Genomic DNA, 51,477 nt, shown 5'->3' with positions numbered 1-51,477 from the left:
CACCACGAAACTAAGCTAAACCATCATAGACCACTATTTTTAAAGATTTTTTTGCACTAATGATTCTTGTGATGTATTATTAGTACCAGGTAATAATAATTAGATTAACTAGGGGGATTTTTTCATGTCTTTGTCATTACAAGGAAAAACGTACGTCATTATGGGTGTAGCAAACAAACGTAGTATTGCTTGGGGGATTGCTCAGTCTTTAGATAAAGCTGGTGCAAGTATTATTTTCACGTATGCTGGGGAACGCTTTGAAAAATCAGTTCGCGATTTAGTGGCAACATTAGAAGGAAAACATGAATTAGTTCTTCCTTGTGACGTTACAAATGATGAAGACGTTGAGAAATGTTTTTCAACAATTGGGCAAGAAGTAGGAAAAATCGATGGCTTAGCTCATTGTATCGCATTTGCGAAAACAGAAGAGTTGGCGGGGAATTTCTCTGATACGTCTCGTGAAGGATTTTTACTTGCGCATAATATTAGTGCTTTCTCATTAACTGTCGTTGCTAAAGCAGCGAAACCACTAATGACTGAAGGTGGAAGTATTGTTACTTTAACTTACTTAGGTGGAGAAAAAGTCGTGCCTAACTATAATATTATGGGTGTAGCAAAAGCTTCTTTAGAAATGTCAGTTCGTTACTTAGCTGCAGATTTAGGAAAACACAACATTCGAGTGAATGCGATTTCAGCAGGTCCGATTCGTACGTTGTCTTCTAAAGGTGTAAGTGACTTTAATAGTGTATTGAAAGAAATTGAAGAGCGTGCTCCACTTCGTCGAAATACAACACCAGAAGAGGTTGGCGATACGGCTTTATTCTTATTTAGTCAATTGTCTCGTGGAATTACTGGCGAAACAATACACTGCGATAGTGGTTTTCACATTTTGTAAACCAGCAGCATAAACTATCTCAAAAAGGGTGTGTATGTTTCAGTGGAAAATGATCCGCTCCTTTTTGTCCAAGGACCTCCGGTATATCGGCATATACCACAGGTTTCGTATTGGCAAGAAGAAAGTACTTCGATCTTCCCCGAGCCCGCTATAAAAGCAGTCGAAAAAGTAGTAGAAAAAGATCCTATTATGTGGAACCGATTGCGTTTTTTGAAGTCAGATTTTGCTAAACATGTTTACAAGCCATTATGTTTTTATCTACAAGATGGAGAAAAAGTATATGGTGTCGTAGAGGATTTACATCCAGACAGTGTGCAAATTAAATTAACAAATGGTGAAATTACTGCATTTGAAATTCAAGAGATTCAAGAAATTTGGTGGCGAGGAAAAATTCTTCCTACTAGAATGTAAATGAATGAAGAGACATCCATTAGTTCCAATGGATGTCTTTTTGTATGAAAAAAATTCTTCGATTTCATTAAAGAGGACACATACTTTCAGTGATCTAACAAAAACTATGAGTATTCAAAAAATCAAGCCCGACCTCCTATTTAAAGGAAGTCGGACTTATTAGACACTGCACGCTTGACGTGTTTATTTTTTATTCACAAACATCTAGAAATACGTCTGCTACACATTCAATGCCACAGAAGCAATTCAAGTCAACAGTAATACAGCTGCTAGAAAGTCGGAAATCGCGTACTTTACAAATTTTTCTTAAATCCAATTTAGTACCACAATCACTTAAAAGGTCAACTTCTTTGTGATGGTGATCCAATGGTTCTAATACACGAAGAGTTGCACAGCAACCATCGAATACGTCTTCTACACGGAAGAATACAGAGAAGCAGTCACAGTCACGACGGTCATTGTCGCGGAAAAAAGCTTTGAACGGTGTTCCATCTTTTGTCAATAACATGAATACACGAGTATCAGCTTGATGACGTGAAGGACTTACTAATCCACCTAGTGGTTCTAAGAAGCAATTCGTTGGACACACCGGACAGTCGTTGTCGACTACTGCATCTTGAATGTCTTTGATTGCACGGACTACGTCACAGATACAATGATCTTTCTTATCATTCCTAGTACCTAGAACAGATGAAGTTGATGATTCCAAGTTACGTCCACATCCCATTTTGTTTTCACCTCGCTATCTTTCAAAGTCTTTATACTGTATGTCGAATGTGTTCGAACAACAGGGCGCGTCAACCAATTCATACATAAACTTTTGCAAAAACACCATACTAGGATAAAAGGTGAGAAAATGATGAAAAAATTATGGATCATAAGCTTGATTTTATTTGGATTAACAGGTTGTTCAGAAGAATTTAAAGTATCTACTTATCATGTTGATGATGATCAGCAAGAGGTTGAGAAACTGGAAGAAGTCTTTACAGACAACAAAAATTTAAGTGAAGCAGCTGCAGTGTTTTTTGATCATCAACTAGTCGTGTCATTGCAAGTAGAACAAATGTCTAAATTTAAAAAGGAAAAAATAAAAAAATCAATTGAAAAAGAAGTGAAATCTTCGTTTCCTGATCATGATGTTTTTGTATCCAGTGATTTAAAAATTACGTGGGAATTAAAGAAAATTATTGAGGAACAACCAACGATGGATGAATTGAAAAAAGATTTAGATAAACTGCAGGCATTAGCAAAGGAGCAAACGTAATGGACGCTGAATCCTATCAACAAACCGTAGATCAATTAGCACCAAAACGTCCAGTCCTGAAAAACTGTTTGAAAGCTTTTCTGACAGGCGGAATTATTTGTGCAATTGGTCAAATCGTTTCATTTGTATACATGTACTTTTTTAATTTCACCGAACGAACTGCGAGTAATCCTTCGGTAGCAACAATGGTCTTTTTTGCGATGCTTCTAACGGGTTTTGGTATTTATAAAAAAATTGGGCAGTTCGGTGGTGCTGGTTCTGCAGTGCCAGTAACGGGTTTTGGTAATGCTGTGATCTCAGCAGCAATCGAGCATAAATCAGAAGGGTTTATTCTTGGTGTTGGTGTTAATATGTTTAAACTTGCTGGCCCAGTAATTGTGTACGGTGTATTTTCTGCATTTGTTGTAGCACTGATTAAAACGATACTAGTGAAAATGGGGGTAATCTCTTGGTGAAAAAATCGGGTACGTACCAATTCGCCTCTAAACCAAGTATTGTATCTACAGCAGTGTCAGTGGGACCTCTTGAAAAAGAAAGTCCATTCCATCCACATTTTGACGTAATTTATGAAGATGAACGAGTTGGACAAGAGACGAATGAAAAAGGTCATTCACAATTAATAGAAGATACGTGTAATATGGCTGTGATGAAAGGCGGATTTAAGCTTTCAGACATCGATTTATTCCTTGCTGGAGATTTGGTCAATGAAATGACACCTACTAATTTTGCTGCTCGTCAATTAGCGACTCCGTTTATGGGAATGTTTTCAGCTTGTGCAACGAGTGTTTCTTCTCTTATAACGGCAAGCTTTATTCTTGAGACAAAACTGATGGACAACATATTATTCGGAGCCGCAAGTCAGCATAACGCTGTTGAACGACAATTCCGCTATCCGATAGAATATGGAGCACAAAAACCTCCTACGGGACAATGGACAGTCACTGGTGGTGGGTACGGTATACTTTCTCATTATCAAAGTGGTAAACCATTTGTTCAGTCTGCCACAATTGGACAGGTTATGGATTGTGAATGTACAGATCCTTTAGATATGGGAAGTGCAATGGCACCAGCAGCGTTTGATACAATTCAAAAACACTTAGCCCAAAATAAAGGAACTTCCTACGATTTTGTCATGACAGGTGATTTAGGTAAGAATGGATTTTCTATCCTGCAGGAATTAATTAAATCAAGCGGAGTTTCTTCGTATTTAGTAGATAATTATCGTGATGCCGGGGCTGAATTTTATGGCAATAATGAGAAGTTCTTATCAGGAGCAAGTGGAGCAGGATGTTCAGCTTCCGTATATTTAGGGCCAATTTATGCCGAATTATTAAGCAAGCAATGGAAAAAAATATTACTCGTAGCTACAGGTGCTTTACTATCCCCATTATCATTTCAACAGGGTGAGACTATTCCGTGTATTGCCCATGCTGTTGAATTGTCGATGGATTGAGGTGACAATATGATCGTATCAGTAATTATTGCATTTGTTGTTGGAGGACTGATTTGTGTTATTGGACAACTTCTTTTTGATGTGGCGAAATTGACGCCGGCGCATACATTAAGTTTATTGGTTGTGAGTGGTTCCGTTCTAGATGGGTTTGGTTTATATGAACCCTTTATTGACTTTGCTGGAGCAGGTGCTACCATTCCCATTACTTCTTTTGGAAACTCTTTGACTCATGGTGCTATGCAAGAGGCTGAGAAGCATGGATTTATAGGCGTTTTAACAGGTATGTTTGAAGTAACTAGTTCAGGAATCAGTGCTGCCATTATTTTTGGAGTCATTGGTGCAATTATTTTTAAATCTAAAGGGAAAGTGTCCTGAGGAAAGTGCCCTTGTCTTTCGAACCTATTTGCATATTCTAGGTCGAATGGGAAGTTAGCAAATAGTATGGGCACTAGTTGTAATTTTTGTGATTATTATCGAACTCGTGAACCCTTTAAAGGGTCAACATTTGTCCTCATTGTCATACTATTTATCCTATTAAGCATTGTAGGTAGTAGGTTAGAGATAGGAGGAAAAACAAATGCACGATTCATTTTTTAAGAAAATCGAGCAAAAAACAGGTGTGTCTATGGATGAGGTTTTCACTTTAGCAAATGCGATACAATACGCTGATTTTTCTGATGAAAAACAAGTAAAAAAAATTGTACGAAAAGTTTCTAAAATCGCTAATAAACCAATTTCAAAAGATTTAGAAGAACAAATCGTTAAGTCAGTTGTTGAAAAAGGAAATAAGCTAAATCTAAACGAGATAGCTAATATGATGAATCAGAAAAACGAATAAAAAAAACACTTGTTCATTTTTGAACAAGTGTTTTTTAAAGATTATAGATTTTTTTGCATTGCGCGATGAGGAATACCAGCATCCATAAATTCAGGGGATGTAATTTGATATTGGAGTTTTTCATAGAATGGAACAGCATAAGATTGAGCGTATAATTTAACAGTAGTAAGTCCAGCTTCTCTTGCGTATGTCTCCATATTCTCCATCATCAAATTTCCTAAATGTTGCCCACGGTATTGTGGTAATATGCAAACGCGTTCCACCTTTGCAATGCCTGGTTCTGGTTCTCGAATGCGTCCAGCGCCGATAGGCATTTCGTCGTCATAAGCGACAAAATGTATTGCGGATTGATCATATTCATCTAATTCCAAATGAACAGGAACGTCTTGTTCCTCTACAAACACTTTTTGTCGAACATAAAAAGCATCTTCGCGTTCTTTTTCAGTTTCCACACGTTTAGCTGAAATCAAATTAGTTTTCAGCTCCATTCAAACGGAATGTTTCATAGACCGTCCATGAGCCATCTTCAAGTTGATATAGCAAGTGCAAACGATCGATTATTTCTTCGTGATCCACACCCGTCATTCTTAATTGTGCATAAATGTCATCATGTTCTCCAGAATCCATTTTTTGTGCAATCGTGATATGTGGGACGAATGCATATTCTGCTTTACTACCTAAACTTTCATGGTGCAAGTCTTGGTGTAATTTTAATAATTCTTCCGACTGAATGACTTTGAAGTATATTGCATTTGTAACAGGAGCGAACGAGCTAATACTTGTTGTTTGCAATTTAAATGGTTTATGTTGATTCGTTACTTTGCTAATGTTTTTTGCTAGCTCTTCAATTTCGCTATCATTTGCTTCAAAAACACCTTTAAGTGTCATGTGAGGAGTAATAAGCGCATAATGTGGGTCATAACGTTTTCGGTATGAGTTTGCCAAATCTTGTAGTTTTTTAGATGGGAATGCAACGACTCCATATTTCATCCTAAAAACCTCCTTCTTAGTTGTGTAAGTACATACTTTTATTATAGCAAATTTTATGGGTTTGGCTTTATTTAAACGATTAGAGACTGAAATTCATTTTAATCGCTCGCTTTAAATCCGGTTGCCAATGCTTCCAAGTATGGTCTCCTTCAAATTCGTCATAGAATAGCGAAAATCCTTTTTCTTGCATCAATGAATTTAATTGACGATTAGGATTTAAGAAATTTTCTATTTTGCCATTTGTCGTTTTAACTTTATCTTCACCCGTTCCGATTACGTGATATACCGAGAAAGAGTGCGGTGTCCGAATGTTCTCTACTTGAGATAATACTTCTTCATTCACCATTGGAGAGTGTAATAGTACTTTCCCAAATATATTTGGATATTTAACAGCAGCTAATAGTGAAACAGTGGCTGCTAGAGAATCACCAATTAATGCTCTACCCATACCAATTTGATATGTAGGGTATGTTTCATCTAAATAGGGAACAAGTTCATGTGCAAGAAAACGCAAATAAGCAGCATGATGTTCACCTGATGGGTGATATTTTTTGTTTCGATCTTCTACGCTCTTATAAGGAATTCCTACAATAATCATATTTTCGATTTCTTTATTTTCAAGTAGTTCATCTGCAACCCGGGAAATCCGACCTAATTGGAAATAATCTTTTCCATCATTTGCAATTAATACTGTATATTTATAAAGTGGTGAATAGTTTGCTGGTATATAAATCAGCAGTTGCATATCTTCTTGTAAGGCGTCACTGAATAGTGTGACGTCTTGAATTGTACCCTTAGACATAGGTCAGGACCTCCTCCAAATCTTGCTACAGAAATTGTACCATAATGCAGGTAGAAGGTATAATTATGAATAACAACATCTTGTATTGAATGAAACGGAGATGACATCATGGATAACAAAGGAATAAGAGTTCACTCGCAACAAGTTTTGGACGCTACCAAATCCGCATTAAAACGACGCGGCGTTTCGATTGAAGAAATAGCGAAAATCGTTTTAGAAATGCAACTAGCATACAATATAGGTCTTACAATAGAACATTGTATCGAGTCAGTGGAAAGTGTTTTAAAAAAGAGAGAAATGCAACATGCCATTTTAGTAGGAATTGAGCTTGATGAATTAGCTGAGAAAAAAATGTTATCTGCACCTTTACAGCAAATCGTTGAAGCTGATGAAGGGTTGTTTGGGGTGGATGAAACAATCGCGTTAGGTTCTGTGTTTACTTACGGTAGTATTGCAGTCACAACGTTCGGACACTTAGATAAAAATAAAATTGGCATTATAAAAAAATTAGATACAAAAATTGGCGATGGAGTTCATACATTTTTAGATGATTTGGTCGCAAGCATCGCTGCATGTGCTTCTTCACGTATTGCACATCGAACACGAGATTTAGAAGAGCATAATGAAACATTTGCGGATATTGACCCAGAAGAGACAGCACCTGAGTCAAAAGTTGAGGGTGCTACGACTTAAATATATGACAAAAAAAGACATCTGACTTTCCAGATATGTTAACAATTGTATGATTATTCATGCTAGAATAATAATTGTACAAACAAACATATATTAGGGGAGGCTATTCTATGAAGAAAAAGAAATTGGGTATATTAGCAGCACTTGGCTTATCTGCGACGTTAATTTTAAGCGCATGTAATGCTGGTGGTGGAGATGAAGAGTACAAATTTTTGAGTATTGTAACAGGTGGTACAACAGGTACTTACTACACACTTGGTGGAACAATTGCTCAAATTATTTCAGATGAAGTTGAAGTAGAAACAACTGCTGAAGTATCTCAAGCATCAGCTGCAAATATGACTGCTCTAAAAGATGGTAAAGCGGAAATTGCTTTTGTGCAAACAGATATCGCTTATTATGCTACAGCTGGAGAGTTTATGTTTGAAGGGGATGCGATTGATTCAATTGCTGCTATTGGAGCTCTTTATCCTGAAACCATTCAATTAGTGACAACTGCTAAAGCAGGAATTGCTTCGTACGAAGATTTAAAAGGGAAAAAAGTATCTGTAGGTGCACCTGGATCAGGAACATTTGCTAATGCTGAACAATTATTAGAAATCCATGGCATGACAATGGATGATATTGAAGCACAAAACTTAGATTTTGCTGAGTCACAAGAAAGTTTACAATCAGGTCAAATCGATGCTGCTTTCATCACATCTGGTACACCAACTGGAGCTGTAGAAGCTTTAAGTGCAACTACTGATGTTGTAATAGTTCCTGTTGAAGATGCAAAAGCAAATGAACTTATCGAGAAGTATCCATATTATGCAAAAGAAACAATACCTGTAGACACTTATAAGTCAACAGTTGAAGTTCCAACTGTGTCCGTTCTTGCTATGTTAGCTGTTAGCAAAGACCTTCCAGAAGATTTAGTATATGATATTACAAAAGCAATTTATGAAAATACAGATAAAATCCAACATCCTAAAGGTGCATTTATTAAAGCTGAAACAGCTTTAGATGGAATCGATATCGATGTTCACCCAGGTGCACAGAAGTATTTTGATGAAGTTAAATAAAAGCATCTAAATAAGAAGCTACACAATGGCGATGGGGCATTCTGCTCCATCGTTGTTCTACTTTGCTCTAAAAGAAGGGTTTGTCAAAAATCAGTAAAAGAAAATACATAGCTACTTAATATTTTGATATATAGCGGTGTTTCGTCTAAAAGTAAGGGGTCAGGTATTTGAAAAAAAGGACAATCATATATTCGCTTTTCCTAGTAATGAGTGTAATTCTCATAATGTCCCTAATCCCATATAGATGGAGTTTTGTATTCTTCGAGCAACGCACCACAAATCCAGTTGCCTATCTTCCTCTTGAAAACGAACAGTTTTTTCAAATCCGCTATACGCATTCCATTCATTTATCGGATGTCATAGAGACCTATAAAGTTACAAAGAAACATGAAATCCAACTTTCTTCCCTAGAATATGAAGATTTTGCAATCGGCATGCCATCTGGAGCAGGAAAAGGTGAGAACTTTGTCGAAAAAGATGGGAAGTATTACATTACAAATATGTCGCAAATTATGCCTTCATTTAATATGCATATTGGTGACGTTGATCGTGAGTTAGTTTTTGGGTATTTAGAACAAGAACATCATTTAAAAAATCATCTAACTAGAGGCGAGACGTATACTTTTCAGGTTGCGCGTTTGTCTCTTGTTGACCAACTGAGAGGAGCTAAGCTTCGTGAGTGATAAACTAACCCCAGAAGAACAACAGGAACACCATGAGAAGTTTGAGCAATTGACAGATGAAGAACAACGACAAATTTTAGAAAAATATGATCCTGAATCTAATACACGAGACCTAAAAGGCTCTATGTTGAAAGTCGTATTCTATGGTTTGTTAGCCTTTTCTTTATTCCAACTGTATACTGCTATTTTTGGACAGTACACAGCTTATTTACAACGTTCCATTCACCTAGGATTTGCATTATCCCTAATTTTTCTGCTTTTCCCTGCGGTTAAAAAAGCAGCGATAAAGAAACGAAATAAAATTCCTTTCTACGATTATATACTCTCTATTCTCTCTATTGGGGTTGGTTTGTATTGGCCAATCATGGCCAAAGAATTATACTTCCGTGTAGGAAACGTAACGACCATGGATTTGATTGTCGGTATTCTAGCTGTGCTATTAACACTTGAAGCGACAAGACGAGCTGTAGGACTACCAATCACTATTATCGCATCGACGTTTTTGGCATATGCATTTTTCGGTCCATATTTCCCAGGTTTTTTGGCACATCGAGGACAAGATTTAGAAAGTGTTATTCAATTAATGTTCTTTACCACAGATGGGATTTTAGGTACTCCTCTTAGTGTATCTGCCACTTTCATTTTCGTCTTCTTGCTCTTTGGAGCATTCTTAGTTAAGACGGGTGTTGGTCAATACTTTAATGACCTAGCCGTATCATTTGCAGGTCATCTTATCGGGGGACCAGCAAAAGTAGCTATTTTCTCTAGTGCACTTCAAGGAACAATTTCAGGGAGTTCTGTAGCAAATGTTGTTACATCAGGTTCATATACAATACCTATGATGAAAAAACTTGGCTATAAAAAGGAATTTGCTGGTGGAGTTGAAGCAGCTGCATCAACTGGTGGACAAATTATGCCACCTATAATGGGTGCCGCAGCATTCTTAATGGTTGAATTCATCGGAGGTATTGAATACTGGGATATTGCAAAAGCTGCAGCTATTCCAGCACTGTTGTATTTCACTGGGATTTGGATAATGACTCATTTCGAAGCAAAACGTGTAGGTTTACGTGGATTGTCTAAAGAAGAAATGCCGAATCGAAAAGAAGTATTGAAGAAAATATATTTATTGCTTCCTATAGTAGGGATCATTGTTTTCTTACTTATCGGTATTCCAACAATGCAAGCTGCACTGTGGGGGATTGTTTTAACGATTCTAGTAAGCTCATTTAATAAAGAAACACGACTAAACTTTAAAGATATGGTTGAGGCACTAGTTGACGGTGCTCGGACAGCACTTGCTGTAGCAGCCGCAACTGCAGCAGCAGGAATTATTGTTGGTGTTGTTGTAAAGACAGGCCTAGGATTAAGTTTAGCGAATGGATTAGTAACTGCTTCTGGTGGGAACGTCTTATTAACATTATTCTTTACAATGTTAGCAGCTATTGTTTTAGGAATGGGGTCTCCAACAACTGCCAATTACGTAATTACTTCTACTATTGCTGCTCCTGCAATTATTACGTTATTAATGCTTGATTTACCAGATGGTGCAGCAGTACCTATGGCTATAGCCTTATCTGCACATTTATTTGTTTTCTATTTTGGAATTATTGCCGATATTACTCCACCAGTAGCATTAGCTGCATTTGCAGCAGCGGGTGTATCAGGTGGTGACCCAATTAAAACAGGATTTGTTTCAGCCAAACTTGCAATAGCGGCTTTTATCATTCCATACATGTTCGTGTTATCACCTGAACTACTTATGATTGATACAACTATTCCACAATTACTTTGGGTATTAGTAACCGCTATTTCCGGTATGATTTCGATTGGTGCAGGTATGATTGGATATTGGTATCGAGATATGAAATGGTATGAACGTATTTTAGCGGTCATCGCTGGTTTACTTCTTATTTATCCAGAAGGCTTGTCAGATACAATTGGCTTGGTTACCTTCGCAGCATTATTCGCTATTCAATATTACACACGCGATAAGAGCCACGATAAGAAAAAATCAATTCCTGCTGTATAAAACTTATGTATAACTACTAGATCGCAATGGAGATAACCTCCATTGCGATTTTTTTATTTAAGGTTTGAAGTAATGGTTATTCCGACATACTTAAGTGAAAAGCTCAATTTATTCATTACATGTCTATGGACAAGCATATGCTGAATAAACTGTAAAAGACACTTTGCGAAAGGGTGATCCATTTGGAAGACCGATTAATAGAAAGTTTAGGGCAGTATTTTGTATATCATAAAATTAGAGAACGTTATGGACTGACGTTTGAACAATTTATTGAGAAGTGGGAGCGGGGCGTATGGAAAGCATAGTGGTTTCCAGTCCACCAACATCATCTTTTAATGGATGATGTTTTTTTGTGATTAAAGTCAAATATATAATTACCCATGCAGGTATAAGTTGAACTGCTAGTCAACTTCGAAATTACCATGTTAAGATAGAACGAACGTAGGCAATAAATGTCTACTTCAGGAACTTCTTCTAAAGTTAAAAACATTCCTAGGAGGTTGAGAACATGTTTGATTATACGGTTGAAACTGATAAGAATATGGATGAAGCAATTAAGGATTTAGAAACAACTTTAAAGGAAGAAAAATTTGGTGTTTTGTGGACGTTTGATATTAAAGAGAAGCTTCAAGAAAAAGGCCTAGAATTTGAAAAAGAATTTAGAGTGCTGGAAGTTTGTAATCCAGGTGAAGCCCAAAAAGTCTTGAATGAAAATGAGATGGCAGGATATTTTTTGCCTTGTAAAATTGTTGTTTACGAAAAAAATGGAAAAACCAAAATTGGAATGCCTAAACCAACATCATTGATTAGTATGTTACATGATGATAAGTTGGAGCAGTTTGCTAAAGATATCGAAGATCGATTAATTGAATGTATCAATAAAAGTGTAGTGTCATAAGAGCTTATTGTTTAATACTTATATAAGTATGTTGGCTTAACTTTTATCAATTAAACGGTTAAGCCAACGTATTTACGAATAATTGGTGTAGACTTGTCATAATGTAAACGGATAAACATGTTAAGGGTTGACTTCTTTTTTTTTATCTAGTAATATACCCATGGGGGTAATAATTATTGTTATCCCGTAATAATTGATTGGAGGAATATAAAATGAATGTAGATAAAATTTTAGATGCAAAAGGGTTAGCTTGTCCAATGCCAATCGTAAAAACTAGAAAAGCGATGAACGAATTAGAGAATGGTCAAATATTAGAAATTCATACAACAGATAAAGGTGCTAAAAATGACTTAACTGCTTGGGCTAAATCTGGTGGTCATGAATTATTGAAATACGACGAAGAAGAAGGCAATGTATTTAAATTCTGGATCCAAAAAGGTTAATTTAAACTTAAGTCAACATTTTCATGCAAGAAAAATATTTTTTATATAGGAGATATTAAATGTCTGAACAAAAAAGAACGACAATTATTTTATTCAGTGGGGATTATGATAAAGTGATGGCCGCTTATATTATTGCAAATGGAGCAGCAGCGTATGATCATGAAGTTACAATCTTCCATACGTTTTGGGGATTAAATGCCTTACGTAAAGACGAAACGATTGAAGTGAAAAAAACGTTTATGGAAAAAATGTTTGGTAAAATGATGCCAAGAGGCGCAGATAAAATGGGTCTTTCAAAAATGAATTTTGCTGGATTTGGTCCAAAAATGATTAAAGAAGTTATGAAAAAGCATAATGCAATGACTGTACCTCAATTAATTGAAATGGCTCAAGAACAAGACATTAAATTAGTAGCTTGTACGATGACAATGGATTTATTGGGACTAAGTCAAGCTGAACTTTTAGATAACATTGAATACGCAGGAGTTGCTGCTTATTTAGCAGATGCTCAAGAAGGTAACGTCAACTTATTTATATAGATTAATGAATTTTTTTAGAAATTAGCAATACCAATATGTAATTACATTTAATTATAGGGGGATTATCAATTGAAAACTATGACTGCAAAAGAAGTAGAATTAGCAATAGCTGAGGGCACACATTTAAATATTCTTGATGTACGTGAAGTGGGAGAAGTGGCAGCTGGGAAAATTCCTGGAGCAATTAATATCCCTTTAGGATTACTTGAATTCCGTATGAACGAATTAGACAAGTCAAAAGAATATATTATGGTTTGTCTTTCTGGTGGTAGAAGTGGAAGTGCTTCTCAATTCCTAGAAAGTCATGGTTATAATGTCATTAACATGGCTGGTGGAATGTATAACTGGGAAGGTAATGTAGAATAATATTTTTTTCATCAATTGAATACCCTGCGAGGTATTAAGGGAGAGATTATTAAATGAATGATATTAAGGTAAATGTAATTTTAGATGCAAAAGGTTTAGCATGTCCGATGCCTATCGTGAAAACAAAAAAGGCAATGAATGGATTAGAAGCTGGTCAGGTTTTAGAAGTCTTAGCTACAGATAAAGGATCAAAAGCTGATCTTAAAGCGTGGGCTGGAAGTACAGGACATCAATATCTTGGTACGCTTGAAAAAGGCGAAGTGCTAAAACATTATTTAAGAAAGTCTTCTGGTGCAGATACAGTTGAAAGAAAGCATCCTAACGTGGTATCGAATGAAGAACTTGATCAGAAGTTAAAAGAAACGAATGACTTAGTTATCTTGGATGTTAGAGAATCTGCAGAATATGCATTTGACCACATTCCGAATGCTATTTCTATTCCTTTAGACGAATTAGAAAGTCGTTTGAATGAATTAAACAAAGAAGATGCACTATTTGTTATCTGCCGTACTGGAAACAGAAGTGATCTCGCTTCTCAAAAATTAGCCGAAAATTGCTTTACGAATGTGATGAACGTCGTACCAGGTATGAGTCAATGGACTGGCGAAACGAAAAGCATTAACAACTAATAATTTATAAAAATTAGGAGGAAAACAAAATGACAAACAAAGTAGCAATTATCGCAAGTAACGGTGGATTATTCGATGCATATAAAGTATTTAATATTGCAACAGCAGCAGCTGCAACTGATAAAGAGGTAGCTATTTTCTTCACATTTGAAGGACTTAACTTAATTCATAATGAAGCATATCAACAACTTCCAATCCCTGCAGGAAAAGAATATTTCGTAGAAGGTTTTGCTAAAGAAAATGTTCCTGCTATTCCTGAATTAGTAGCAATGGCTCAAGACCTTGGTGTTAAATTTATCGGGTGCCAAATGACAATGGATGTTATGGGATTAGATAAAGAAGCTTTTGTTGACGGAATCGATGTAGGTGGAGCAGTTACATTCTTGGAATTCGCTAAAGATGCTGACGTAACACTAACATTTTAATTTTTTGATAAATTAAATACCGTAGGGGGTACAAAGGTAATGACTGTTAATAGTATGAGTGCTAAAGAAGTAACTAAAAAAGTAATCAATAAAGAACCATTTTTTATTTTAGATGTACGTAACGAAAGCGATTTTCAAGATTGGAAAATTGAAGGAAAAAACTTCGACTACTTGAATATCCCATATTTCGATTTGCTTGATGGTGTTGAAGAAATCATGAAAGATTTACCTTCTGATAAAGAAATTCTAGTTGTTTGTGCAAAAGAAGGGTCTTCAATAATGATTGCAGAAATGCTTTCTGATGAGGGACTTTCAGTTTCTTATTTACAAGGTGGTATGAAAGCTTGGAGTGAACATTTAGAACCTATCAAAGTAGGAGACATTGGTAAAGATGGCGCAATCTATCAATTCGTTCGCATTGGTAAAGGATGTCTATCGTACATGGTTATCTCAAATGGTGAAGCTGCAGTTATTGATTCGACTAGGATGTCTGATGTTTACCTTGAGTTTGCAGAAAGCCAAGGCGCAAAAATTACACATGTATTTGATACACATCTACATGCAGATCATATTTCTGGTGGTCGCATAATCGCTCAGCAAACGAACGCGACATATTGGTTGCCTCCAAAAGATGCAACAGAAGTAATTTTTGAATATCAAGCTTTAGAAAATGGCAATGATGTTAAGATTGGTAACACAATGATTAACATTCATGCTTTATACTCTCCAGGACATACAATTGGGTCGACTTCTTTTGTTATCGATGAAAAATTCTTGCTATCAGGTGATATTTTATTTATTGACTCCATCGGACGACCTGACTTAGCTGGTATGGCAGAAGACTGGGTTCTTGACCTTAGAGAAAGTTTGTATACGAAATTCCGTGAATTATCGGATGAGCTTCAAGTCCTTCCAGCTCACTTTATGATTATTGATGAATTAAACGAAGATGGTAGCGTTCATGCAAAACTAGGTACATTGTTCGCGAATAATCACGGATTAAATATTCAAGACGAAGATACATTTAGAAAATTAGTAACAGAAAATTTACCACCACAACCTAATGCTTATCAAGAAATTCGTCAAACAAATATGGGGATCATTACTCCAGATGAAGAGCAACAACGTGAAATGGAAATTGGACCGAATCGCTGTGCGGTGCGTTAAGAAGGTTTTAGTACAAAAATAATATATAAGGAGGGATACAATGGATTTTGGATTTATTATTACCATTTTCTTAATCGGTTTTATTGGATCATATGTTTCAGGAATGCTTGGAATCGGTGGTTCAATTATCAAATATCCAATGCTTTTATATATTCCACCTTTGTTTGGAATTGCCGCATTTAGTGCTCATGAGGTAGCGGGTATTAGTGCAGTTCAAGTTTTCTTTGCAACAATCGGTGGGGTATGGGTATATCGCAAAGGAGGATATCTTAACAAATCCTTAATTATTTATATGGGAACAAGTATTTTAATTGGTAGCTTTATCGGAGGTTTTGGTTCGAAATTAATGAGTGAAAACGGCATTAATTTCACCTATGGTATTTTAGCAGCAACTGCGGCAATTATGATGTTTATTCCTAAAAAAGGAATCGACGATATTCCTCATGATCAAGTGAAATTTAATAAATGGTTAGCGGCAATCCTTTCCCTAATCGTGGGTGTTGGAGCGGGTATTGTTGGAGCCGCGGGTGCATTTTTATTAGTGCCAATCATGCTTGTTGTATTAAAAATACCAACTCGTATGACAATTGCTTCTTCTCTCGCCATTACTTTTATTTCATCAATTGGCGCAACTGTCGGTAAGATTACTACTGGACAAGTCGATTACTACCCAGCGGCTATTATGGTAGTAGCAAGTCTTATTGCTTCGCCACTTGGTGCAATGGCTGGTAAAAAAATGAATACAAAAATATTGCAAATTATTTTAGCTATCTTAATATCTGCAACTGCTATTAAAATCTGGATAGATATTTTATAATACTCGGTCTTTATTTACGCAATTTCAATTTTGAGGATTGAAAGAAGGGTTTGTATGGCGAACAAGAAGTTCATTTATTTTGTGTCGTTAAGTTCAAACGCAGCCTATGTAATTAAGCAGTCGCTTGAAATGGTAAAGCAGCAACACGAAGTGGCAATATTTTTTGATCTTGATGGAGCGAGAGTGTTAGATCAACGTTATTTTAACAATAGGAATAGTGCTCATGACCTTGATTTAGGTAGACTTCTCCAATCGGCATTAGCATCAGGAATTAAATTATATGGTTGCCAAATGAATATTTTAATTGCAGATGGCTTACAGCTCATTGAGGGAGCCGAACTTGCGGGAGTTGTCACCTTTTTAGAATTAGCTTATGCTGCAGATGCCGTAATCAGTTATTAAGGGAGATCGTGAAATCATGAATACAAAAAAAGTGGTTGTACTAGCACTTCATGACGAATTAGAATCAGCCTATCCTCCATTAAATATCGCTGTAGGTGCCGCCTCTTCCGGAGCTGATGTAATCCTAGCGTTTTCACGAAAAGGTGTGAACATCTTAGATAAACTGTACATTCCTATTCCATCAGCTGGAATTGAATATCTTTCATCTGCGATTAGTGATTTTAATGCGCCTAGTATTAATGAATTGCTGGAAATTGCAGTTGAGATGGGTGTGCAATTATATGTTGTTGATTTAGACATTAAAGACAGCACTGATTTGCGTTATCCTGCCGAGCAAGTGCCGATAAAATGGATTTTAAATGAAGCCGTCACTGCAGACCTTTTTGTGCATTTTTGAATGAGTGAATATAAAAACAAAACCAACATAAACTGTTGGTTTTGTTTTTTTTTTGTTTTTCTTGTTGGCTTTTCCATATGTTTTGGATACTATGAGCGGATATGTGTCGCCTATCAGCGGTTTTCGCAATTCTGTGGGCGGATGCGTGTCGACTATCAGCGGTTTTCGCATGTCTATGAGCGGATATGAGTCGACTATCAGCGGTTTTCGTAATTCAATGAGCGAATACGTATCGTCTATCAGATGTTTTCGCAATTCTATGAGCGAATACGTATCGCCTATCCGATGTTTTCGCAATTCTATGAGCAGTTCCTTCCATTTCTAAATTCGATTTCATTTCGTCTATGAAACGGATCTTAGATGTTTTACTGTTGGGAGGGGGGATGAGCGTATCAATGGAGATGTAGGTTCTCGTTACCATTATATGTTATAATACAATTTGTTTTATAACTTAGAAAACGTAATTGAGGAGAAATTAGAGATGCAATATTTCAAAAAAATCGCACTTATAACTTTTAAACAAATAGATTATTTCTTATTAGTCTTATTACTATTATTTAAAGTGTATTACTTTGGGAAGTTGATTGATACGGTATTTATTACATTGCCGCCTTTAGAATATTTAATGGAATTTTTTAAATGGATATTTGGTTCTTCATCGAGTGTTCAACTTACTGAAGGATTAGTAATGATCAGTTTAGGAACCATTTTGCTTGCCACATTTTGGGTTTTGTTTTTGCCAACAAGACAAAGATTACTTGCAATGGTACTACTTAATTTAGTTCTTTCTTTTGTTATATTAGCTGATGCTGTTTATTATCGATATTTTAATGACATAATTTCAGTTACGGTACTAATGCAATTAAAACAGATTGGTGATGTTGGTCAAAGTATTTCTGCCCTCTTTAACTGGACAGATATATTGTTTATATTAGACGTCCTAATAACACTACCAGTCGTAATTTATTATTATATTAAAACTCGCAACAAAAAAAATAAGGTTACATCGAACGTTTATGCGAAAATTGTACTAGGAATTGTAGTATTTGTTATTGGTTTTCAACTTACGTTTATCCCCTTTAATAAATCAATGGAAAATGGTGGGGCATTTCAGTTTAACAAACTTATCTCAAACATGAGGGTTTATAACTTTACAGGGTTGCTTGGTTTCCATGGAGCCAATTCGTTTCGTTATATTAATGATAATTTTATAAATAAAAAGGTTTATACTGAAGAGGAAATTCTAGCAGCACAAGAATGGTTAACTGATACGGAAAGAGCTTCGGGACAACCTGAAATGTTTGGTATTGCAAAGAAGAAAAATGTAATTGTTCTTCAAGTAGAAGCACTGCAAAATTTCGTTATTAACAAAGAAATTAATAATCAAGAAATTACCCCTTATATGAATAAACTAGCAAATGAAGAGATTTACTTTACAAATTTCTATGAACAAACGGCTTTGGGACGTACTTCTGATGCTGAATTTCTATTGAATACGTCCTTATATCCTACGGCAAGTGGATCTGCATATATGCTTTATTCCGAAAATCAGTTCGATTCATTGCCGATGAATTTAAAAAATAATGGATATTCTACGAATGTATTTCATGCGTATAATCCTAGCTTCTGGAATAGGTATATCATTTACAAACAGTTTGGAATTGATGAGTTTTATAGTGTGGATGATTTTGAGGATGCCGAAGCTATTGGTTGGTCAATTAATGATGAATCGATGTTAATGCAATCTTTAGATAAAATTAAAGCAATGGAAGAACCGTTCTATTCACACTTGATTACATTAAGCAGTCATCATCCATTTGAAATTCCAGAAAAATATCAAACACTTAACTTAGAAGGATACACCTCATATTCAGACCGACATTTCAGGAATTATATTCATTCAATTCATTACGTCGATCAAGCGATTGGGAAATTTATTGAAGAAATGAAACGATCTGGGTTATGGGATGAAACAGTTGTATTGATCTATGGTGATCATAATACCGGATTTATGGATGAGGGAAATACATTTGCACAATTTTCTGGTGCTGATAATGCATTAGCATTACAAGAAGGTGATAAGAGTATTCCATTGTTTGTTCACATTCCTGGCGAAGAAAATTCACAGGTAATAAATCATGTGGCTGGTCAGATTGATTTAGGGCCAACGATATTGGATCTTGTTGGTATTCCAACAACTAATAAGTACATGTTGGGTGAGAACATATTTGTTAATAAAGACCGCCAAGTAACTTATAGAGATGGATCATTTGTAACAAATGATCTTTTATACGATGCGACACCTGATGGAATATACGATAACGGGAAATGTTATAATAGAGAATCAAGGCAAGTAACAGATACAAGTCTCTGTAAATCTAGCCATGAACTCGGAATCAAAGAACTGAGAATGTCAGATAATATTTTAGATGGAAATCTTATTTTGGAAATCTTAAACTTAGAGAAATAATGGCAAAGATGAAGTTTATTTGTGAAATTCACATGAATCAATCTAACATGTATTGAATCTATGAATACTTAAAGAGTAGGTTAATAACCTACTCTTTTTTGTCGCTGATTATTAGGATTTCCTTAACAAATCAACTAATTAAGGAAGATATAAATTAAATGTTGAGTTAAAGTAAAAATAAAAAGATTTGAAAGGAGGATGAAACGTGCTTAGTTTACGTGAGATAACTAAGGATAATTGGCTTGATATCATTCTTATGTGCAGCGGAGAAGATCAACAAAATCGAATATTTGAAAAGACCATTGCGTCCAATTGTCTATCCATTGCGCAGGCAAGTATGGATGACCAATGGACAACTAGAGCTATACATGATGAGGATTTATTGATTGGTTTTACTATGTTTGGCTATTCGAATGAGCTGGAGGGCTATGAGCTTTGCCGTTTGATGATTGACTATCGTTTTCAAGGGAAGGGCTATAGCAAGGCGGCATTGCAACTGATTCTGGCAGAGATGAAAAAACAAACCACGGATTCGGGAATTCTTGTTTGTTTCCAGTCGGATAATTCGATTGCAAAGAAACTTTATGAACAATTTGGCTTTAAGGACACCGGCAGAACGATTAAAGGGAATGTAGATGAGCTAGTATATTCAAACACTTTTGAGGGATAAATGAATGGTTAGCTTGTACCTTGTCTAACTTTATCGTACATTTGCGCTGGCCGCACTTTCCGCAAGACCACAACTATGAACAACCACATTCTTGTGCTCTCACGCTTCAGACTCTTACGGCATGTTAGGGGGTTCATATCATTAGCATTCCTTAACATAAAAAGAAAAAAGCATCATCTCCGAAGAGATGATGCTTTTTTTGGAAGAATCTTTCGTTCCTTAAAGATTCTCATGGGTTTGGCACCCAATGATTCCGACTGGCCACTAAAAAGAATCGGGATTATTGGAAGTCAAAAACACTTTAAATAATAGTTACTTGCGTAGTATAACATATGTAGAATATAGGCACAATAGCGATATTCTAAAATCCCTAGAATAAGTCTGTGACACATTGACACATATATAACTTACATACTTCTTTGGATAGGCTAGTTTACTTCAGAAAAATAGGTATAATTAAACATAAAGAACAATAATCAGTTATGAAGTATGTTTAAGAATATGAAGTCCGTTATTAAGAGATTTTTGAACAATCGAGGGAGTGTAAAAAATGAATTTTTTATTAATATTTATTATTGTAGCAATCATCGTTGCATATGCTCTTGTTGGTACGTTGTTAATTACAAAGGATTCTGATTCTAATTATAGTGGAAATAAAAGCATTAGTGATCAAGTATGGATATATTTCGCTTCAATTCCAGTTCTAGCAATTTTCGCTCTAATTTATTGGATTTTTAAAAATTAGTTTTTATGTTTTAAATGGACACTGTGCAATATGCAAAGTGATAGGAGGATTTTAAATGGATAATAATGATATTTTAATCAGATTAAGATATGCTCTCGATATAAAAAACAAAGACATGATAGAAATATTTAAACTTGGCGGCATGGAATTCACAAAAGAAGAAGTGCTACTAATCCTGACAAAATCAAAAGATGATTATTATGATGAAGTTGATTATGATGATGATACTGCTGAGAATGAAGAAAATATCAAATGTGATAATGTGATGTTGGAGTCATTTTTAAATGGCTTTATTATTTTCAAAAGAGGAAAACAAGATCCAAAACCAGGACAACCTGAAAGAACAGCAATATCCAATGAAAGAGTTAATAACCTCGTTTTAAAGAAGTTGAAGATTGCACTGGAATTAACAAGTGAGGATATGCTTGAAATCTTAGAAAGTGCAGGAGTCACTGTAACAAAAGGAGAATTAAGCGCTTTATTACGAAAAGATGGCCATAAGAATTATAAAGAGTGTGGAGATAGATACGCTAGGAATTTCTTAAAAGGATTAGCTATAAAATATAGAGATAAGTAAATAAATAAAATTGATTTTACGTAAAGGTAGCACACTCATTTGAGTGTGCTATTTTTGTTTTCATTATCCAAGTCCATATAGAGCTTCAAGTAGTTATAGAAGATAACTTTCTATTAATATTTCAAATCGATGGGACCTATTAATTGGATTCTTCTCTAACACATCTATTTATCTAATATGAAAACCGGGGGAAAACTTGATTTCAAAAAAAAGCTAATTTCTTGATTCGCCAAGCTTCACGCAAGTGTTCAATCTCATACGAAACTATATTTTATTTTTAAATAGTAAACGTATGTCTCTATCATCATTAGTGAAATTTCGTATCTTACAAAATGGGAAAGAGCTGTGCATCAGTATCTAAAGAGTATTTAACCTATGAAGGGAGTTGAAAAGTGGTAAATGCATTGTGTTTTTAAAAAAGTTAACTAGTAAGAACTAGTTAACTTTAGATACTGACATCCTCAATAGTTCTTTAAGAACATAAAGGAGAGACAACCATGTCTTTCACAGATATTCGCCCATAATAATCAAAGTAAAGGAGAGAATTTTGTTGTATTTCACTAATGAAGAAATTCCAACAATCGCAATAACAGGCAGTAATGGAAAGACATCAACACGTGAGTTCATTGCATCTGTTTTAGAAACTCGATGGAATGTATTAAAAACAGTTGGGAACAAGAATTTACCTACTAGCACCCAACAAATGATGGCCCAATTTGATCCTACTAAACATGAAGCCATCCTTTTAGAATTAGGAATGGGAAAACAAGGTGCAGGGGAACAACACTGCAATCATTTTCAGCCTAATATATCTGTTATTACTAATATAGGCACAGCTCACTACGGTAATTTAGGAAATAGTATTGAGACTACAGCTCAATACAAATCAGTATTGATTAAACGTATGAAATCCGATGGTATATTGCTTTTAAATAAAGATGATAAAAACTCAAAGCAATTGGATACATCAACTTTTAAAGGAAAACTCATAACAATAGGAATAAATTCAAATGCTAATTATAAAGCATCCAATATCGTGTATCTTAGAAATGGTATGAGATTTCATGTCACAATGAATGGACATAATGAAGAATTCTTTATCCCTACATTTGGGGAACATAATGTATATAACGCGCTATTTGCTATTTCACTTGCTGACAAATTAGGTTTTCCATTACAGATAATTCGAGAGGGATTAAAAAATTATCAAGTGCCTATTAAGAGATTAAATGTTTACAATTTAAAAGATGAATCAATTCTTATTGATGATACTGTAAATGCTAATCCTCAGTCCGTTAAGGCCGCAATTGATGTACTTATTAAAATAGGCAAAGATAAAAAGAAAATCGCAGTTCTAGGAAGCATGTTAGAATTAGGTGACTATACAACTGAAGGTCATTACGAGATAGGAAAGTACGCTGCTGAGAAAAAGGTTGATGTAATTTACACTTTCGGGGATTTATCGATTGATATACACAAAGGAGCTATTGATCATGGTTTTCCGATAGAAAAGATGAAACACTTTAATGATCGTAATGAATTGCATCATGAATTACAAAGCTCAATGGAGCACAATAGCATCTTTTTAGTTAAAGGGTCTAGTTTAATGAATATGAATAAAACGGCCGAGTATTTGCGGAATAATTTTCTTTACAACATGGTTTTTAACAAAGATCTCAAAGATGAGATTTTACTTAACCCTACTACATTCGCTTTAATGAAAATCGAACAATCCACGATTATCCTTCAATATGGTTCTTTTTCAAAGACACTTAATATTTTACTTGATGACAAAGTAAGTGATGGAGAAATTCAACTTCCCAGACATTTATCAAATAATCTATCTATTATTGATTTACCATATGAATATATAGTGAAAGATAATCATATCCAAATTGGACCTATTATTGGTTTTCTTGTTTACACTCGCTATATTGATGATTCAAAGCAACAATTATTACGTTTAAAAGATTATGACAAGATTAAAGGTCTCATTTTTATGTTCAGGCCTAACGAGATCGATAGCGAGAAAAACACTCTAACTGGATACTATTATGATCCTGCTACAAATGAGTTTAAACAAGGTACATTTCCTTATCCTTCTGTTGTTTTCAACCGGATTCCTCTTCGAGAAAAAAGATATCAACAGTTGAAAAAGCGTTTAGGAGACAATATATTTAATTATCCTTATCGAAACATCGATAAATTATCTTTTTGGGATAAAATGAAAATCGTACCTAAGCTAAAAAAGTACCTTCCAATAACAAAGGCGTTCACTGGAGTGAAAAGTCTGTTATCTATATTTAAAAAGTATGATTCTGTTTATTTAAAGCCAGTATCAATGGCAGGTGGTAATGGCATTATCCAAGCGAAAAAACTGGATGATGGCTTCTTGTTAACCGATTATAATGGTGAATGTTTTCATTTAAAATCAGTCAAAGAATTAAAAACGGCACTTAAAAAGCATTTATTAAACAGAAAGTATATTATTCAACAAGAGATAGAATCTTTTACAAATACAGGTGAAAAAATAGATTTTAGAATTTATATCCAAAAAGATTACACCATGAAATGGAAGCTTTCAGGAATTGAAACGAAGATTGCAAAATCAGGCAGTGTTGTCTCAAACTCAAAATATAGGGCAAGAATCGAACCAGGAGAATTAGCAATTAGTAAATATTATAATCTTAGTAAAGAGGAAACAGAAAAGAAAATTAATGAAATTACAAATGTATGCATACAAGTCTTAAAAAGAATGGAAAAACAAGGATACCTTCTTGGAGATGCAGCAGTGGATTTCATATTGGATAAATCAGCAAATTTGTATTTACTTGAAGTACAGATAGATTATGCTGCAGAGATTAAAGCTTTTAGAGAAGAAGATGAACAGAGAGTTCTTCCCTTTATACTATCGACACCTTTTGAATACGCAAAAGCACTTGCAGGCTTTTAACTAAAAGTCATTAATTAGTTAGACATGGTAGCTCGAAAAATGTGGGTGAGGCCTCGTTTTCATAATAATGGCTTAAAATCTAAAAAACAAAAGGGTTTCGGAATAATGACATTCCGAAACTCTTTTGCCTACAGTCTGAACCTGCCTTTAAAAGTGATTTCTTTTTTAGCGTCAACCAAGAAGAGAATATAATTAAACAGAAGATTAATCAGATTTTTAGAATGGAAAAGATGATGCAAAGTTTATTCTTTCAAATCTTGATAAAACAATCAATGCATGCCTTTCCATTCTCCTTGGTTTTTGGATGCTTTTTCTTTTTTCGCCTTTTCTTTTTTTGCTCTATTAGCATTTGCACTGCCAAATTCTTTAGAGAATTCTGAATCAGTTTTACTAGAGTCGAACCCTTGTTTATTCTTTTGTTCTGCGTCATTTTTCTTAGTCCGTTTCGCCATAGGTATCACTCCTTTTTTTTAGTATGAGAAATGAAAGTAGAAATATACTTGATCGCTTTTTGCAGGTATTTATCAAGTGCAAAATAAAGGGAATGGCAAACTTGCCACTCCCTTTATTCGTTCACATCGAAATTTGTTTTAATGTAATCCATTTCTTCTTCAGGGCTCATAATTCCAGTTGCTTCACCAATAGTGCCTCCTTGATTGTACCAAATAGCATTATGGTCTCTTGCTACTTGTGAAAAATCTCCTTCAGCCCATCGTTCTAAGATTGAAATGTAAGTTTGTTTGTGTTCAAATAAACCAGCATCTAACCACAAATAAAGTAAATTAAACTAACCGTTACATAACTATTCCCTATGCAAAAAACACCCATGGTTAACTTAACAATGTTTCTCGAATGTCATATTTGATTATTTTCAGAAATTATTGCATAAAATAGTCCATTGAATATTAATATTCAAAAAAAGAAGTGTTGCACGAATTAAAGACTAGCCGGTCCTATCATTAGAAAAATTGCATGATGAGAGGAGGAACAGGGTATCTTCACTTACACACAGGTCCCTAATTAAACGTTTCGAGTGAAATTAATTAATTCAATCTGTAAATAATCTAAGTAGTCTGTTGCTACTACCATATTCATTATAGGAGTTGAACGAATAATATAAAAACAGAAGGAGTGAAGAAAATGTTTGGTAAAAAGAAGGACCCACGATTAAAAGCATTAGAAAAAATAAAGAAACAAGAAAAAAAGGAAAATGATTTGGCGGATAAAAAATTGAGTAATCTATATAAGCGGTTAGAGGAGTTTAAGAAAAACATGAAATGAAACAACAAACAGGGAAGTATTCCGTCTTGCTCGAACCAACGACCTCCAATTTGTCAAAGGAAATAAGTTAAGTAAATGGTAAGTAAAGATTATTAATGTGAATCATCAAACTTTTTAGATCCTGATATTTTAATGTACTTCATCGGAAGTTCTTTTTTGTCCAAATTAACACCGTAAGAGCTACATGGATCGTGCATTCTTTATGTTGCATTATATTTATTTAACAGCAAATAGAAAAAACACCATCTCCGAAGAGATGGTGTTTTTTGGAGAAACCCTTGTTCCTAAAGGTTTCCTGCGGGTTTGGCACCCAATGATCCCGACTGGGCTCGAACCAGCGACCTCCACCCTGTCAATTTAGTTCTCCAGAAACAAACGAGTTAAGCTGAGTTAAATAAGTTTAAATAAGTATGAAATTACTGGGTTTTAAGAATTGATAAATCGATTCAGAAAATTAAAATCAGCTCAGAAAATTAATTATGCGGACAAATTGCAGACAAAAAAGTATTCAGGTGGTCTGTATTACTTTTATAATTGGTACAGTATACAACAGTTTTTATTCATGATAAATATAAGCACTTCATGGGTCTCAAGCTGGTGCAATACAGAAAATTGGACGTAGTGTACTCCCAAATGAAAAATGCTTAAAAAAAGACAAAGAAGATTTACTTAGCTTGCTGAAAGAGTTAAGTTAGCTACCGTCCATCACTAACAAAACCTAGATATCCAAGCTTATAACAGGCTTAATAATATTCGACGCAGAAGAGCCTTTCTGTGCGGAACTTCTTCATTCAACTCTTCGATATAAACCTTCAGTTTTAGTAATTCTACCTAACCGTTACCGAAATTTTATGACAATAACTCTTATTAGCTAATAACATTTCACACCAACTCAAGCACTCGTTTCGTATTTTAGCTTCAGTCAAATATATTACTAACGTTTTCTAAGTTAAACAAAAATTACGTGAACAACACTTACATATTTACAATTATTAGTTGTTTAATCAAAGATGTTTCATCACATCATAACTATTCATTGCCATTTGTATATGATTTCGTAATTGTGTTGTTAAACCTACAGACCCTACAATCATTGTAAAACCGAATGTTATCTTTATTAAACGCATTAGTGAGTCCAATTAATTATAAATTAGTTGTCAATCCTAATTAAATAGTAACATATGAATAAAAATTTCCTAGAATAGTTCAAGTACATATATATATATAAGAAAAAAGTGTAGTTAATAAGATTCACTTTCCCAATACTGCATGTCGAAAAAAGTGTTAACATTAAATTAACAATTATGACTACTGAAGGTGAATTATGGAAATTTTTATTAATTTTACTCAGCCTATAAAAAATTTACTTCCCACTTATTGTGTTGGAACAAATGAAGTTAACATCTCTAGGGTATTGTTTAGATCCTTATATGAATTTGAACACAATATAATTAAGTATGATTTAGTCCAAAGTGATTATCATAATGAAGACTATACGTCGTGGATAATAAAAATTTTTCCGTTTCAATGGAGTGATGGTAGTGAGGGGACTATCCAAGATGTAGTAAACACTTGGAGTTATATAATTAAAAATAACCTTTTTCATTCTTCATATTTATTATCTATTGTTGGGTCAACCAATTATAAGAAGGGTATTCTCCCTGATATTAGCGGATTACAAATAAGGGACAAATATACAGTCAAAATAGATTTGAAAAATCCTATACCCTATTTTAGAGAAATATTATCAAATATAAACTTTGCACCTGTAAAAATGAATGAACAAAATGAAATTTTTCATTATAACAGAGAGGACTTTAACTCTCATATCCCCTTTATTACCAATAAAGATACATTTATTGATAAATGGACCAATCGGGAAATAGCTATTGAAAGTAAGAAAAAAAGAAATGGTTTTAATAAGTATAATTTTACTTTTACAAATAATTATGATGAAATACACGATAGATTTATAAGTAACAAATTACATATTCATGATGGTGGAACAATTGACGATAATGATACCTCTGTATTGTTGAATAAGTATATGAAATACTATGATTTTTTAAGCACATATTACTTGTTTTATAATACTTCGAATGAAAAGGATCTCCCTCTTGATTTAAGAAAGAAAATGAATTTTGTTGTACATGAAAACAAGAATTTAATAAACAGTAAAGATAAAGTTCAAACAGATAGACTTGTTCCTCTTTCCCTCAGAAGTTGGCAAAAGAGCAAGAAGGATGTATTTCATAAAAAAGATGAAATGAAATATATACAAGAAAGAGAATTAGTATTTATATGTAATGACGAAACTGCATATATCAATCTATCTAAAGAGTTAATTGGGTTGTGGAAGAAACAGTTAGATTTAAATATTAAATTAGAAGTTTTAACATGGGAAGATTTTATTGAGGCACTCACTAAAGGGGATTTTGATATTGCTCGTGCTGGATGGGTTGCTGATTTTGCTCATCCTCACAGTTTTTATGAAGTATTAACCTCTACCAGTTCATCAAACTTTGCTAAATGGAATAATAGTACATTTGATACTATATTTAATCAATCAGGGGGCGAAAAAAACTTTATTGCAAGAAATAATTATTTCGAAAAAATGGATTTTCTAATAGAAGACGAAGTACCAATCTTACCAATATATGAACACAAACTTAGACAATTAGTAAATACAAATGTAGATTGTTTTGATATTTCCCATACTGGAATTATTAACTTTAATTCTACAACTTTAAAACTTTAAAGGAGGTGATAATTATGAAAAAGATTACTGTTCGTAAACTTGCTACTGTAAGTGTACCTCAACTTCGCCCGGGAACATGATAGTAAATTTGTTAACTTTAGGAGGTGTAATTATGAAAAAGATTACTGTTCGTAAACTTGCTACTGTAAGTGTGCCACAACTTCGTCCAGGAACATGATAGTAAATTTATTGAATTTTAGGAGGTGTAATTATGAAAAAGATTACTGTTCGTAAACTTGCAATTATAAGTGTACCCCAACTTCGCCCAGGAACATAAGATTTAAATCATAGTAATTTAAATGTACCTCAACATCAAACAGGTACATAAGTATTTTGAGAGTAGTCAATTTGACTACTCTCTTTAAAAAGGTGGAGTGCCTAAATGGACTATTTATTGAAATATAAGTTAAAAGATACATATGTAAGACTAATACATGAAGATACAATTCAATTTGGTGATGAACCTGGATTTAGTTTTGAGATAGACGATGAATCTGGTTTTCTAAAGCAACTTATACCGTTATTAAATGGAGAAAATAATGTATTTGATATTAAGAGAGAAATGTTTGAATTCTTTCCAGAAATAACTGAAGAATACATATCAGAAGTAATAAATGAATTAGATGAAAATCTATTGATAACAGAACATTCCGTTATAAGTAATGATAATGACAGACACAAAAGTAATATAAACTTTTTTGAAAATTTTTCTAATCTTAAATTCAATAGTCAAGATTTACTTAATCGATTAATCACTTTAAAAGTTGGGATAATTGGGTTAGGGGGGTTAGGAAGCAATGTTTTAACTCAACTGGCTGGTTTTGGATGTAAGGAAATATTTATTATAGAACCAGATTTTGTAGAAGAGAAAAATCTAAATAGACAATTTCTATATAAAACTCAAGATATAGGGTTACGAAAAGCCTTTGTTGCTAAAAAAAATATCCTTTTGTTAAACCCTAATATTAATGTTCAAACAAAAGTGGTAGAAATTACTTCAACCCAGGATCTTGTGGATTCTTTACCAGATGGATTAGATATTTTAATATGTGCGGCGGATCAGCCTTTACTTAAAATCCAATTATGGTGCAATCAATATTGTCAAATTAAAGGCATCCCTTTAATATCAGGGGGATTAGGTTGTACACAAGGTCATTTTCAAACTGTTATACCAAAGAAATCTCCATGTTTAGAGTGCTTTTATCATCAGTTAATTAAAGAAGAGAAGATAAAGAAATCGCTTTTACAGATAATGGAATACGAAAATAAAAATGCAGCTACCGGTAATAATATTAATATGATAGCTAGCTCTATTATGACAGAAATACTAAGAATTTTTGCTTTAAAAATGGAGCCTATTTCACTTGGAAGAAGAGTATTTATTGATTTTTTAAATTTACAATACACATATGAAAATGCATGGAAAAAACATAAATCTTGTAAATGTAACAAAATGCAATTATTTCCATCAAAAACTTTACTAGAAGAAATTGAGGATGAAATATTTGAGACTAAATATTAACTTTGATAATAACTTAGGATTTAAAGAGTTGGATCCTGCTACTTGTCAGAATACCTCTACAGCAAATATATTACATAATATATATAAGGGATTAATGACTTATGAAGGAAACAACTTAGTAAAAGGAACCTTAAATAATTACTTATTTGACAAGACATCAAATAGTTATACTTTTGTACTTGACAATAGCTATTGGTCAAATGCTAAACCAATTTGTTCCAAAGACTTTGTAGAAGCTTGGATAAACGTAATAAAGAAAAATAATTTTAATATACAGAGTTTTAAAGTAATAAAGAACGTAGAAAAATATCTAGAAGGTATTTGTGATGAAACGGAAATTGGTCTTCAAATTTTAAATGAAAAAAGCTTTAAAGTAATCTTGGAGAACAGTTGTCCGTACTTTTTACATTTAACGGCCTCCACTCCTTACTTACCAATTCCTCACTCTATGAATTTACGACAAATCGGATTAATAAGTAATAGAGACTTTGTAATAAAAACACGGAATACTAATTCAATAGTACTTGAAAACCTAGAAAAAACAAAAGAGATTTGTATAACCTGTGATGGCAATGAACAATCAATTCATCGTAGGTTTATTCAAAAGGAAATTCAATTAAGCGATGGTATTCCAGCAGAGTATATGGACTTTTATGCAAAAAATAATTTGTTAAAGTATGTCCCAGAGTTTGGAACTGCATTTTTACAGTTTAATTGTGAAGAATTAAACTTAAATGAAAGGATTAAAATAGACAATGCTATCAATGTGGAAAAATTAATGGAATCATTCATTCAATTTAAAGCAACAAAGAAATATATTCCATGGGATTTTTATAGTGAATATGAAATAGAAATAGAAGAAAACGAGACAGCAACTGAAATACCAGAAGCTTTTTTAAAAGAAAAATCCCTAAACTTATTGGTAAATGATATAGAGCAATATACAAAAATTGCAATTACATGTAAAGAACAACTAGAAAAATCCCTAAATATTGAAGTTCAACTTGTTATAGTTAATTGGGAGGAATTCACTGAAAAATTATATAAAGGGGAATTTGATATTGCTCTAAGTGGTTGGATTGGTGATTTTTTTGACCCTATTTCTTTACTAAATATTTGGGAGACAAATTCTCCTAATAATTTTTCTAAATTTTCAGACCATGAATTTGATGATCTTGTATCCTCAAGTCAGTTTATAGAATCACGAGTAAGTAGATTTAACATACTCAAATTAGCTGAATCAATTTTATTTGAAAAAAAGACTATGGTTCCTCTATACAACTACAGATTACCTTTGTTAATTCAAGATATAGTATCACATAATTTCAACCTTTCGCCGCTTGGTATTTTTGATTTTAATTCACTCACATATAAAAACGAGGTGCTTTAAATGAAAATAAATAATAACTCAACTATCCAAATGTTTTCATTGTTCATTGATAAATACAATGGACAAGAGGAAGAGTACATTGTTGGAAGAAAAGAAACAGGAGAATATATAAATGTCCCACGGGTGGCTATAGAATCTATAGATTTGTTAAATCAACGACTTACAATCGGTGAGGTTGAGTCAAAATTATCTGCAAAGTATAAGGAAGAGATAGGGGTTCTTGAGTTTGTTAATACCTGTTTTGAAATAGGGTTTATTAATAAAGTAGATGGAACCGAAGTTACCTCTATTAATGAAAAACAAGTAATTAAAAATCAATTCTCATTTATTAAGCCTAAAGTTGCTAAAGTATTCTTTAATATATATGCATGGTTCTTCTATATAGCACTATTTATATACTCAATGGTTTTATACATCGCTAGTCCAAAGTCTTTACCAAAAATAACCGATTTTCTATTTCATGATTCTTTAACTATTGTAGTGACTTTTGGGTTGCTTAGTATGTGGGGGATAATTTTTATTCATGAAATAGGACATCTTATTGCAGCAAGAGCACACTCAATAGAAAGTAAAGTTAAATTTGGAAGATCTGGAATGTATCTTGTCATAGAGACTGTAATACCTAATATATGGGCAGCTACAAAGAAAGCTAGAAATGAAATTTTTTTAGCAGGATTGGCCTTTAACTCTCTCATGCTATCCTCAAGTCTAACTATTGTTTACCTTCATGATATTGGAATAATAAACTATTCTGAAGAATTATATAGATTTGTGAGGTTTATAGTTATCATTAACATCTGGAGTTTTATAACTCAGCCACTGATTTTCACAAAATCAGACTTATATTATGTATTGAATAATCAGTGGAATTGCACTGATTTACATGGATATACTGCACTTTATACTAAGAAAAAATTCGGATTTCATTTAATTAGTGACGATATTGAAAAACTAAAGAATATTTCTAAACAAGAAAATATTAGTATAAAAAAGTATCTTCCCATATATTTATTAGGTCTGATATTTTCTTTTACCGTAGCTATTGTTTACTCTGGTCTTACTTATTGGTACTTTACTCTTTCTAAAGGAATTTTATTTGACGGAAAAGTATTAACTTTGCAATTCTGGGATCGCTTCTTTGGGGTGGGTTACTTAATAACACCATTCATATGGCTATTTGTTTACATAGTAATAGACTTTATTAAAGAGAGGAAAGAAAATCTCTTTAGTAAAAGGAGGGAATTAAATGAAGGTAACTCTTAATAATGAAATTCTAAACCAAAAACAGAAGAACTCTATATGGAAAAATAAAAATTTTACGAATTTACTTATAGGGGGAGGATTTTCTGTAATTGGATACAGATTATATTCTCTCATTATGTCTTGGTTTGTAATTGAGCTCACAGGCTCTACCTCTATTTTAGGGATGTTATTTGTTTTTTGGGCAATTCCTAACATGTTCTTCATGATTGCAGGGGGAGCTATTTCTGATAACTTTGATAAAGTTAAGATTATGTGGTTTTCAGATATATCCAGAGCAATTGTATTAACAGTACTATTAGTACTATATCTATTTAATTTATCTTTTGTATATTTATTATTTATAATCTCTCTAATTTTTGGTATTAGTAATGCTATGTTTACTCCAGCTAGGGATGCTTTGGTACCTGAAATTTTGGATAGTGAGGATATTCAAAAAGGAAACTCTATGCGTGAATTGATAAATCAATTGGCTATTGTATTAGGTCCACTAATAGGAGCGTTAGCTATTGAAGCTATAGGGGTGGGAGAAGCTTTTATAATACCAGTATTTTTTATGTTATTCTCAGCAGTGTTTATAAAGAAAATAACGTATAAAAGAGTCAAATCTCCAAAGAAGAATACGAAAAAAATATTTAAAGAAATAAAAGAAGGTTATAAACTTGTAAAAAGTAATAACTCAATAGTTTTTATGTTTATTTGTATGGCAATATTTAATTTCGGATACTTTGGACCTATGGTGATAGGTCTTCCATATTTGTCAAATGTTGTTTTAGACTCAGGAATAGGTGGATTTACTTTTTTAGAAATTTCAATAGCTCTCGGAATGATAATCGGATCAATTATATGTTCTAAAATAAATATGAAAAAAGTTGGTGTAATTGTTTATACTGCAACAATAATTTCTGGTCTATTATTTTCAGTGATTGGCTTTATTAGCAAAATCTTATTAATTGGATTAATCCTATTTATTATAGGTTGTTTAGTTACAATTATTAATATCCTTATGTATTCTACAGTTCAAAAGGCATTTGATGTAAAGGTATTAGGAATAGTTTTCGGATTTCTCAATTTTATTGTTGTGGGTTTAGATCCTATTTCGTTTTTTATATCAGGGATAGCTTTTGACATATATCAAGTCGAACTTGTTTTCCTTACTGGTGGTTTATTAATTGGTTTAGCAGGAGTGATCGGGGTTAGTTTTAAAAGTACAAGACAATTAAAAACAACTTAGAAAGGAACAAAATATATGATTTATGCTATAAAAACAACCAAGGAAGAAAATTGGTTGAGAGTTTGGGAAATAATTGTCAAAAACAGAATTAAGGGGATTTTTCCTTACTTGGATTCTAGTGGTTACTATACAGAAATAACGGAAAAATGGAGTAGAGTGGAAATTGTAGGGGAGGAGTTTCTCCAACAATACTTAATTGAAGAAAGTGCTTCACAAGAAATTGCAAGTACAGAGTTACAAAATATAGAAAAAGAAATGGAACTTTTAATTCTAGAAGAAGATTCTTTTACAAATTACTCTAGTATTGTTTCCTTTGCATACCAAGTAGATAAAATACATTGGTTTAAAGATAAAGAGGCCTTGGTAGACCATATAGCTTTAAACTCGAGTAATAATAAAACATTCGTTATTCTTAGTTCATATTTGGGAATGGAAAATTTAGACTTTTTTGAAAATTACTCTTTGATATTAAATGATACAGGAATAATAACTGCTACAGATGTTGAACAACTTTCCTGGATAATCCTAAAGGGGGCTTTAAGTAATTTTTATATAACAGAAGATACTTTACAAGAAAAGAAAAATGTCATTACTTTACCACAATCAAAGAAAAAATTTAATAATATCCTAAACAATAGTACTATTTATAATAATGAATCAACTTTATTGGACTCATTTAATAAAATCACCAATGAAGGTTTAATAAACTCCTTTTATATATCTACTCATGGTACGGAAGATTGTATTTTACTAAGTGACAGCATAGTGTGTGGACAATCCAAAAGATTTAGAGGGGAAGGAATGGACTGTAAGATTAACAAAAATTGTCCTATTCATAAAAAAGGGATACTGGCTGCAGATATTCCAGCTAATTTTGTGATTAATAGTACATGTTTTGGTTACAGACCCTTTAACTCTATATTACCTTCTTCTGTTACGTTAAGTAATGCATTTTTAGATAACTATGCAAGTGTTTATATAAGTTCTGTTGGAATTAAACATGGACCTGATGCAGAAATTTGTTTTTTACATAACTTATTATTGCATGGAAATACTGCGGGTGAGGCTGTAAGCTTGTTGAATAATTGGTTATTTCAAAGTAATGTTGATTTCCCATGTTACCTAGTAATAGGGAATCCAAAGCAAAAATATAAAGGTCTTGAAGAAACTGAAATGGTAAAAATCACAATAAAAGAAGATACAGATTCTTCTTCAAAAATAATTTTAAATGATATAAGAGGAAAATCTTTGATTAAAATTAAACTTAATGAAGCACTAAATTCTTATAATTTTGTGGAAAATACTTCAAGATCTGAATTTTTCTATTCTATATTAATAGAAAACAATGTTCGTTATCTATATTTGTATTCTTGGTCAAAGTTCGAGCGTGAGAGAATAGAAATTATTCTACATGAATCATTACCACATTTGGATTATGTACCAGGTCATGAATTAAGTTCTATTGAAAAACAGATAGTTGGTAATAAGTTTGAAAATGAAACATTACAATTAAATAACTTATTGGTAGAAAGCTCGAAATTAGTTAAAGAGGTAAAATATAATCCAGAGGTTTTTTATAAAATTAAAAGAAACTATCAAAAAGTAAATGAAATTTTTTCAATTTTAAATCAAAACATAATAAATAAACTAATGGACAAAGCATCTAGTTCTGCAAGTATCTTTCTTCCAGAAATGTATGTAAATCAGGTTCAAATGATAAACAATTCTAAAAAAAAATCCCGGTGTTTTATATGTGATAATAAAGCCAACGAGTATGCTTTTCAACATCTTACAACTAAAGAGCAAAGGTATTTATTATATTGTCCAAAATGCGGTTGTATCTCAGATAGACCTGAAGATAATAAACTCACAATTGAAATTTATGGAGATACAAATATTCCAAATGAAGGAATATTTTCACAATTAATTAACTTAAAAAATACATCTAACAAAAAAATTAAAGGGTTTGCATTTTTAACTCATTTGGGTCTTGATGAGTGGTCGTCTAGTAATAAAAAAAGTATATCTTTTGTCCTTGAACCTGGAGAGTCAGTTCATGAAGAAGTGCAATTTACAATAAAGAAAAAGATTCAACCAAGCATATATTATTTTAAGTCCATGGCAATTGTAGATAGTCAACTATATTATTCAAACAAACCAATTTATATATTCAAGAAATTTTAAAATATTTCAACAAACCCTTGCATATTCCTTTCTGAATTGGGACAATATGTATATTCGTTTCAGAAAGGGATCAGTTAATTTGAAAATAGGAAATATTATTAAATTCGAGCGTAACGGAGGAAATATCACCCAAGAAGAACTAGCTAAAGATATTTGCTCAGTATCATATCTGAGTAAAATAGAAAATAACTCAACGGTTCCTAGTGATGAGATTGTTAAACTTTTATTTAAGAAATTAGGTATACCTGATATTGTAAATAATAATAATGATTTAGAAATTGAGCAATTTTTGTATGATACTTACCAAAAAGTCTTAGAAATCAGAGAAGATTTAGAAACTAATATTAAAATTACAAGTAGTGAATTTTCTCTAACTAAATACAAAGTATTATCTCAATTAATATCTTGTAGATACTTAATTCAACAAAAACAATTAGATGAAGCTGCTAATATAATGAACCGACTAGAAAAGATATTAAATTCTTTAGGAGTAAAGGAAAAAATAATTTATTACAAAAACAATGGCTTACTTAAGTATTATAAAGGAGATTTTACAGGAGCTATCAACGATTATAACCAATGCATAGATAATAGTATTTCTGAGTTTGATTTAGCTGATCTGTATTATCAATTAGCTCTAACTCATGGGAAGTTGCTGAATAATACTAATTGTATCGAGTACATTTTAAAGGCATTAAATTATTATAATAAAGAGTACAAATTTAAAAAATCAGCTGAGTGTCAAGTAATATTAGGTATATCATATCAACGATTAGAAGAATATGATTCATCTATAAAATGTTATAGTCTTGCTATTGAGATTGCTTCAAATATTAATGATATAAATTTAATGGGAACCATCAACCACAATATTGGTTACTTATACGCTTTAAAAAATGATGCTTTTCGTGCAATAGATTATTTCGAGAAAAGTCTGAATTTAAGGTTGCCTTTAAAAGAAGGTTGTAATAATGAAGCCTCTTTAAAAAAAATCCTTAATACTATTCACTCACTGATACAGCTTTGTTACAAAGATAGAAAAATTAATAAGTTAAAAGAATATATACTAACCGGCTTTAAATTATTAGAAAATTTTAAAGATACTTTAACTTTCAAAGAATATGAATATCATCTAAACATCTATAAAAAAATAGAGGAAAATGAGGAAAAGTGTGCTGAGTATCTAGAGACTTTCATAATTCCATATTTTCAAAAGACAAATAATAAACGTTACGTTTATAAGTATTCTAAAATGCTAGCGAGTATTTATGAATCCAATCGTAAATACAAAAAGGGGATTTTTTATTATCTTCTTGCTAATAAAACCATTGAATCATTACTTCCAAAAACAATAATAGAATAAATAGGAGTGTTATAAATATGAAAAAATTATTAAAAATCTCGATAGTTACATTCTGTTTACTGAATTTAATATACCAAAGTCCTCAAAATAACAATAATAATTTATTAATTGCTGAGGAGGAATTTCCGGATTCAGTTGTAATTATACCTGTAAAAATTTAGAATGTTTCTTTATCAAGAGTGTCTGAAATTTTTCGGTGGTGCTTTAAACCAAAAGAACCCATATTATTTGCTGAACTATAAAAAAAATTTAAAAATTATCTTTATAGTTAAATAAACAATTTAACTCGTTGTCAAAATTGGGTTTGTGTAATTCTATAAATATTTAGTGTGAATTCGGAAACTTAGTTTAGTTGAAAATTGAAAAGAAAATAAGAACTAAAACGTTTTCTTTATTCGCAATTTAACAGTTATTATTATTAATATACTTTTCCGTGAGATAGCTACTTTTAATTAGTTGTTAGGACAGTAATAACAACTCCTATTACAAGTAGTTTTTTGTAATTTAATCCTGATATTTGAAATTTAGCCAATTAAATACTGACAGGTATAAAAATTATTTATGCATTACTAATGAAAAATCATTTATTGATGGGGGAGAGATATGTTCTTAAAATATTTTTATGATGATAAGTTATCCCATGCTTCATATCTAGTAGGCTGTCAAACCACAGGAGAAGCAGTTGTTGTGGACCCTGCACGTTACGTTGATCAGTATATAAAAGTAATTAAAAGTGAGGGAATGAATCTTGTTGGATCTTTAGAAACTCATATCCACGCTGATTTCGTTTCAGGGACAAGAGAATTAGCTAACCGGTTGGGAACTAAAATGTACCTTTCAGATGAGGGGGGGGCTGACTGGAAATATCAAAACTTAGATAATCTCCCATATCAATTAATAAAGGATAATGATCAAATTAAAATTGGAAATCTAATATTTGATGTAATGCATACTCCTGGCCATACTCCAGAAAGCCTTTCCTTTATTTTGACAGATGGAGAAACCAAAACAAATCATCCAATTGGAGTATTTACTGGGGATTTTATTTTTGTTGGAGATGTAGGTCGTCCAGACTTATTAGAGAAAGTTTCAGGCATTCAAGGAACATCTCTTACTGGTGCCATGGAAATGTATGAATCCATATCACGATTTAAGTCTTTAGCTGATTATTTGCAAGTTTGGCCATCCCACGGAGCTGGAAGTGCTTGTGGTAAATCTTTGGGCGCAGTCCCATCTACTACAGTTGGATATGAAAAACGCTCCAATTGGGCTTTACAACATGAAAATTTTAATAGTTTTCTAGAAAATTTGTTAGAAGGACAGCCGGATCCGCCACACTATTTTAATGCCATGAAACGTATAAATAAAATAGGACCTGAAGTAGTTAATGAATTACCTTCACCAAACTTTATTTCTAATATTGAAGAATTAAAAATAATGATGAAAAAAGATGTACAAATTATTGACACCAGAAGTTACGATGAATTTTCAAAATCTCACATTCCCGGCACAATTAATATCCCTTTCAATAAATCCTTTACAAAATGGGCAGGATGGACTATGGATAACAACCTTCCAATTTATCTCTTAACTAATCCGAAACATCTAGAAGAATTAATGATCTCCCTTCAGGCTATTGGTATGGACAAAATCGAATATTATTCAAACGTAAACGAAATTATTCAGTTGTTTTCAAAATTAGAATCTTATCAAAATTTGACTCGTGAAGAAGCTGGATTTTTGATTGATAATGGAGATGTATTTATTCTGGATGTTAGAAACAACTCTGAATGGGCTGAAGGGTATATTGAAGGAGCACGACATATAAAGCTAGGAATGCTCAGCAGTTGTATTAATGAGTTACCAATAAGTACCCCCATCCTTGTTTATTGTAAATCTGGAACGAGGTCAGCTATTGCTTCAAGTATTCTCCAAGCAGGAGGGTTAAAAAATATTTTTAACCTTTCAGGAGGTTATTTGAAATGGAGTGCTCCTTCCTATGCCTCGAAAATTGTTTGACGGTTGTTGAAGATTTTTAACCATATCATCTGACAATAAGAGAGAAGGGTTCCATTTACTAGAGTTGTTTAGCCATATCGTTTGTCAGCTTAAACAGCTTGTGCTTACAATTGGAATTCGAAACCGACACTAATTTCAACGATATATAACTATTAATTTTTTATTGCCACTCTGTATAGAGTGGTTTTTATTTAGTTTTAAAAATCATTGATGAAAAATAAGTTAGTGAATTACTTAAAATTAGAGGTAAATTCCGGACCGATTTGTTATTCTTTATAGATCATTTAAACAGCATAAATCCTGCTGCCAGTACTGAGAGAAGTGACATGTTTATGGCATTCTAAAAATGTAGTCTTTGGCAGTTAATTTATGTAGTCTCTCTCGAGACTATTTGAATAAAAAAAGTCACTTGTCAACAGCATCCCATACATTTAAACTCTCTGTGATTGGGCTAACAATTACAGGGAGGTAGAAGGAGTGTTAACAGTGACTGACGAAAATTATATCAGACAAGAACTGAATCTTAAAGGTCGTCCCTATTCGGAAGTGGCGAAGCAGATGGGGATCGATTTTCGAATCATGAAGAAATACGCAGATCAAGAAGATTGGAACGAACCAAAGCAGATACAACGTCGAAAAGCCCGAGTGATGGAGGCTGTCAAACCATTTTTAGACCAGTGGCTGTTGGAGGATTCAAAGAAAAAGAAAAAATTTCAACGCACCTCCACGCGAATGTTTAATCAGCTGGAGAAAGAGCCTAACTTCCAAGGTTCGTACCGTGCAGTACGGGATTACGTAAGTCGGAGAAAAAAGAGTTGGGTGAAGCGGCCGAAGCTGCCTTGCAATTAGAAGCAAAACCAGGGACTGCGCAAGTGGATTTTGGAGAAGCGCCTTTTATACATAACGGTGAAGTCATTGACCTGCTCTACTTGGTTCTATCATTTCCCTATAGCAATACCTTTTATTTTCAAGTGTTCCAGTCACAATATCGGGAGTGCTTCCTAGAAGGTCTGAAAAGAATCTTCCATTACACCATGGACGATAACCCATTTATGGCGTTAACATCTGTTTTTTTCGATCAACTTATCTCTCAGTTCTATAAAATGGCCGATGAAAATAGCGGCAAGCTAAAGATTCCTACAATTTTCTTATTAGATGAATTGCAAATGAATATGCAGAGCTACGTGGTCAAGTAAAAGGCGCAATAGAAACATGGGATTTGATGGAGGCTATGTTCCTAGATATTAAAGGAATTGGACCTAAAACCCGCGATAAAATGATGCTCAAAATTCAAGCGTTCTGCACGAAAAGAAAAAGCTAAATTGGTGCAATCTGTTAAACAGTAAAGGTAGGGTGAAGGGAATGGATAAAGCAAATGAAGTACCACTTATTTGAAGACAAAAAGTTCAATTTGAAATTCGATTTCACTGTTCAAGAACTTGAAGACTTCGTGGAGCTTTGGAAAGGTGATATCAGTGCAGAAAATATCGCCAAGAAAATGAGTAGAAAACCACTCGAAATGGGATTGTTAATAATTGATCGTGCAGAAATGGGATTGATTAAGCAGAGACCAAAAGGCATTAATGGACTATAACAGGGAATAACCATGAAGGAATAGTAAAAGAATCGTTTAAAATAAACGATCCCCAATTAAAGCAATTAAATATATCAACAATATGGTTAGTGCAATGGACAAGATAGGAATAAAAATATTGTTTTTTAAGATATCAAACAATGTAATTGACCACCCTTTTCATAGATTTATTTCATTATCAACTTAATAATCTATTTAGTAAAGTGTGCTGAATAATGTTTTTATGGAGGTCAACTATGAGAATGAGAGAAATAAATATTAGTACCAATGGAGTAGTAGAATTGGATATAATGGAACTACCACCAAGTTGTGTAGCGATAATATCCAAAGGTAAGGCGAAAATGTCAGAGCTTCCTGCTTTCGCCGAAACGAAGATTACCACACATCAAGGGAAAGTGACTCGCGTGAAGTGGGATGAGGGGGAAGAGTTTTGACTATCGCCGTGTTCTTAGATACAAATATCATTATGAACGATTATAAGATGGAAAAACAAAAATTTAGTGATTTTTTGAAAGTACATGAAGAGTTGAATACAGATGATAACTTTAAATTATTTCTTACAGAAATGAATTTACATGAAGTTATTGAACATTACACAAAGGATGTAAATAGTGTAATAAAGCAGCTAAAAGAATTCAGTGGAAGGCTCAATAAAGTATCGAATATTGAAATTCAAGGTTTTGATAGGAAGACAATAAAATCTTCTCTCATCGAAGATTACAAAACAAAAATAGAAGAGATGTTTTATATTCATAAACCCACTGGGGACGTCTATGAAAATGCGATTTCAAGATTTTATGAGACAAAGATGCCTTTTAGAGATAACAAAGCTGAATTTAAAGATGCGGTAGTTTGGGAAACGGTAGCTGACTATGCTAATAGTAATCCTGATGAGAGAATCTATTTTATTTCTGATAACCATAAGGATTTTGCGGTAGAAAAGGAAGATGCGACTTACGTCCTACACAATGATTTTGATGACGAAGATGGAAGAATCAAGTATTTTAAATCAATAAATGAGTTTTTGAAGGAAATTGAACATTTGAAAATTCACGATTTCTCTTTTCAAGAAGTACAGGAAATATTGGAATTAATTAAAAATTATTTAGACACCAATGCTCAATTTGATGATGCAATAGATCTAGAGCTTCACTCGTTTTTTTCAAATAACCATTTCAGTGAAGATTTTTACGAGGGATGGGGAACGGACTATGTTATTACGGAGGTTTCTAACGTAATCCTTGATGAAAACCGTGAAGTATTAGAACATGAAGAATTTTTTTACATTCCAATCATTTCTGAAGTGAAAATAGAATATGCAGTTGAAACAAAGAACCCTGTCTATGAAGGTGAAGATGACGATGAGTTCATTCAATCTAAAGCAAAAGAAGAAGAATTTTTACTTACGTCGTTAATTCACTTTAACGCAACAACAAAAGAAGTAGAAAAAATTGAAGAAGTTGAAATTGATTATTTATAGCCCTACCAGCCAACTGGAGGACACTAAACAGCTTTAACACTGTCTAGTTGTCCTCTTTTTTATTTCATTCATAGCGAAATGAAAGTATTAGAACTACCTGGATTTATGCACTGAACTCGAATTGATTGAACTAGACTTAGAACGAGTAGATGCAGATATGGATTACTAGTTTGTTAAGGGCAGTATTATGTTGAGCAGCGTGGGGGCAGACAAGTTTGGTTCGAAAGAGGCTATTGAACGAATTGAATTTCTAAATAACAAAAAGCATGGCATTAATAAGCGATTGGAACATTATCGAGAAATGAAAGAGGATTACGAAACAGCATTGAATAAACTAACTGGACTTGATTATAAGCAGTAATGCGCCTAGTGAAATATATGAAAACAGAAGAGATAGCTGCAGAACTTAATTACTCAGCAGGTTACATTCGAAACGTTATCGCAAAATGTGTAAAAACATGCGCTACCTATTGACACATGGTGTGGTACTCTTTAAATAAGGAGTATACAGCACGCAACTTGAGTAGGGTTTTAGTGAAGTATACTAACTTAGTATAACTAAATAAGAGAATTTAAAACGCCTGGGCACCTGTCTTGGCGTTTTTTTATGATGTATTTCTGAATTTGCTTTGAAGTTTTTCGTTTGGTAATATTAAACATATGACGAAAACATTAAAAGGTAATTGGCGTGAGTTTACCGAATTAGTTCGTGAAGATCAACGCAAGATGGATGAAAAAACTAGCTTGCAGAAAGAAGCCACTGTTAAGAAAAATGCCTTAAAAAAATAGATCGAGTCGCAAGAGAAGATGTACGTATTCAAGAAATCATACAAACACCTGTTTTAACTGAAAAAGAACGTTTGTTCAAATCAGCAATCTCCATGAAAAATTGGATTCTGTTTTGGTTCGCGTTAATCTCCCTTGTGGTGATTGTGTTAGTGACTATGTTCGTCGTTGCTTGGTAATGTAAATTAAAGGGATTCTCTCTAATAATGGCGAATTATGTCATTAAGGGAGGTGAAATAATTAGATGACATATGATGATTTTAAAACAAAAGTAAATACTAGAACATTTTATGCTTTATATAATGATGGATATCCAAGAGTAATTAACTTTGTAAATGATGTGTATGGAGAAGAAAATATCAAAGCTTTTTATGGTAAAAATCTAGTAAATGAGCTTGATGTTGAATTATTTTTTGTATTTGAAAAAGGAATACTTAAAGTTTCAAAACAAAAAAATGCTGATTCCGATTTTGTTTATGATTTTATGAAAAGTAAAGTTAATAAAAAGAGTCTTATTACTAGCAGGTATCTCTCAAACCCGCATGTATTAACAGTCTTATTCGAAAATGGAGAGCATATTGTTTTCCATAATAAAGAAGACTCAAATTACGATTGGGCTTCTGAATACTCAGAATTCATTTTAGAATTATACAAAGCTTTGTAAGCATCTCTTTGGAGGTGCTTTTTCTATGTCACAAAAAGCAATTAGCATAAAGGAGGCGGGTGAATAATCAAATGGCAAGAGCGAGAAGTTCAGCCCGTGATAAGGCTTATGAGATTTATAAAGAATCGGAAGGTAAGAAATTACTAAAAGACATTGCTGCTGAATTAGGCGTCTCAGATTCTCAAATTCGTAAGTGGAAGAATCAAGATAAATGGGATGACCAAATGAATGGTAACGTAATTAATGAAAAAGGTAATAAGCAAACCAAAAGAGGAGGTCATTGAATTGGCAGAAAAAGCGATTATTATCAACTCGTTTCTCGACTATTCAGCGGTACAAAAATTACACATTCGTAAAGGTTATCCAGTTTTTGAACGTGCTGCAGTGAAAGAAAAAGTAGCAAAAGAATTAATCATCGCAGGCGGTGGTGTTAAAGGGTTAGAGAAATTCGGAGATAAACTGACGGATTTGTCAGGCAAAGATCGTGAAGAAACAGGAGCAAAAGTGATAAAATATATGAACAGATTAAAAAGGGCCACTAATTGAGTGGCCCTTTTTAATATAGAAAGCTTTAAAAGAACTTGAAGTTGAATACTAATAGGATCTTAAGTCTGTATTTCATATAAAGAAAATTAAATATTAAATTTGAGGAATATCAAACCCAGCTAAGTCGCTAAGCAAATTCAAGTTAATTTTCTTATCCATATTACTTTCTATTATATTATGGGTCTTTCCAAAAACATCTAGAAGGGTTAGTTTATAAGTCTCTATATCCTTATCAAAGGAATCCAGGGAACCGCCAAAAAGTACAAATCCATGTAGAGGTTCTTTTTGATCTATCGGATGTTGTTTATTATATATTAATGTCTCTTTCAGTTTTGGATTGAATGCATTATTATTAATCGTGGAAAACGTAAAATTATATATCCCATTACCATAAAACCTTTCTAGTTTCTCTGTAGTTCCATCTGTGAATTTTAATTCCATTTCATAATCTAAAACCCTCAAAGCAGTCTTTCTATTATTAGTTAGATAAAGATAAAATAGAAAAGTTCTATAATCTTTTTCTATTTTGATTTGACCTACTATAGGTGAAAAGATTCTCCCCTTTATTTTAGGTATATGAGTGATATGATTATAAAAAAATGTTGTCCAACCTGATATTCCAAATATTACACCAATAATTGCTACAATTAATTTAGCATCCAAGAACTCATTTACCCCCTTTATTTTATCAAATTTTGTAAATCATAACCTATTAAATGAAGTACGTAAAGAAGAGAAATATTAAATTGACCATCCTTAATCGGGTGGTTTTTTTGTCGAGTTTTGTCGGATTTGTCAAAAACATTCAGAGTCATGCTAATCTAAAATTGAATGGAGGTTTATTATTTGAGTCAACTAACTTTGCAAATACAAAGTATAGCAAATGCTATACAAGATATAAGTCAATTGCACCAAAATCAATCTGAAAAGTGGTTACAGGACAATTCAGATGCTATTAACCTAAAAAAGACTCTTTTACGAGACATTTGTTCTTATGATCAGAGTGATTCAGCGGAGACTATAAGCTTCAGTGCTGATTTCATTAAGCTTATGAATAAGTATTGTAATGATTTGAATAATATTTATTTGAGTCCTTTTTACGATTTTATTGAATGGGACTTTGAAAATACGAATAGAATAAAAGATCCTGTTTCAAGACTGGCTAAAATTATTCATTATGTTTCGGGGAAGAATGAAGGTGGAAAAGTAAGTATAAAAAAATGTTTAAATGATTTATTTGGATTTCGAATATTTGTGCAGGATTTTAATCATACTGAGGAGAATTATATTTTAATAAGAGATCAAATTCTTATGCCGAATGTGAAAATTACTAATTCAAGTAAATCTGGTTACCTTGCTACTCATGTGTATTTTTCGAATGGAAATAATAAATGTTTCCCGTGGGAATTACAATTATGGAATCTTTCGGATGTTGATAGTAACTTTCGCTCGCATTCAATACATAAGCAAGGGTATACTAAGTGGGTAAGTGTATTTAAAGAAGCAGAAATTGTAGGGAGGCGTTTAAATGGTTAAGCATTTTATAGCAATATCCAGTTTGTACTCCCAAGGTATTCGTATTGCATGGCACTACGCAGCTGAAAAGATTAATCAGGAAGTAATCCGTGAATTCTTAAATTCAGTAAAGAAAAAAAATGGTGATGTTCAGTTAGGAATTCATCAAATTGCCACTGATTCTTCATCTTGGGATTCTGTTATTAAATATGATGAATACTTTAAGGATATAGTGGTATATAACGAAAAAAAACGTGATGATTTCATTGCTTCAATAACAGAGGACCATTCATTAAAAGCAATGGATGTCGCAAAATTCATCTTGTCACTAAAACCGGTATCACACCTTAAATTACAAAAGTTAACCTATTTTTCATATGAAAGATTTTTAAAAGCAACGGGGGTTAAACTTTTCCCTGATGAAATAGTGGCTTGGAAATATGGCCCAGTAGTCCCATCTATATATGAACATTTTAAAAAACACGGAAAAGAAGAAATTGAAAATGAAGAACCTGCAGATATCATGGTATTCTCATCCGAACTAATGGTTCCAGCTTCCTATACAAAAATTCTAACGTCTGAGCATGGTTCCGTTGCATTTGAAATAATTACGTCAGTTATTCAAGATCACTTAGATAAAGACCCCTGGGATTTAGTTACTTTGAGTCATGCGGAAGGCTCACCCTGGGATAAAGTTTACAAACCTGATCAATCCAGAACCATTTCCGATGATATAATTTTAAGTTACGCGTAAGGCACCTCTAACCAGGTGCTTTTTTATATGCATACCACCCTGAAGTTGAAGGATATTGCATATATGTAGTCGAATTGAATATAAAAGGGGGGATATTGAGTGAAAAAATATTCAGTACACGTATCATTTAATAATGGTACAGACATGCAATTCGAAACAGATACTAATGTTAAATCGGTAGAACCTCAATACATAAATGTGGAGAATTTATCATCACCGAGAACGAATATGTAATTAACGTCAATCAAGTAAAAGAAATGAATATTGTTCAATTAATCTAGTCTGTCAAAATGAAAGCATCTCTCACGGGATGCTTTTTTATTTGCCAAAATTTCAAAATTTGAAGATTAGAAACTAACCAATTTCACCTAAAATCGTACAGTAAAACTCATCACATAATAACAAGTGTGTAAAACAAGGATAATCAAATGGGTGAGTTATTAAAAAATTAGTTGAACTAATCAAGCAATATTAATAAGAAATAATCAGAAGAGTCCACTTTATAAGCGAGTGACTCTTTTGCGTTTTATATCTAAATTTGTCGAATGTTGGATTATATGGAACTATTAAAGTCAAATATTTCTATTACTATTGTTACTATTTGTAAAAATAAGTTACATATGGATTTTTTATATGATAGGTTTGTTACTAATGTTACAGGAATCGTAATGTTAAAAAAGAATTGAAGGAGACAAGAAAATGAAAAAAAATCTAGTTGTTAAATTGCTTCTTAGCTTCATATTAATAGTTTCAATATTTGGGGGATTGACTTCAGGAACAGCATCAGCAGCTCAAGCCTTTATTAAACCTGCTACAGGAATTACTCCCACTGGTGGAGATTTTGGAGATTATCGTTCTCATGGTTCACACAATGGAATTGATATTTCTAATAATGATGCTAATAGTCCCATTAAGGCTTCTGCAGGTGGAACTGTAACTACTTCGGGAGTGAATTCTTATTGGGGAGAGTATATTATTTTAAGTCACAGTATTGCAGGGCAATCTTATAAAACTATCTATGCCCATATGACAACAGGCAGTAGAAAAGTATTCTATGGGAATACGGTGGTACAAGGACAACTTTTAGGATATATGGGTAGTACAGGTGAATCAACTGGACAACATTTGCATTTTGAATTACATGTCGGTACTACTCCAGTTAATCCATTGCCATACATAAATGGAACAATAAATCCTGCACCATCATATCATGAATATGATGGAACATATGCATCACTTAGAACAAAAAGTGTAACTGGCGGAGATACTATTAACGTTTATAGCCATCCCGGTTATGGGTTAAAAGGTACACTACCAGTTGGAAATCAATACAAAGTATATTCGAGAGCTTTAGGTAGTGATCAAAAATACTATTACGCAATTGGTGCCGACACTTACGTACATCAAGACAATGGAACAGTGACTCAATATAAAGGAACAGTTAAATCTGGGACGACCGTTTACGTATATGATTCAATTAATGGCACGGCAAAACAAGCTATCAGCGCTGGATCAACTTATACATTAATTGCAGCAAGAGAAGGTTGGTACGCTATTGATTCAACTAACTGGTTTAAAGCTACAGACTTAAACGTTACGAAATAATTTAATTTACAACTAATGTTACTAATTATTACTAGGAGGATTTACACAATGATAAAGAACAAACTAACTTCAGTGGCACTAACCGGAGTACTAACTTTAGGGGGACTAGGAATTGGCTCAATGGCTGACCTACCATCTGTTCCTGGAATGGGTATTCAACAAGCTGAAGCATCTGGTTATAACTCTGTATTGGAAGTTATCTCAGCTTCAAGCTCCGTTACATACAAAACTAAAGACGCTATTTCAACGACTAACTTGCTTGAAACAACTCCAGATGGTGCGTTTGGTAATTCTAATCCAAGATGGATTATCAAGAACTCAACTGGTACGGTTGTTAAGTCTGGCGCAATGAATGGTGTTGACTGGGAACTTTACGGAACTACATTCACTGCTAAAGAAACAAACATCTCTCTAGCTGGTTTACCTAAGAACACAAGCCATTACCGCATTGAATTTACTTGGACTGCATTTGACGGAACAGTTTCAAGCGCTCAGTGGCCAGGATTGACAAAAGCATTTACTTACAATGCTGATGGTTCAATCACTAACATTCGTAACTAATAGACTTCAACATTGTTCAATATTTAATCTAAGGTAGCAGGCACCTCTAACCAGGTGCCTTTTTTATTTGCTCAAAAAAGAGAAGGCTATACCTTCTCCAAGTTTTCAATCTGATTTTCAGTTTCAATCATTCCTCGAATAATCATCGTGATAATATGCTCTGAACGTAATTCTGAACCATTTTCCATCCATCGTTGAGTTTGTTCCATTTGGCTTTTTAGGTATTCTATATGTTCTTGTTGGTTCACTGTTGACCATCCTTTACAAAAAGTTTTAACCGATGTATTTCACGCTTGTTTTTAAGCAATACATCAGCGATTGAATGAATTAATGATTTGGGAATCGAATTATCATTTTCTTTAACCCATGTTTCTGTATTAGTTAGTTCTTTCTTTAACTCTTCAATCCGTTTAATCCAATCTTTTTAGTCTCAATTCTTTGATTACTGATATATTGCAGAGGTGTAGTTTTAGCATCCTCCACAGACCACCCAAAGTTATTTACTCTTATGGAATGTTAAATATACATGGGAGATGTAACAAAACCCGTCCTTTTCTGGACACGCCACTACTGGTTATCAAAAATACCATTTTGAATCGATTGTATGTAATAAAACTCCGACCATTATTCTATGTTCATTTACCAACACTGAAGTTTGGAAAAGCAGCAGTTGTAGAGATGAAAGCAGAAGAACCAATAGACAAGGAAGCTAAAAGAATTAACACAGTAAAAACTGCAGTAATTTGTCCTACATGCAAGGCAAAAGATAAAATGAGTGTGTACATAAAATTAGTTTGAACATCGGAGCATCTCATTTGAGATGCTTTTTTATTTGTCCTAAATGTCGAAACTTGACGAACGATTAAGTGCCAAGGATATCTTTACTTCTAGTATAGTAAAACTAAAAAGGGTGAAACCGAATAAATTTATATCAAATGAATTGTTGGATATGCATAAAGTCCTAACAGTATGGACTTGAACCATAAAAGAAGAAACAACTGGAATTAGTTTAGTCAAACCTTACTTGTGTGAATGTATCGATGGAAGCTGGCTAGCATTAATCACAGATAACTCATGGGAAGATTTTGAAGTTTTTGTACTAAACAAGCGAGCTACTGCGATCAAACGAATAAGATATCGTGGATTCTATCCAAGTTTTATGAAATTTATACTTCCGAACAAAAAGGAGAAGAAATGTTTAATATATACAAATTAATCTTAGGGACACTAAATAATATTGGTGATTTAAAAGAATGATATTTAATTTTTTCAAAAAAAATATAACAAGAATTGGTATTCTAACTCCAATAATTACATCTATATTCGGAGTAATTATTGTCAATATTTCATTAAATAAATATGGAATTGTAGAGTACTCTATTTTTCATATTCAATCAATTTTAACCGGATCGGTATTTTTGATAATTTGTTACAGTACCTTCGTTTTTTTTAGTTGGATACTATTAAAGTTTAAAAATAATTTTTTATTGTTACTTATTATTAGTTTTGTTGCATCAATAGTAACTTCCTTAGCTTTTTATAATATCTTCTTAGAATATAATAATTTTACTGTCTTTACATATAGTTTTAACTCAAATTCAATAAAAAGTATTCTAAGCACTACATTTTCATATTTGGTGATTCTGTATTTATTTATAAAATCAATTCGAAATAAGGATGCAAATAATAAACTTTTTAATGGGACATGGCAGCGAGGTTTAATCGTACTTTTGCCTTTAATATTCTTAATGAGTTTAATTATAATATGCATTGCTTTTTCTATTGAAATATATAAACAGGAAGGAGATTTTAGAGCAATTGTTAGATTTTTTCTTCTATTTTCTACTTTCCTTTCAACTGGAATATGGACACTGCATAAGAAAAAACCAAATGAAAATAATTCCCAATCCAAAAAAGATAATAGTTGGAATGACATAAACATAGGAATAATTTACATGCTGGTATTTATATTGATGGGAACTTATCAATATTCAACTAATTTATATCCTCATCTTCCAAAGAACTATGGTGGAGGAAGACCGGAATCTGTTGAAATTTCTTCTCTAGATAACAAGCACTTAAAAGGTGAAATAATTCATTCGAATAGTAATTTAATTTTTTTAAATGTAAAAAATAAAATTAAGGTTATTGAATGGAATAAGGTACAGAGTATTGAAATTAATGTCAAAAACCGATAAATTAAAGATTTCCATAGACTTTTGCAATGAAAATTGAAACTTGATCACTCTTAATTGGGTGGTCTTTTTTATTTGCACAAGAAAATATCCTCTTTTTGGAAATTGAATTTGTATGATGTTCAACTCTTTTTACTTTTCTT

Annotated in this window: 62 protein-coding genes and 1 pseudogene (1 of these 63 cut by a window edge); 54 read left to right on the top strand and 9 right to left on the bottom strand. The window is 32.9% G+C overall.

From position 1 onward, the window contains the following. Positions 1 to 124 precede the first annotated feature (124 nt). Entirely contained in the window at positions 125 to 895 is a 771-nt protein-coding gene (gene fabI, locus WBG45_RS04760) for an enoyl-ACP reductase FabI (protein ID WP_024535263.1), read from the top strand. A 42-nt stretch (positions 896 to 937) separates the two neighbouring features. Continuing rightward, positions 938 to 1,306 (top strand): hypothetical protein, encoded by a 369-nt coding sequence (locus WBG45_RS04755; RefSeq protein WP_424412635.1) that lies wholly within the window; start codon positions 938 to 940, stop codon positions 1,304 to 1,306. A 190-nt stretch (positions 1,307 to 1,496) separates the two neighbouring features. On the opposite strand, the gene WBG45_RS04750 is transcribed toward WBG45_RS04755, so the two are convergent. After that, positions 1,497 to 2,033, bottom strand: a complete 537-nt coding sequence (locus WBG45_RS04750) for a CotY/CotZ family spore coat protein (RefSeq protein WP_424412634.1) — start codon at positions 2,031 to 2,033, stop codon at positions 1,497 to 1,499. Positions 2,034 to 2,165: 132 nt separating this feature from the next. On the opposite strand from WBG45_RS04750, the gene WBG45_RS04745 reads away from it, so the two are divergent. The 6 genes from WBG45_RS04745 (at position 2,166) to WBG45_RS04720 (ending at position 4,861) form a co-directional block, all read left to right on the top strand. Beyond that, positions 2,166 to 2,570 (top strand): YhcN/YlaJ family sporulation lipoprotein, encoded by a 405-nt coding sequence (locus WBG45_RS04745; RefSeq protein ID WP_424412633.1) that lies wholly within the window; start codon positions 2,166 to 2,168, stop codon positions 2,568 to 2,570. After that, positions 2,570 to 3,025, top strand: a complete 456-nt coding sequence (gene spoVAC / locus WBG45_RS04740; RefSeq protein WP_424412632.1) for a stage V sporulation protein AC — start codon at positions 2,570 to 2,572, stop codon at positions 3,023 to 3,025. Before WBG45_RS04745 ends, spoVAC begins: the two co-directional genes overlap by 1 nt. Further along, positions 3,019 to 4,023: a stage V sporulation protein AD gene (locus WBG45_RS04735; protein ID WP_424412631.1), complete on the top strand. Its 1,005-nt coding sequence runs from the start codon at positions 3,019 to 3,021 to the stop codon at positions 4,021 to 4,023. Before spoVAC ends, WBG45_RS04735 begins: the two co-directional genes overlap by 7 nt. A gap of 9 nt (positions 4,024 to 4,032) precedes the next feature. Continuing rightward, positions 4,033 to 4,398, top strand: a complete 366-nt coding sequence (gene spoVAE / locus WBG45_RS04730; RefSeq protein ID WP_424412630.1) for a stage V sporulation protein AE — start codon at positions 4,033 to 4,035, stop codon at positions 4,396 to 4,398. Positions 4,399 to 4,464: 66 nt separating this feature from the next. Further along, positions 4,465 to 4,620 carry a YjcZ family sporulation protein gene (locus WBG45_RS04725; RefSeq protein ID WP_424412629.1) on the top strand — a complete coding sequence of 52 codons (156 nt, stop codon included), beginning with the start codon at positions 4,465 to 4,467 and terminating at the stop codon, positions 4,618 to 4,620. Then, positions 4,601 to 4,861 (top strand): stage VI sporulation protein F, encoded by a 261-nt coding sequence (locus WBG45_RS04720; RefSeq protein WP_424412628.1) that lies wholly within the window; start codon positions 4,601 to 4,603, stop codon positions 4,859 to 4,861. Before WBG45_RS04725 ends, WBG45_RS04720 begins: the two co-directional genes overlap by 20 nt. Positions 4,862 to 4,902: 41 nt before the next feature. Here WBG45_RS04720 and WBG45_RS04715 read toward each other — a convergent pair whose 3' ends face one another. The 3 genes from WBG45_RS04715 to WBG45_RS04705 all read right to left on the bottom strand — a co-directional run bounded on the left by WBG45_RS04715 (position 4,903) and on the right by WBG45_RS04705 (position 6,653). Continuing rightward, positions 4,903 to 5,331 carry a GNAT family N-acetyltransferase gene (locus WBG45_RS04715; RefSeq protein WP_424412627.1) on the bottom strand — a complete coding sequence of 143 codons (429 nt, stop codon included), beginning with the start codon at positions 5,329 to 5,331 and terminating at the stop codon, positions 4,903 to 4,905. A 1-nt stretch (position 5,332) separates the two neighbouring features. Then, positions 5,333 to 5,851, bottom strand: coding sequence for a YjcG family protein (locus WBG45_RS04710; RefSeq protein WP_424412626.1), 519 nt, complete (start codon positions 5,849 to 5,851; stop codon positions 5,333 to 5,335). A gap of 79 nt (positions 5,852 to 5,930) precedes the next feature. Continuing rightward, positions 5,931 to 6,653 carry an alpha/beta hydrolase gene (locus tag WBG45_RS04705; protein ID WP_424412625.1) on the bottom strand — a complete coding sequence of 241 codons (723 nt, stop codon included), beginning with the start codon at positions 6,651 to 6,653 and terminating at the stop codon, positions 5,931 to 5,933. 108 nt (positions 6,654 to 6,761) lie between these two features. Between WBG45_RS04705 and WBG45_RS04700 the strand changes: the two genes are divergently transcribed. The 19 genes from WBG45_RS04700 to WBG45_RS04610 all read left to right on the top strand — a co-directional run bounded on the left by WBG45_RS04700 (position 6,762) and on the right by WBG45_RS04610 (position 24,623). Further along, a complete protein-coding gene (locus tag WBG45_RS04700) occupies positions 6,762 to 7,346 on the top strand; it encodes a phosphatidylglycerophosphatase A family protein (protein WP_424412624.1) in 585 nt (194 codons plus the stop codon). 110 nt (positions 7,347 to 7,456) lie between these two features. Beyond that, positions 7,457 to 8,410 carry a TAXI family TRAP transporter solute-binding subunit gene (locus WBG45_RS04695; protein WP_424412623.1) on the top strand — a complete coding sequence of 318 codons (954 nt, stop codon included), beginning with the start codon at positions 7,457 to 7,459 and terminating at the stop codon, positions 8,408 to 8,410. A 167-nt stretch (positions 8,411 to 8,577) separates the two neighbouring features. Further along, on the top strand, positions 8,578 to 9,093 hold the full coding sequence (locus WBG45_RS04690; RefSeq protein WP_424412622.1) for a DUF1850 domain-containing protein: 516 nt from the start codon (positions 8,578 to 8,580) through the stop codon (positions 9,091 to 9,093). Further along, on the top strand, positions 9,086 to 11,125 hold the full coding sequence (locus WBG45_RS04685; protein WP_424412621.1) for a TRAP transporter permease: 2,040 nt from the start codon (positions 9,086 to 9,088) through the stop codon (positions 11,123 to 11,125). The genes WBG45_RS04690 and WBG45_RS04685 overlap by 8 nt, the downstream gene beginning before the upstream one ends. A gap of 508 nt (positions 11,126 to 11,633) precedes the next feature. Next, positions 11,634 to 12,023, top strand: coding sequence for a DUF302 domain-containing protein (locus tag WBG45_RS04680; protein WP_424412620.1), 390 nt, complete (start codon positions 11,634 to 11,636; stop codon positions 12,021 to 12,023). A gap of 212 nt (positions 12,024 to 12,235) precedes the next feature. Further along, complete coding sequence (locus tag WBG45_RS04675) at positions 12,236 to 12,466, top strand: sulfurtransferase TusA family protein (protein WP_424412619.1); 231 nt, start codon at positions 12,236 to 12,238, stop codon at positions 12,464 to 12,466. Positions 12,467 to 12,525: 59 nt separating this feature from the next. Further along, complete coding sequence (locus WBG45_RS04670; RefSeq protein WP_024535247.1) at positions 12,526 to 13,005, top strand: DsrE/DsrF/DrsH-like family protein; 480 nt, start codon at positions 12,526 to 12,528, stop codon at positions 13,003 to 13,005. A gap of 69 nt (positions 13,006 to 13,074) precedes the next feature. Then, a complete protein-coding gene (locus tag WBG45_RS04665) occupies positions 13,075 to 13,371 on the top strand; it encodes a rhodanese-like domain-containing protein (RefSeq protein WP_424412618.1) in 297 nt (98 codons plus the stop codon). Positions 13,372 to 13,424: 53 nt separating this feature from the next. Further along, positions 13,425 to 14,000: a sulfurtransferase TusA family protein gene (locus WBG45_RS04660; protein ID WP_424412617.1), complete on the top strand. Its 576-nt coding sequence runs from the start codon at positions 13,425 to 13,427 to the stop codon at positions 13,998 to 14,000. A 29-nt stretch (positions 14,001 to 14,029) separates the two neighbouring features. After that, a complete protein-coding gene (locus WBG45_RS04655) occupies positions 14,030 to 14,425 on the top strand; it encodes a DsrE/DsrF/DrsH-like family protein (RefSeq protein WP_424412616.1) in 396 nt (131 codons plus the stop codon). A 39-nt stretch (positions 14,426 to 14,464) separates the two neighbouring features. Further along, positions 14,465 to 15,592 (top strand): MBL fold metallo-hydrolase, encoded by a 1,128-nt coding sequence (locus WBG45_RS04650; RefSeq protein WP_424412615.1) that lies wholly within the window; start codon positions 14,465 to 14,467, stop codon positions 15,590 to 15,592. A gap of 40 nt (positions 15,593 to 15,632) precedes the next feature. Beyond that, entirely contained in the window at positions 15,633 to 16,409 is a 777-nt protein-coding gene (locus tag WBG45_RS04645; RefSeq protein ID WP_424412614.1) for a sulfite exporter TauE/SafE family protein, read from the top strand. A gap of 54 nt (positions 16,410 to 16,463) precedes the next feature. Continuing rightward, entirely contained in the window at positions 16,464 to 16,811 is a 348-nt protein-coding gene (locus WBG45_RS04640) for a sulfur reductase DrsE (RefSeq protein WP_424412613.1), read from the top strand. Positions 16,812 to 16,827: 16 nt separating this feature from the next. Beyond that, complete coding sequence (locus WBG45_RS04635; protein ID WP_424412612.1) at positions 16,828 to 17,208, top strand: peroxiredoxin family protein; 381 nt, start codon at positions 16,828 to 16,830, stop codon at positions 17,206 to 17,208. A gap of 481 nt (positions 17,209 to 17,689) precedes the next feature. Further along, positions 17,690 to 19,678: an LTA synthase family protein gene (locus WBG45_RS04630; RefSeq protein ID WP_424412611.1), complete on the top strand. Its 1,989-nt coding sequence runs from the start codon at positions 17,690 to 17,692 to the stop codon at positions 19,676 to 19,678. 205 nt (positions 19,679 to 19,883) lie between these two features. Then, complete coding sequence (locus tag WBG45_RS04625; protein WP_424412610.1) at positions 19,884 to 20,348, top strand: GNAT family N-acetyltransferase; 465 nt, start codon at positions 19,884 to 19,886, stop codon at positions 20,346 to 20,348. 550 nt (positions 20,349 to 20,898) lie between these two features. Further along, a complete protein-coding gene (locus WBG45_RS04620; RefSeq protein ID WP_424412609.1) occupies positions 20,899 to 21,093 on the top strand; it encodes a BshB3 potential contributor to bacillithiol synthesis in 195 nt (64 codons plus the stop codon). A gap of 55 nt (positions 21,094 to 21,148) precedes the next feature. Next, positions 21,149 to 21,670 (top strand): DUF1456 family protein, encoded by a 522-nt coding sequence (locus WBG45_RS04615; protein WP_424412608.1) that lies wholly within the window; start codon positions 21,149 to 21,151, stop codon positions 21,668 to 21,670. 550 nt (positions 21,671 to 22,220) lie between these two features. Beyond that, complete coding sequence (locus WBG45_RS04610; RefSeq protein WP_424412607.1) at positions 22,221 to 24,623, top strand: YheC/YheD family protein; 2,403 nt, start codon at positions 22,221 to 22,223, stop codon at positions 24,621 to 24,623. 269 nt (positions 24,624 to 24,892) lie between these two features. Here the strand turns inward: WBG45_RS04610 and WBG45_RS04605 are convergent, their stop codons facing one another. Together WBG45_RS04605 and WBG45_RS04600 are read right to left on the bottom strand one after the other, a co-directional pair. Further along, a complete protein-coding gene (locus WBG45_RS04605) occupies positions 24,893 to 25,075 on the bottom strand; it encodes a hypothetical protein (RefSeq protein WP_016427518.1) in 183 nt (60 codons plus the stop codon). Positions 25,076 to 25,188: 113 nt separating this feature from the next. Then, on the bottom strand, positions 25,189 to 25,395 hold the full coding sequence (locus WBG45_RS04600; protein ID WP_424412606.1) for a DUF6241 domain-containing protein: 207 nt from the start codon (positions 25,393 to 25,395) through the stop codon (positions 25,189 to 25,191). 368 nt (positions 25,396 to 25,763) lie between these two features. Here WBG45_RS04600 and WBG45_RS04595 point away from each other — a divergent pair, with 368 nt between their 5' ends. From WBG45_RS04595 to WBG45_RS04500, 20 genes and pseudogenes are all read left to right on the top strand, one after another. Then, positions 25,764 to 25,904: a hypothetical protein gene (locus WBG45_RS04595; RefSeq protein WP_424412605.1), complete on the top strand. Its 141-nt coding sequence runs from the start codon at positions 25,764 to 25,766 to the stop codon at positions 25,902 to 25,904. A 184-nt stretch (positions 25,905 to 26,088) separates the two neighbouring features. Then, on the top strand, positions 26,089 to 26,265 hold the full coding sequence (locus tag WBG45_RS04590; protein WP_424412604.1) for a hypothetical protein: 177 nt from the start codon (positions 26,089 to 26,091) through the stop codon (positions 26,263 to 26,265). Between the two features lie 963 nt (positions 26,266 to 27,228). After that, positions 27,229 to 28,662: an ABC transporter substrate-binding protein gene (locus WBG45_RS04585; protein WP_424412603.1), complete on the top strand. Its 1,434-nt coding sequence runs from the start codon at positions 27,229 to 27,231 to the stop codon at positions 28,660 to 28,662. A gap of 382 nt (positions 28,663 to 29,044) precedes the next feature. After that, positions 29,045 to 30,184, top strand: coding sequence for a ThiF family adenylyltransferase (locus tag WBG45_RS04580; RefSeq protein ID WP_424412602.1), 1,140 nt, complete (start codon positions 29,045 to 29,047; stop codon positions 30,182 to 30,184). Next, positions 30,168 to 31,574, top strand: coding sequence for an ABC transporter substrate-binding protein (locus WBG45_RS04575; RefSeq protein WP_424412601.1), 1,407 nt, complete (start codon positions 30,168 to 30,170; stop codon positions 31,572 to 31,574). The genes WBG45_RS04580 and WBG45_RS04575 overlap by 17 nt, the downstream gene beginning before the upstream one ends. Then, positions 31,575 to 32,837 carry a hypothetical protein gene (locus WBG45_RS04570; RefSeq protein ID WP_424412600.1) on the top strand — a complete coding sequence of 421 codons (1,263 nt, stop codon included), beginning with the start codon at positions 31,575 to 31,577 and terminating at the stop codon, positions 32,835 to 32,837. Continuing rightward, a complete protein-coding gene (locus tag WBG45_RS04565; RefSeq protein WP_424412599.1) occupies positions 32,821 to 34,068 on the top strand; it encodes an MFS transporter in 1,248 nt (415 codons plus the stop codon). Before WBG45_RS04570 ends, WBG45_RS04565 begins: the two co-directional genes overlap by 17 nt. 15 nt (positions 34,069 to 34,083) lie before the next feature. Then, the gene (locus WBG45_RS04560; RefSeq protein ID WP_424412598.1) at positions 34,084 to 36,252 is read left to right on the top strand and encodes a hypothetical protein; all 2,169 of its coding nucleotides are present in this window, start codon (positions 34,084 to 34,086) and stop codon (positions 36,250 to 36,252) included. 79 nt (positions 36,253 to 36,331) lie between these two features. Continuing rightward, positions 36,332 to 37,615, top strand: coding sequence for a tetratricopeptide repeat protein (locus WBG45_RS04555; RefSeq protein ID WP_424412597.1), 1,284 nt, complete (start codon positions 36,332 to 36,334; stop codon positions 37,613 to 37,615). Positions 37,616 to 38,218: 603 nt separating this feature from the next. Then, positions 38,219 to 39,634 (top strand): MBL fold metallo-hydrolase, encoded by a 1,416-nt coding sequence (locus WBG45_RS04550; RefSeq protein WP_424412596.1) that lies wholly within the window; start codon positions 38,219 to 38,221, stop codon positions 39,632 to 39,634. 477 nt (positions 39,635 to 40,111) lie between these two features. Then, entirely contained in the window at positions 40,112 to 40,483 is a 372-nt protein-coding gene (locus WBG45_RS04545; protein ID WP_424412595.1) for a hypothetical protein, read from the top strand. Then, a complete protein-coding gene (locus WBG45_RS04540; RefSeq protein ID WP_424412594.1) occupies positions 40,450 to 40,830 on the top strand; it encodes a hypothetical protein in 381 nt (126 codons plus the stop codon). Before WBG45_RS04545 ends, WBG45_RS04540 begins: the two co-directional genes overlap by 34 nt. Positions 40,831 to 41,009: 179 nt before the next feature. Next, positions 41,010 to 41,228 carry a hypothetical protein gene (locus WBG45_RS04535; RefSeq protein ID WP_424412593.1) on the top strand — a complete coding sequence of 73 codons (219 nt, stop codon included), beginning with the start codon at positions 41,010 to 41,012 and terminating at the stop codon, positions 41,226 to 41,228. Between the two features lie 236 nt (positions 41,229 to 41,464). Then, on the top strand, positions 41,465 to 41,662 hold the full coding sequence (locus WBG45_RS04530; protein ID WP_424412592.1) for an XtrA/YqaO family protein: 198 nt from the start codon (positions 41,465 to 41,467) through the stop codon (positions 41,660 to 41,662). An 8-nt stretch (positions 41,663 to 41,670) separates the two neighbouring features. Next, positions 41,671 to 42,708 carry a PIN domain-containing protein gene (locus tag WBG45_RS04525; RefSeq protein WP_424412637.1) on the top strand — a complete coding sequence of 346 codons (1,038 nt, stop codon included), beginning with the start codon at positions 41,671 to 41,673 and terminating at the stop codon, positions 42,706 to 42,708. Between the two features lie 187 nt (positions 42,709 to 42,895). Beyond that, positions 42,896 to 43,069, top strand: a complete 174-nt coding sequence (locus tag WBG45_RS04520) for a hypothetical protein (RefSeq protein ID WP_424412591.1) — start codon at positions 42,896 to 42,898, stop codon at positions 43,067 to 43,069. Positions 43,070 to 43,368: 299 nt separating this feature from the next. Next, complete coding sequence (locus tag WBG45_RS04515) at positions 43,369 to 43,497, top strand: hypothetical protein (protein WP_424412590.1); 129 nt, start codon at positions 43,369 to 43,371, stop codon at positions 43,495 to 43,497. A gap of 241 nt (positions 43,498 to 43,738) precedes the next feature. Beyond that, positions 43,739 to 44,158, top strand: a complete 420-nt coding sequence (locus WBG45_RS04510) for a hypothetical protein (RefSeq protein WP_424412589.1) — start codon at positions 43,739 to 43,741, stop codon at positions 44,156 to 44,158. A 71-nt stretch (positions 44,159 to 44,229) separates the two neighbouring features. Beyond that, positions 44,230 to 44,397: pseudogene (locus tag WBG45_RS04505) on the top strand (phage terminase small subunit-related protein); the annotation flags it as partial. Positions 44,398 to 44,443: 46 nt separating this feature from the next. Continuing rightward, entirely contained in the window at positions 44,444 to 44,704 is a 261-nt protein-coding gene (locus WBG45_RS04500) for a hypothetical protein (protein WP_424412588.1), read from the top strand. A 93-nt stretch (positions 44,705 to 44,797) separates the two neighbouring features. Here the strand turns inward: WBG45_RS04500 and WBG45_RS04495 are convergent, their stop codons facing one another. Next, complete coding sequence (locus tag WBG45_RS04495) at positions 44,798 to 45,367, bottom strand: hypothetical protein (RefSeq protein ID WP_424412587.1); 570 nt, start codon at positions 45,365 to 45,367, stop codon at positions 44,798 to 44,800. 183 nt (positions 45,368 to 45,550) lie between these two features. Between WBG45_RS04495 and WBG45_RS04490 the strand changes: the two genes are divergently transcribed. The 5 genes from WBG45_RS04490 to WBG45_RS04470 all read left to right on the top strand — a co-directional run bounded on the left by WBG45_RS04490 (position 45,551) and on the right by WBG45_RS04470 (position 49,139). Beyond that, a complete protein-coding gene (locus tag WBG45_RS04490) occupies positions 45,551 to 46,240 on the top strand; it encodes a hypothetical protein (protein WP_424412586.1) in 690 nt (229 codons plus the stop codon). Beyond that, positions 46,233 to 46,973, top strand: coding sequence for a Panacea domain-containing protein (locus tag WBG45_RS04485; protein WP_424412585.1), 741 nt, complete (start codon positions 46,233 to 46,235; stop codon positions 46,971 to 46,973). The genes WBG45_RS04490 and WBG45_RS04485 overlap by 8 nt, the downstream gene beginning before the upstream one ends. 99 nt (positions 46,974 to 47,072) lie before the next feature. Next, the gene (locus tag WBG45_RS04480; RefSeq protein WP_424412584.1) at positions 47,073 to 47,207 is read left to right on the top strand and encodes a hypothetical protein; all 135 of its coding nucleotides are present in this window, start codon (positions 47,073 to 47,075) and stop codon (positions 47,205 to 47,207) included. Positions 47,208 to 47,672: 465 nt separating this feature from the next. Then, positions 47,673 to 48,578, top strand: a complete 906-nt coding sequence (locus tag WBG45_RS04475) for a M23 family metallopeptidase (protein ID WP_424412583.1) — start codon at positions 47,673 to 47,675, stop codon at positions 48,576 to 48,578. A 48-nt stretch (positions 48,579 to 48,626) separates the two neighbouring features. Continuing rightward, positions 48,627 to 49,139 (top strand): hypothetical protein, encoded by a 513-nt coding sequence (locus WBG45_RS04470; protein ID WP_424412582.1) that lies wholly within the window; start codon positions 48,627 to 48,629, stop codon positions 49,137 to 49,139. A gap of 86 nt (positions 49,140 to 49,225) precedes the next feature. Here WBG45_RS04470 and WBG45_RS04465 read toward each other — a convergent pair whose 3' ends face one another. Next, on the bottom strand, positions 49,226 to 49,387 hold the full coding sequence (locus WBG45_RS04465; protein WP_424412581.1) for a hypothetical protein: 162 nt from the start codon (positions 49,385 to 49,387) through the stop codon (positions 49,226 to 49,228). 387 nt (positions 49,388 to 49,774) lie between these two features. Continuing rightward, positions 49,775 to 49,924, bottom strand: a complete 150-nt coding sequence (locus tag WBG45_RS04460) for a hypothetical protein (RefSeq protein ID WP_424412580.1) — start codon at positions 49,922 to 49,924, stop codon at positions 49,775 to 49,777. An 852-nt stretch (positions 49,925 to 50,776) separates the two neighbouring features. Between WBG45_RS04460 and WBG45_RS04455 the strand changes: the two genes are divergently transcribed. Both WBG45_RS04455 and WBG45_RS04450 read left to right on the top strand, forming a co-directional pair. Further along, positions 50,777 to 51,337, top strand: a complete 561-nt coding sequence (locus tag WBG45_RS04455; RefSeq protein ID WP_424412579.1) for a hypothetical protein — start codon at positions 50,777 to 50,779, stop codon at positions 51,335 to 51,337. A gap of 72 nt (positions 51,338 to 51,409) precedes the next feature. Further along, positions 51,410 to 51,477: the beginning of a tyrosine-type recombinase/integrase gene (locus tag WBG45_RS04450; RefSeq protein ID WP_424412578.1), read on the top strand. 232 nt of this gene lie beyond the right edge of the window; the window shows 68 of its 300 coding nt (coding positions 1-68); it begins with the start codon at positions 51,410 to 51,412; the stop codon falls past the right edge of the window.

The organism is Paenisporosarcina sp. (assembly GCF_049671445.1).
Lineage (GTDB): Bacteria > Bacillota > Bacilli > Bacillales_A > Planococcaceae > Paenisporosarcina.
This window is presented reverse-complemented; position numbering and strand designations above follow the sequence as displayed.

What these genes read in the sequence shown, in the direction of transcription:
- fabI (WP_024535263.1), top strand. Translation starts at nt 125, where the DNA reads ATGTCTTTGTCATTACAAGGAAAAACGTACGTCATTATGGGTGTAGCA.
- WBG45_RS04750 (WP_424412634.1), bottom strand. Translation starts at nt 2,033, where the DNA reads ATGGGATGTGGACGTAACTTGGAATCATCAACTTCATCTGTTCTAGGT.
- WBG45_RS04745 (WP_424412633.1), top strand. Translation starts at nt 2,166, where the DNA reads ATGAAAAAATTATGGATCATAAGCTTGATTTTATTTGGATTAACAGGT.
- spoVAC (WP_424412632.1), top strand. Translation starts at nt 2,570, where the DNA reads ATGGACGCTGAATCCTATCAACAAACCGTAGATCAATTAGCACCAAAA.
- spoVAE (WP_424412630.1), top strand. Translation starts at nt 4,033, where the DNA reads ATGATCGTATCAGTAATTATTGCATTTGTTGTTGGAGGACTGATTTGT.
- WBG45_RS04725 (WP_424412629.1), top strand. Translation starts at nt 4,465, where the DNA reads ATGGGCACTAGTTGTAATTTTTGTGATTATTATCGAACTCGTGAACCC.
- WBG45_RS04720 (WP_424412628.1), top strand. Translation starts at nt 4,601, where the DNA reads ATGCACGATTCATTTTTTAAGAAAATCGAGCAAAAAACAGGTGTGTCT.
- WBG45_RS04710 (WP_424412626.1), bottom strand. Translation starts at nt 5,851, where the DNA reads ATGAAATATGGAGTCGTTGCATTCCCATCTAAAAAACTACAAGATTTG.
- WBG45_RS04705 (WP_424412625.1), bottom strand. Translation starts at nt 6,653, where the DNA reads ATGTCTAAGGGTACAATTCAAGACGTCACACTATTCAGTGACGCCTTA.
- WBG45_RS04700 (WP_424412624.1), top strand. Translation starts at nt 6,762, where the DNA reads ATGGATAACAAAGGAATAAGAGTTCACTCGCAACAAGTTTTGGACGCT.
- WBG45_RS04695 (WP_424412623.1), top strand. Translation starts at nt 7,457, where the DNA reads ATGAAGAAAAAGAAATTGGGTATATTAGCAGCACTTGGCTTATCTGCG.
- WBG45_RS04680 (WP_424412620.1), top strand. Translation starts at nt 11,634, where the DNA reads ATGTTTGATTATACGGTTGAAACTGATAAGAATATGGATGAAGCAATT.
- WBG45_RS04675 (WP_424412619.1), top strand. Translation starts at nt 12,236, where the DNA reads ATGAATGTAGATAAAATTTTAGATGCAAAAGGGTTAGCTTGTCCAATG.
- WBG45_RS04670 (WP_024535247.1), top strand. Translation starts at nt 12,526, where the DNA reads ATGTCTGAACAAAAAAGAACGACAATTATTTTATTCAGTGGGGATTAT.
- WBG45_RS04660 (WP_424412617.1), top strand. Translation starts at nt 13,425, where the DNA reads ATGAATGATATTAAGGTAAATGTAATTTTAGATGCAAAAGGTTTAGCA.
- WBG45_RS04655 (WP_424412616.1), top strand. Translation starts at nt 14,030, where the DNA reads ATGACAAACAAAGTAGCAATTATCGCAAGTAACGGTGGATTATTCGAT.
- WBG45_RS04650 (WP_424412615.1), top strand. Translation starts at nt 14,465, where the DNA reads ATGACTGTTAATAGTATGAGTGCTAAAGAAGTAACTAAAAAAGTAATC.
- WBG45_RS04645 (WP_424412614.1), top strand. Translation starts at nt 15,633, where the DNA reads ATGGATTTTGGATTTATTATTACCATTTTCTTAATCGGTTTTATTGGA.
- WBG45_RS04640 (WP_424412613.1), top strand. Translation starts at nt 16,464, where the DNA reads ATGGCGAACAAGAAGTTCATTTATTTTGTGTCGTTAAGTTCAAACGCA.
- WBG45_RS04635 (WP_424412612.1), top strand. Translation starts at nt 16,828, where the DNA reads ATGAATACAAAAAAAGTGGTTGTACTAGCACTTCATGACGAATTAGAA.
- WBG45_RS04630 (WP_424412611.1), top strand. Translation starts at nt 17,690, where the DNA reads ATGCAATATTTCAAAAAAATCGCACTTATAACTTTTAAACAAATAGAT.
- WBG45_RS04620 (WP_424412609.1), top strand. Translation starts at nt 20,899, where the DNA reads ATGAATTTTTTATTAATATTTATTATTGTAGCAATCATCGTTGCATAT.
- WBG45_RS04615 (WP_424412608.1), top strand. Translation starts at nt 21,149, where the DNA reads ATGGATAATAATGATATTTTAATCAGATTAAGATATGCTCTCGATATA.
- WBG45_RS04605 (WP_016427518.1), bottom strand. Translation starts at nt 25,075, where the DNA reads ATGGCGAAACGGACTAAGAAAAATGACGCAGAACAAAAGAATAAACAA.
- WBG45_RS04595 (WP_424412605.1), top strand. Translation starts at nt 25,764, where the DNA reads ATGTTTGGTAAAAAGAAGGACCCACGATTAAAAGCATTAGAAAAAATA.
- WBG45_RS04590 (WP_424412604.1), top strand. Translation starts at nt 26,089, where the DNA reads ATGGATCGTGCATTCTTTATGTTGCATTATATTTATTTAACAGCAAAT.
- WBG45_RS04585 (WP_424412603.1), top strand. Translation starts at nt 27,229, where the DNA reads ATGGAAATTTTTATTAATTTTACTCAGCCTATAAAAAATTTACTTCCC.
- WBG45_RS04580 (WP_424412602.1), top strand. Translation starts at nt 29,045, where the DNA reads ATGGACTATTTATTGAAATATAAGTTAAAAGATACATATGTAAGACTA.
- WBG45_RS04570 (WP_424412600.1), top strand. Translation starts at nt 31,575, where the DNA reads ATGAAAATAAATAATAACTCAACTATCCAAATGTTTTCATTGTTCATT.
- WBG45_RS04565 (WP_424412599.1), top strand. Translation starts at nt 32,821, where the DNA reads ATGAAGGTAACTCTTAATAATGAAATTCTAAACCAAAAACAGAAGAAC.
- WBG45_RS04560 (WP_424412598.1), top strand. Translation starts at nt 34,084, where the DNA reads ATGATTTATGCTATAAAAACAACCAAGGAAGAAAATTGGTTGAGAGTT.
- WBG45_RS04550 (WP_424412596.1), top strand. Translation starts at nt 38,219, where the DNA reads ATGTTCTTAAAATATTTTTATGATGATAAGTTATCCCATGCTTCATAT.
- WBG45_RS04535 (WP_424412593.1), top strand. Translation starts at nt 41,010, where the DNA reads ATGAAGTACCACTTATTTGAAGACAAAAAGTTCAATTTGAAATTCGAT.
- WBG45_RS04530 (WP_424412592.1), top strand. Translation starts at nt 41,465, where the DNA reads ATGAGAATGAGAGAAATAAATATTAGTACCAATGGAGTAGTAGAATTG.
- WBG45_RS04520 (WP_424412591.1), top strand. Translation starts at nt 42,896, where the DNA reads ATGTTGAGCAGCGTGGGGGCAGACAAGTTTGGTTCGAAAGAGGCTATT.
- WBG45_RS04515 (WP_424412590.1), top strand. Translation starts at nt 43,369, where the DNA reads ATGACGAAAACATTAAAAGGTAATTGGCGTGAGTTTACCGAATTAGTT.
- WBG45_RS04510 (WP_424412589.1), top strand. Translation starts at nt 43,739, where the DNA reads ATGACATATGATGATTTTAAAACAAAAGTAAATACTAGAACATTTTAT.
- WBG45_RS04485 (WP_424412585.1), top strand. Translation starts at nt 46,233, where the DNA reads ATGGTTAAGCATTTTATAGCAATATCCAGTTTGTACTCCCAAGGTATT.
- WBG45_RS04475 (WP_424412583.1), top strand. Translation starts at nt 47,673, where the DNA reads ATGAAAAAAAATCTAGTTGTTAAATTGCTTCTTAGCTTCATATTAATA.
- WBG45_RS04470 (WP_424412582.1), top strand. Translation starts at nt 48,627, where the DNA reads ATGATAAAGAACAAACTAACTTCAGTGGCACTAACCGGAGTACTAACT.
- WBG45_RS04460 (WP_424412580.1), bottom strand. Translation starts at nt 49,924, where the DNA reads ATGTACACACTCATTTTATCTTTTGCCTTGCATGTAGGACAAATTACT.